Origin of the sequence: Dietzia sp. Die43 (genome assembly GCF_024519835.1) — a bacterium.
Lineage (GTDB): Bacteria > Actinomycetota > Actinomycetes > Mycobacteriales > Mycobacteriaceae > Dietzia > Dietzia kunjamensis.
The window spans coordinates 1-56,383 of the sequence record NZ_JALJRF010000006.1 but is presented as its reverse complement, the minus strand read 5'-3'; the positions used below and the strand labels follow the sequence as shown (position 1 = coordinate 56,383).

Sequence of the window (56,383 nt, the reverse complement as noted above, 5' to 3'; positions counted from 1 at the left end):
GAGGCGTTCACCGACGAGACCTTCCGTCGCATGACCGGCCACCGCTTCGATCTCGCGCAGGTCAACGTGTCGGTCTCGGGGGAGGGGGTCCTGCGCGGCCTGCACTTCGCCGAGGTCCCGCCTGGTCAGGCCAAGTACGTGCTGTGCCCGTCCGGCACGGTCTTCGACGTGGTCGTGGACGTCCGCGTGGGCTCGCCGACCTTCGGCGAGTGGGCCGGGGTCATCCTGGACTCCGTGGAGCAGCGGGCGATCTACATCCCCGAGGGCGTGGCGCACGGCTTCCTGGCCCTCGAGCCGCAATCCACGGTGATGTACTTCTGTTCGGAGGGCTGGCGGCCCGGGGCCGAGCACGTCATCGACGCCTTCGATCCCAAGATCGCGATCGACTGGCCCGGATCGGCCCTCGACGGCACCTCGATCGAGCACGTCATGAGCGAGCGCGACCGCGACGCCCCGAGCCTGCTCGACGTCGCCGCCGCGGGCCGGCTCCCGCAGTGGGAGGAGTGTCAGGCGCACGTCGAACGACTGCGTGAGGCCACGCCCAGGGTCGACGCCGAGTGGCGGCCGGACGAGAACTGACATACCCTTACGGGTATACCCCCTAGGGTATGACGTCGGATCTGAGGAGATTCTTATGTGTTACCCCGTCGCCTGCCCCGTCTGCGGCAAGACCACGTGGGACGGCTGCGGTCAGCATGTCGACCAGGTCAAGGACACCGTCCCCGCCGAGCAGTGGTGCGACGGCACGCACGAGGCCGCCGCGAACTGACCCGGCCCGGGGCCCGGGGTGACCGGAGGGGAGTGCCACGCGCCTCGCCACGCCCCGGCGGGGGCGCCCCGGCCCCGTCCCGGCCCGTCGACGGGCGCCGCGGGGTAGAACCAGGGGAGGCTAGTTCCTCATCCCCTCCGGAGGCCCCATGAGCACCCCCTTCGTCCTCGTCGAGCGCAGCGGCCCGATCGCCCGCGTCACACTCGATCGGCCCGAGCGTCGCAACCCGCTCTCCCTGCAGATGATGCGGGAGGCGACGGCGGCGATCCGCGACCTCGGTGACGACCCCGACTGCGGGGTCGTCGTGCTCACCGGGTCCGGCCCCGCGCTGTCCGCCGGGCACGAGATCAGTGAAATGGTCGACCGCACCCTCACGCAGGAGCGCGAAGTCTTCACCACGTGCGTGCAGCTCATGGAGACCATCCAGGCGATCCGGCAGCCGGTCATCGCCGAGGTGCAGGGCCACGCGATCGCCGCCGGCTGTCAGCTCGTCGCCACCTGCGATCTGGCCGTGGCGGTCGACACCGCGCGTTTCGGCACCCCGGGCGTGAAGATCGGCCTGTTCTGCTCGACCCCCATGGTGGCGGTCTCCCGCTCCATCGGCCGTAAGCGGGCCATGCAGATGCTGCTGACCGGTGAGACGATCGACGCCGCCACCGCGGTGGACTGGGGGCTGATCAACGAGGCGGTGCCCGGGGACCACCTGCGTTCCCGGGTCGATGAGCTGGCGCTGCAGATCGCCCACTCCAGCCCGCTGACGTTGGAGATCGGCAAGCAGGCCTTCTACCGGCAGATCGATCTGCCCCAGGACGAGGCGTACCGGGAGATGGCCGAGACCATGGCCACCAACGCCGTCACCTGCGACGCCCAGGAGGGCATGTCCGCGTTCCTCGAGAAGCGCGCCCCGCAGTGGCGCGGGGAGTGACGCGCAGCGCGCACTAGGATCGTCGCCATGGCGATCTCGGTGATGACGGTGTGTACGGGCAACATGTGTCGGTCGCCGCTGGCCGAGCGTCTGCTGGCCGCGCGAACCGCGGCAGCCGGACTCGATGTGTCGGTCGACTCCGCGGGGACGCGGGCGGCCAATGGTGTCGAGATCCACCGCGAGACCCTACGGGTGCTGCAGGGGTACGGGGGAGACGGCGGGGGCTTCGCGTCGCGACTGCTCACAGCCCGGCTGCTGACAGGACGCGACCTCGTCCTCACCGCGACCCGGGCGCACCGCGATGCCGTGCAGGAACTGGCGCCGTTGCTGTGGAAGAAGACCTACACGATCCTGGAAGCCGCCCGGCTCGCCGACTCCGACGAGTCCGTCACGCTCGCGGGTCTGTCGCGGGCGAGGTTGAGTATCGACACCGACGATCCCGCGCTCGACGTGGAGGATCCGATCGGCCGGGAACCGGAGGTGTTTGACCGCACGGGGGCGCAGATCAGCGACGCCGTGGACTCCATCGTCAGCCTGCTGTCACGCAGCTGACCCGGCCGGCGATGCCCGGCCGGGCAGAGCGGCACCGGGCAGGGCTGCGCCCGGACCCGTGCGCTGCCGACGTCAGGGGTCCAGCGGTTTGCGACGGTCCAGATCCCGTAGGAAATCAGGGTCGTCGTCCGGGGCGATCACCCGTGGGGGAGCCGGCCGTGACCCGGGCCCGAAGGCCCGCCACAGCAGGATCGCCACGGTCACCACTCCGATGAGTGCGAACAGCCAGATCACTCGAACCTCCTTCCCACCACGATACGTATCCTGGGGACCATGAGCGAGCGAGACGAGACAACACGCCCCGCGGAGGGGACGGCCAGCCCGGCGGCCACACCGGAGGGGTCCGCGCCCGGAGCGCGACTGGCCCGCAACATGGTCGTCTACACCGTCGTCCGACTCCTGCTGGTGGTGGCGTTGACGCTGCTCATCATCGGGATCGGCAGCCTGGCGGGTGTGCAGGTCCCGGTGCTCGTCGCCGCGATCATCTCCGTGTTGATCGCGTTGCCCCTGTCGATGGTGCTGTTCAGCCGGATGCGCGCGCAGATCAACTCCGACATCGCGGCGGTCGACGCCGGACGACGGGAGAAGCGCGAGGACCTGCGCCGTCGGATGAACGAGGCCTGACGCTCGTCACACCAGACCGGCGCGGTTTCCGGTCGGGCGTCACACCAGGCCGGGCGTCACGCCCGGCCGGGCGTCACGCCCGGCCGGAGTTCACACCCGGTCGGAGGGCATGCCGTCGGAAGGTCAGCCCTGCGGGCCGCCCGGCCAGAACGATCCGGGCCAGCGGAACGCGGGGAGCCCCACTGACGTCCCCGACTCGGTGGGGGTCTGCGACCCCGTGGGGCCGACCGAGCCGGACGGGGCGGCGGACATCACGGATGTCAGCGGGCCCGGCTGCGGTTCCTGCGGCGCCTCGGTCACGGTGGGCACCGTCGTCGGCTCGGACGAGCCGGTCCCCGTGGGGGTGGTGTCGCCGGGTTCGGTGGTGCCGGGAGTGCTGGTCCCGGGAGTGGTCGGATCCGTCACGCCGGGCTCGGTGCTGCCCGGCTCGGTCGTGGGCGGCGTCGTGGGCGAGGTGGGCGAGGTGGGCGAAGTGCCGTCGGTCGGGCTCGTCGGGGTATCCGGATCGTCCGTGTCGGGATCCTCGGTGCCCGGCTCCTCCGGGTTCTCGGTCGTCTCCCCGTCGCCGAGGAGCTCCTGATCATCCTCGAACCCGATATCGGTTCGCGGCTGGGCGGGCGTCCACTGTTCGCCCGTCGTCTCGACGGGTGCGGTCTCGCTGGGAGGCGCGTAGGTACCGGCCTCCTCGTCGGGTACGTACAGTGCCCCGGGAGCGGGCTGGACCCCGATGTAGTACCTGCTCAGGCAGTGATCGGTGACGTTCTGCGATCCGTCGGTGAAGATGGTGAGGCCGGGCGTCCCGCCGTCGGCCTCGGTCGCACATCGCGCGATGAACTTCCCGGGCTGCTCGTCACGCTCGGTGGTGGTCGGCGACGTGATCTCCGTCGCGGACGCAGAGCGCGGAGCCTCGGAGAGCACCTGTGGCTCCGGCTGCGCGCAGGACGCGGCCACCAGCGCTGTTGCGCCGGCGGCGAGGAGCACCCGAGTTCTCATAACGATAGTGTCTCAGTTCTGTCAAAGGATGGCTACCGGACGGACGGGGTGGAATCTTTTTCACCCCGGAGGACGGTCGGGAAGCGCGAGCATCTAGTCCGACGCGACCCGGGATCGGACCGCCCCGACGGAGGCGACGGCGGCGGCGAGGACAGCCGCGAGGGCGCCCCCGAACCCCACCTTCACCAGATCGGCCACGGGTACACCATCGTTACCGACCCCACCGAGGTCACTGAAGATGCCTCCCGCGCCGGAACCGGTCCCCGTGAGCGCGGCCGCCCCGGCCGTGCCGAAGGCCGACCCCAGCAGCACGCCGAGGGCTGCGGCGCAGGCGGCCACCAACGCGGTCTCGAGGACAAGCATGAGCCACACGCCGGTGCGGGTGACCCCGACGCCTCTGAGCAGGGTGATCTCCCGGGTCCGTTCCCGGACGGCCAGCGTGAGCGTGTTGGCGACCCCCACCAGGGCCAGTGCGACCGCCACCGCCAGCAGCAGCGAGCTGGAGGTGAGGACGGTCCGGACGGAGGTGGCGATCTGCTCGCGGGAGGCGAAGCTCTCGGTGACGGCAGCGTCGGGAGCGGCGTCCACGACGGCGGAACGCACGCCCTGCAGTGCCGACTCGAGTTGCTGACCGGCCAGGGAGTCATCCATGCGCAGCCAGACCTCGGTGCGTGGGACGAACTGGGTGGGCACCTCCACGTCGTCCGGCCACGGGGACCCGTCGGGCAACTGCGCCACGGGCCAGGCGGGCACGCTCCCGGGCGCGGCCAGGGCCCACTGATCGCTCGTCCGACGCACGACCAGGTCGCGACCGTCGGCATCGGAGAAGAAGGTGAACCGGACGGTCTCGCCGTCGCGGGCACCGGCGGCCACGGGGGAGGACTCCGGGAGCACGATCTCCCCGGGCCCGGGCAATACGACGTCGCGGCGCATCACGTCGCCGACCCGCTCCGGGTCGGCGACCCTGAGGACCGTGCGCTTTCCCCCGGGGCCCTCCGCGTACATGTCGGTCACGACCAGGGACTCGTCCACGCCCGGGAGCTCCGCCAGCGTCCACGGCAGTCCCTCGGGCAGGGTGTCGCCGCTCGATGCGGTCACGGCGATGTCCAGCGGGACGCGGTCGACGAGCCGTGCCTGGATGGCCGGTCCGAGCAGGGCGATGCCGGTCACCATCGTCGCGGTGAGAGTCACGCCCACCAGTACGGCCGCCGAGGTGGCGGCGGTGCGGCGCGGACTGCGGGCGATGTTCCGTGCGCCGAGCAGACCCACCGGGCCGAGCAGCACCCCCACCACGCTGCCGAGCGCCCCGAGCAGGGTGGGCAGGGCACCGGCGACCACGGCCAGGATCCCCAGGAACGCGAGAACGCCCCACGCGCCGGCCTCGACGACGGCCCCCGCCTCGACGGCCGCCGACATCGAGTGCCAGCCGAAGGCGCCCACCACGGCACCCACCGCGACCATAGCCAGCCGCCGCCACCACGGGTCGGGCCGTACATCGGCCGGGCGCAGCGCCTCCAGTGGGCTGCCGGAGGTGGCGCGCCACAGGGGCGGGAGAGCGGTGACGAGGGTGACGCCCACGCCCACCGCGGCGGCGAGCAGATAGGCGGATCCGGGGACGCTGACCTCCTGCAGGGGAATCGTCACGCCGAGTCGGGGGGCCTCCCGGGCCGCGAGTGAGACCGCGAACCGACCCAACGCCAACCCCGCGGCGGTCGCCACGGCGCCGACGACCAGGGCTTCGGCCATCCCGGACAGTCGCAACTGCAGCCGCGAGGCGCCCAGGCAGCGCAACAGTGCCGTCTCCCGGACGCGGCCGGCGAACACCACCGCGAAGGTCGTGCCGATGACCAGCGCGGCCACCGCGACGGCCAGCACGGTGAAGGCCAGCAGGGCCCGGGTGTAGACGTCGCGGCTGCCGATGAAGGACTCCGCGAGAGCGTCCGCCTCGGCCGCGCCGGTGGACACCTCGACGGCGGACGTGCCCGGGATCCGGTCCAGGCGCTGCTCGATCTCCGCCGCCAGCGCCTCGTCCGACACCGTGCCGTCGCCGGCCACACGGATATCGCCCCCGGCCCCGTTCGGCGCCCACTGCTGTACCTGCTCGTCGACGGTGTAGAGGGGGAACGCCGAGTTCATGTCCGGTTGCCCTGCAAGGTCGAACAGCCCCACCACCGTGACGGGGACGGGATCACCGGCGCCGCTCGGCAGCACCTCGAACGTGGCGCCCAGCGGGAGGTCCGCGTCACTGCGGATCGCCACCTCACCGGGAGCGGCGGGGAGCCGCCCGTCGGCCAGCGGTTGCCAGCGCAGACCGTCGTCGGTGGCGAGCGCCGTCGTCGTCGTCACCTGTTGGGCGCGTCCCTCGGCGCGGACCCGCACGTAGGTCTGGGCGTCCACGGTGACGGCCCGCACCCCGGGGGTGGCGGCGATGGCCTCCAGGCCGAGCCGCTGGGCCTCGGCCGCCTCCTCGCGCGCGGCGTCGGTGCCGGCGGAGGTGCGGTCGCCGAGGTTCTGCACGAGCACGGCGGTGCCCGAGTACCGCATCCCGAAGGTCGCGTCGGCGCTGGCGGTCATCGTGCGGAGTACGCCCACCGAGGCCAGGACGAAGCCGACGGCCACGGCGATCGCCAGGATGGTGCCGAGGTAGCGGCCCGCGTGTGCGCGCAGCTGACCCAGGACCAGGTGGGGGCTCACGCGGTGGCCGGCCGGCGGCCGGTGAGCGAGCGCATGGCCGTGTGGACGGCCTCGGGGGTGGGGGAGGGGACCTCGTCGGCGATCCGTCCGTCCGCCAGTACCACCACGGTGTCGGTGTGGGCGGCGGCGTGCGCGTCGTGGGTGACCATGACGACGGTCTGGCCGGCCTCGCGGACACACGCGCCGAGCAGTCCCAGCACCGACTCGCCGGACTCGGAGTCGAGGTTGCCGGTCGGCTCGTCGGCGAACACCACGTCCGGGCGCGGCAGGAGGGCGCGGGCGATGGCCACCCGCTGCTGCTGGCCGCCGGACAGCTCGTGCGGGCGCCGCTTCAGCAGGTCGCCGATCCCGAGCTCGCCGACCAGCGAGTCGAGGCGCGACCGGTCCGGGCGACGCAGCGCCATCCGCACGGGGAGCGCGATGTTCTCGCGTACCGAGAGCGCCGGCACGAGGTTGAAGGACTGGAACACGAAGCCCACCCGGGTGCGCCGCAGCCGGGTGCGTCCCGCGTCACCGAGGCGGGTGATCTCGGTCGATCCGATCGATACCGTGCCGTGGTCGGGCGTGTCCAGGCCGGCCAGGCAGTGCATGAGGGTGGATTTGCCGCTGCCGGACGGGCCCATGACGGCGGTCCAGCGCCCCTTGTCGATCGCCACGTCCACGCCGTCCAGTGCGCGTACCTTCACCCGTCCGTGGGAATAGGTCTTGCGCAGGCCGTGGGCCCGGATCGCGATCTCGGGGGGTGGGGTCACGTGGGTCCTTCCGTCGCGGCGTGGCGTCCGGAGGTGAGTGTAGGGACCCCGGTTGCGGAGACCCGGTCCGACACGACACCGCACCTGTGGCCCATGTGACTGATGTGACGTATGGTACGTGTGTGACTGGGCCGGACCCGGTCGTGCCCAGCTCCCGGACGACAAGGTGACCTCATGTTCCAGCGACGCTCGCACCGCACCGCCCCCCGTTCCCGTTCCCTCGCCCTCGGCGGAGCCCTGGCCGCGCTCGCCGTGGTCGGCGGTGGCACCGTCGCCGCGGTGGGCGCGCCCGCCGCCGTCGACGCCGGCGACATCCAGCTGACCCAGAACGCGACCGGCCAGGCCGGTGCGCAGGAGCTCCCGCTCGGTACGGCGGTCAACCTCGACCTCGAGCCCGTGGTCGCCCAGGCCGCCGGCGGCACCATCCCGCCCGGGACGACGGTGCAGGTCACCGGCCTGCCCGACGGTCTGACCCAGAACGGCTGGGTCATCTCCGGCACGCCCACCCGCGCGGGCGAGTACGAGGTGCTCGTCACCGTCTCCAACTCGGGGATCTCGCAGTCGGAGAAGGTCGCCATCACCGTCACCGACGGCGCGGGTGCCCCGTCGGAGGACGAGGAGACGACGACGAGCCCGGCCACCACCAGCCCGGCCACCACCAGCCCGGCCACCACGGCCGAGACCACGACGACCGCCACGCAGTCCGACCCCACGCTCTCGGCGGTCCCCGGTGATCCGACCGCTGAGGACGACGCCCTCGCCGGCGATGAGGGTGACGGAACGGGCGCCGGCGACGGTGAGACGACCGGGGACGACGACGAGGTCGGCGCCACCCCGGATCTGTGCGCGGTCGTCGGGGACGGGCAGATGGACGGTGCCTCGCTGGCCCAGCTGCTGCCCCTGGTGACCGGTGGCGACGACGCCGAATCGGCCGGTCTCGTGATGGTTCTGCTCAACACGGTCGTCAACCTGCTCCCGTCCGTGCTCGGCGAGGGCGGGTCGGTCGAGAGCCTCGGCTCGGTGGGGCAGATCCTCTGCACGATCTCTCCGTCGCTGCTCGGCGGCCTGGCCGGTGGCGAGACCGCGACGGGCGGTGCGACGACCTCCGCGGGCGGCGACGCCACCACGGGCGGGGCGACCACCGGTGCCGCCGTCACGGACGCCGGCCCCGCCGCGCTGCTGGGTCTGCTCACGACCGGCGCGGGCAGCCTCGGGCAGTGACCCTCCCCGCGCCCCCGGGCAATGTCCCCACGGGGCGCGGGTCGGGGCGATAGAGTCCCCCTGTCGACCTCGGGCGGCCCGGAGGGGCGCAGTGGCTCGATTACGTCCGTCGCCGTCGAAGAGGGTCCATCACACATGTTCACCCGCAAGGTCGTCACCGCCTCCGCCGCCGCACTCACGCTGGTCGCCCTGTCCGTCCCCGTCGTCAACGCGCAGGACGACGACGCCCTCCCCGGTGAGACCGCGTCCGGCAGCATCTCGCTCGGCAGTCTCGAAGGGGGCGACCCCCACGCGTCCAGCCTCGCCGGAGGGTCCGGGGAGGCCTCCGACGACGCCACCGACGACGCCTCCGGCGCGGACGGAGCCGACGGTGAGGGTGCCAACGCGGGCTCCCTCGGTGGCGGTTCGCTGGGCAGTCTCGAGTCCGGCAGCCTCGACTCCGCCAGCGGGGACGACACGAGCGTCGGCGACCTGGTGCCCGAGACCGACGCGGCCTGCGAGTTGCCCGCCCTGGGCGGTTCGGTCGCCAAGTTCTCCCCGCTGCTGGGGATCGACGGCGTCCCCACCGGCGTCATGGATCTGATCACCTCGGCGCTGGATTCCTTCCCGAACCTGCTCGACATGGTCGCGGGGGAGGGGCGCGGGTCGGCGCTGGTCGGCGAGGCCGGCTCGCTCAGCGAGGGCCTGTGCACGCTGGTCTTCGGCGGCGAGATGGTCCCGCCGCCGGTCACGGTGATCGTCGACGGTGACGGCAATCCTGTCAGCACGGTCACCGGCACGGCCACCGCCAGCTCCACCACGTCCTCCCCGGCCACCACCACGACCTCCGTCGACGACGCTGGAACCGGAACTTCGATCTCCGCCTCCGACGACGCGAGCACCGACGGTGCGAACCGGGACGGTGTCGACTCGGACGACGCGGATGCCGGTGAGGCGGCGCTCGCGACCTCCGTCCCGGTCCCCGGCGCCTGACCCCGCCTCTCGGTCTCCTGCGGCCCGGCCCCGACACGGGGGCCGGGCCGCCGTGATTTTCCCGCGGTCGTCTCCCTGCGGCGCAGCTCATGCCGAAGCAATGAGCGCGGATCCACGTGCGCGAATATACCCGGGGGGTGTGTTACTGGTGTGGCTCATGAGAACTACGTGACTTATGTGACAGGAGTAGACAGTTGGTGTGTATGTGGTTAGAGTGGCACTCGTAATGGTCTGCCCTCCCGTTCCGCGGAGTGAGCGATCTGAACCCCTCCGGAAGGAACCAGCCGATGCGTGCTCGCCTCGCCCGTCCTCGTCGTATCGTCCGGGGTCGCCTTGCCGCCCCCGTCGCAGCCGCAGCAGCGGTCGCGCTCGTGGGCGGAATGGTCATCGCCGCTCCCGATGCGCCCACCGTCCGTGACGACATCCAGACCGTCGCCGTGGCCGCCCCCTCGTTCGACGCCGGGGCGGAGTTCTCCTTCAACGCAGGAGCGCTCGTCCAGGCCACTCAGTCGGCCGGGTTCGTCGTCGAAGACGTCACCGGGCTTCCGGAAGGGCTGGAGTACGACGGCAACGGTGGCATCTCGGGCACTGTGACCACTCCGGGCGTGTACACCATCCAGGTGACCGGGCGTGGTATCGGCGGAGTCGTCACGATTCCCGTCACCCTGACGATCAACAATGCCGACGGCTCCGCGCCGACCGGCGTCTCAGGTGAGGGAACGGCCGCCGTGGACGGCAGCCTCGGCGGCGAGGCGCAGGCCGGTGGCCAGATCACCACGGGCTCCGACGGAACGGACGCGATCCTCGGCGCCGTGGCGGGTATCGTCTCCTCGCTCGGTGGAGACGCCGGTTCCGTCTCCGAGCTCGCCGCCGGTTCGACCGGACAGGGCGGGGTCACCCCCGAGAGCCCGGACGCCCCGGATGCGCCGACCGGCCCGCTCGGCAGCGCGGCCAACGGTGAGCTCGGCCTCGGCAGCCTGTCGAACGGCGCGCCGGAGACCCCAGACGTGCCGGACACCGACGCCCCCGGCACCGAGACCCCGGTCAACGGCTCGCTCGGCACCCCGGGCTCCACCGCCACCGGGGAGGCGACCGGCGATGCCACCGGCGGCCTGGACACCCAGAGCCTGGGCCCGTTGGCCCCGCTCGGTTCCCTGATCGACTCGGGCGCCCAGACCGGCTCGACCACAAACGGCGACACCGAGACGACCGGCTCCACGCTCCCCGGCTCCACCACCCCAGGCGGAACCCAGACCGGCGCCGAGATCGTCACCGGAGGGGATCTGACCGGTGGCGGCGAGATCACCGTCCCGGGTTCCTCCTTCCCGGCGGACACCGGTTCCCTCGGGGCGCTGGCCCCCGGGCTGGCGCTGACGGGCGCCGCGCTCCTCGGCATCGCCGGGCTCAGCCTCGCGCTGGGCGGCGGCTCCTCGATCCCGGGCTCCACCGCGATCCTGCCTGCCCTTCCCGGTTCGACCACCACGGGCGGCACCACCACCGGCGGATCGAGCGACACCGGCAACGGTGGCTCCTCCGGGTCGGTCGCCCCGACCGTGGCCGCTGGTGCGCCGACTGTCGCCGCCGGCGCCCCGAACAGGGTCCAGGCCCCCGGGCCGACGGTCGCCAACGGTCGCGGCTGATCGACAGGCTCCCGGCGGCCGGGTAGGCCGCCGGTGACCACCTCCACCCCGGGGTCGTCTCACTTCGTGAGATGGCCCCGGGGTGTGGTGCATTCCTGGGTTACCGTGGGGCGGTCGCGATCTCGCGGCGGTAACCACCGAAAGGCGTATATGCGTATCTCCCGTCCTGTCGTCGCCTCCTCCCTCGCACTCGCCGCCATGGCCGCGGTCGGGGTCGCGTCCGGCCAGACGGAGGCGCCCGACCACGCGCCCCTGGTCGTCGAGGCCACCGACGTGGCACCCGCGGCCCTGCCGTCCCTGACGCTGCGCGTCGGCGAGTACATGGAGCGGCGGGTCAGCGACTACGTCACCCCGCCCCCCGGCGCCTCGATCCAGTTCCGAGGCCTGCCGCCCGGGCTGTCCTACGATCCGGCCACCACCGCGATCAGGGGCACCCCCACCGTCGCGGGCGTGTACGAGCCCGTGGCGACCGCCTTCATCTTCGGCGTCCCGGTACGCACCGAGACGACCACGGTCACCGTCACCGGCGGTGCGGGCGGGACCACCGGCGGTACCGGTGGCGGCGGCGCCCCGGCACCGCGTCCCGCCCCGGCCCCGGCTCCGGCGCCCGTGGCCGAGCCGGTGGCCCCTCCGGCGCCCGGCACGATCACCATCGCCGACATCGACACGCTGCCGGTGCCCGAGCAGGTCAAGGACGCCCTCCGCGGTGCCGCCCTGGCCCTCAACAACGGGATCCAGTCCGCCTGGAACGCCGTGCCCGAGGGCTCACTCGGCAAGTAGCCCACCCGGCATTCAGTACATCCGGCACTCAGTACATCCGGCAGGTAGTCCGCACGTACATCGACGGCGGCCGGTCCCCGAGGTGGGGGCCGGCCGCCGTCGTCTGTACCGCGCCGGGCGCGGGGGGCTCGTCGCCGGGCCTCCGCGGACCGCCGGGGTGAACGCGCACCGCCGTGTCACAGCGAGGCGATCACGAACCCGGCGCTGACCAGCACGCTCCACGCGAGCATTGCCATCCCGGCCATCGTCAGCGCGGGGATGAGTCCGGCACCCGTCGCCCGTGCGCGCACCGGCGCGTTGGCCTTCCACGCCACCGGCAACGACAGCAGCCCCAGCAGCGCCCAGGGCGTCGCCGGGATCAGTGCGAGCGTCGCCAACAGCGGCACCAGCAGTTCCAGGACCGCGTGCAGGCCGCGGGTCCGCGAGTCGCCCAGGCGCACGGCCAGCGTGATCTTGCCGGACTCGGCGTCCGAGGGGATGTCCCGCAGGTTGTTGGTGAGGTTCACCGCGCAGGAGAAGCTCCCCACCGCCACGGCCGCGACCACCGCGTACCAGGTGACCGACCCGAGCTGCGTGAACTGCGTACCGATCACGGCGACCAGGCCGAAGAACACGAACACCGCGACCTCGCCGAACCCGCGGTACCCGTACGGGGTCCTGCCGCCCGTGTAGAACCAGGCCGCCAGGATGCAGGCCACCCCGACCAGGATCAGCCACGGTGCCGACGTCGCACTGAGCACCAGCCCGGCGAGTCCGCCCAGTCCGAGGAACCCGAACGCGGCGCGCTTGACCGTCGCCGGCCGGGCCAGTCCCGAGCCCACCAGTCGCAGCGGGCCCACGCGGTCGTCGTCGGTGCCGCGGATGCCGTCCGAGTAGTCGTTGGCGTAGTTGACGCCCACGATGAACGACCACGCCACCACGAGCGCCAGGAGCGCCTGCCACCACACGAACCCGCCCGCGAGCGCCGCGGCCGCCGAGCCGACGAGCACCGGGGCGAACGCGTTGGGCCAGGTGCGGGGGCGGGCGCCCTCGAGCCAGTGGAAGAGCGTGGCGCCCCCGGGCTCGGTGAGGGCGGCGTCGGTGGCGGGAGTGGTCTCGCGGTGGGTGACGGGATCGGTCTCGCGGCTCATGCCCCGATTGTCCCATCGATGACGCCCGCCGCGACGCCGCGTCGGTCCACCTTGCCGCCCGGCAGCGTCGGCAACGCCTCCAGCACGGCGACGACCGCCGGCGCCGAATGCGCCCCCAGCGACGCGGCCACGTGGGCGCGCAGGGCGTCCGGGGACGCGGGGGAGCGGAGCGTGACCGCCGCGACGGGCCTGGTCCGGAGCCGGTCGTCCGGGATCCCGACGACGACGACGTCGACCACCGCGGGATGCGTGCGGAGCGCATCCTCCACGGTCTGCGGGAGGAGAGTGAGCCCACCGACGCTCAACGCCTCGTCGAGCCTGCCGAGGATCCGGAGCCTGCCCCCGGGGTCGAGCGTCCCGGCATCGTCGGTGCGGAACCATCCCGCCCGGGCGAACGCGGGGTGATCCGGTGCGTTCCTGTACCCCGACGCGAGCTGCGGGCCGGCCAGCCAGACGCGGCCCTCGTCGTCGTCGACCTCCACCGTCACCCCGGGGAGCGGGGCGCCGTCGTACACACATCCGCCCGCGGTCTCGCTCATGCCGTAGGTCCGGACCACCCGGATGCCGGCGTCGGCGGCGCGGGCGAGCAGCTCCGGCGCGGCCGCGGCCCCGCCGAGCAGGACCGCGTCGAGCTCGGCCAGTGCGGCGATGGCGTCGGGCAGGCCGTCGTCGAGGACCTTGGCCAGCTGGCCCGGGACGAACGAGGTGTAGGCGCGGTCCGCCACCGAGCTGTTGCCCCCGGCCGCGGACTCTCCCGTCCCGGCGCGGGAGCTGCTCCCCGCCCGGCATGCGGCCACCGCGTCGGGCAGGGACGCGGGGTCGAACCCGCGGGTCACGTCCATCACGACCGGCTCGTGCCCGGCGCGCAGCGACCGCAGGATCACCTGCAGCCCGGCGATGTGATGCGCGGGCAGCGCGAGCAGCCACCGGCCGGGCCCGCCGAGGGCGGTGTCGGTCGATTCGGCGGAGGTGGCGAGCGCGGCGGCGGAGAGCATCGCCCCCTTGGGCGTGCCCGTCGACCCGGACGTGCTCACCACCAGCGCGGTGCGGTCGTCGATCGGGTCACCGGGGCGCTGGCTGTCGACGAGGATCCGGGAGCGCACCGGGTCGTCGGCCGGCACCGGCAGCAGCGCCGGCCCGCGGTCGGCGAGCATCTGCGCCAGCGCAGGGAACACCTCGGCGACCGCCGCGCCGCCGGGGACGGGCAGGGTGCGCAGTTCTCGGGTGGCGGCCATGGCCGGTAGGCCCCCGACCGTCAGTAGTAGTACGGGTAGTCGTCCCAGTTGGGCTCGCGCTTCTCCAGGAACGCGTCGCGGCCCTCCACGGCCTCGTCGGTCATGTACGCCAGTCGCGTGGCCTCGCCGGCGAACACCTGCTGGCCCATGAGGCCGTCGTCGGTGAGGTTGAACGCGAACTTGAGCATCCGCTGCGCGGTGGGCGACTTGCCGTTGATCTGCCGCGCCCACTCGATGGCGGTGTTCTCCAGCTCGGCGTGGTCCACCACGCGGTTGACCGCGCCCATCTGGAACATCTCCTCGGCCGTGTACGCCTGGCCGAGGAAGAAGATTTCGCGCGCGAACTTCTGGCCCACCTGTTTGGCCAGGTAGGCACTGCCGTAGCCGGCGTCGAAGGACCCCACGTCGGCGTCGGTCTGCTTGAACCGGGCGTGCTCGCGGCTGGCCAAAGTCAGGTCGCTCACCACGTGGAGCGAGTGCCCGCCGCCGGCCGCCCACCCGTTGACCAGGCAGATCACGACCTTCGGCATGGTGCGGATGAGCCGCTGAACCTCGAGGATGTGCAGCCGTCCGCCCTCGGCCTTGACGCGCGCCTCGTCGACCTTGTCGGCCGTGGCGCCGGCGACGTCCGAGTCGTGCTCGGTCGAGTACTGGTAGCCCGAGCGGCCCCGGATCCGCTGGTCGCCGCCCGAGCAGAACGCCCACCCGCCGTCGCGAGTGCTGGGCCCGTTGCCGGTGAACAGGATGGTGCCGACGTCGGGGGAGCGGCGCGCGTGGTCGAAGACGCGGTACAGCTCGTCCACGGTGTGCGGGCGGAACGCGTTGCGCACGTCGGGGCGGTCGAACGCGATCCGCACGATCCCGTTGACACGGCCCTCGCCCACGTGGCGGTGGTAGGTCAGGTCGGTCAGGTCCTCCCCGTTCCGGAAGCCCTCGACCTCCCGCCACTGCGACGGGTCGAACGGGTTTCCGGTGGCCTGGTCCTGCGGTGCGCTGCTCTCGGTCATGGGTTCGACGTTAGCGTGGAGCCATGACATCCGTACCGGGCCCCGAGTCGATCGACGATCTGCTCGCCCGCGTGCACGTGGTGGCCCTGCCGATGAGGGTGCGGTTCCGCGGCGTCACCGAACGTGAGGTCGCGCTGATCGAGGGCCCCGCCGGGTGGGGCGAATTCGGTCCGTTCGGGGAGTACGACGATCTCGAGTCCGCCCACTGGCTGGCCTCCGCGCTGGAGATGGCGTGGCAGGGCCCGCCGCCGGCGCTGCGTTCCCGGGTCCCGGTCAACGCCACGGTCCCGGCGGTCGCGGCCGGGGACGTCGCGGCGATCCTCGACCGCTTCCCGGGCTGTATGACGGTCAAGGTCAAGGTGGCCGAGTCCGGGCAGCAGCTCGTCGACGACGTCGCCCGCGTCGCCGCCGTCCTCCAGGCCCGCCCCGGCGCGCGCGTCCGGGTGGACGCCAACGGGGCGTGGTCGGTCGCCGAGGCCGCCCACGCGATCCGGGTGCTGGACCAGGCGGTGCGTGCGGACGACGTCGCACGGGGCCCCGGCACCGGCCCGGTCTCACTGGACGGGCCGGGCCTGGAGTACGCCGAGCAGCCCTGCGCCACCGTCGAGGAGCTGGTGCAATTGCGGGAGCGCCTGGCCGCCGACGGGGTGCACGTGGACGTCGCCGCCGACGAGTCCATCCGCCGCGCCGAGGACCCGCTGCGGGTGGTGCGCGCGGGCGGCGCCGACCGGGCGGTGGTCAAGGTCGCGCCGCTGGGCGGGCCGCGGCGCCTGCTCGCGGTGGCCGCAGAGCTCGGGGTGCCGGTCACCGTGTCCAGCGCTCTCGACTCGGCGGTGGGGGTCGCCGCGGGTGTCGCCGCCGCAGCGGCGCTGCCCGGTGGTGCCGGGCGTGGCCGTCCCGGACCCGACGACGACAACGCGATCCCCGCCGCAGGTCTGGGCACCGGCGGGTTCTTCGTCGAGGACGTGGTCGAACCGGGCACGTTCGCCCTCGAGGACGGCTGTCTCCCGGTCCGCCCGGTGGCGCCGGACCCGGCGAGGCTGGAGGGTCTGCGCGTGGGCGGTGAGGTCCGCGACTGGTGGCTGGACCGGATCCGCCGCTGCTACGAACTCCTCTGAGCGGCCCCGCCGCAGCTGCCCCGCCGCTCCGCCACAGCCGCCCCGCCGCAGCCGCCCCGCCGGGGACGCCCAACGCGGACAACGGCAGGAGCACGACGCCAGATCCAGGAGCGGCTGGCGGGGGATTTCGACGCCGCGCCGGGCGCGAGACGCCAGGCCCGGAAGCGAGACGCCATGCCCGGGAGCGAGACGTCATCGGCGGGGGTGGGGGCGGGGGCGCCGGGCGCTGGCCCGAGGTCACGCTGCGCGGCCCGGGCCCCGTCCGAGGGAATTCTGGATCCTCATCGCCTCGCGGATGATGGGCACGATCCTGCCGCGCAGATAGTCCTCCCACTGCCAACGCCGGAAGATGTTGCCCAGTGCTTCGATGTTGTTCTGCCGCTTCTTCTCGTCGCGCAGCTTCTGGCGGACGGACCCCTCGCCGTCGTCGATCCCGTACTTCCCCGACCCGTCGGCCTCGCCGACGAGCCCCCATTCTTCCCAGTACATGTCTACGAAGGTCGAGGTCCCGTCCGGGAAGATGAACTCCCGCTGGAGTTGCGGCATCGGCAGACCGGCGCGGCTGATAGTGACCCTGCTGACCGATTCGAGGACAGACTGGGCGCCCGGATCGGCGAACGCCACCACCGCCCGGGCCCTCGCGATGCCGACCCTGCCGGCAGCTGCCTCGAGCTCGGACGCCAGGTCGCCCGAGCTGCACAGATTGCGACGCAACGCCTCGTCCGCCGCACACACCGCGCCGGTGAAGGGACTCGACCGCGCGACGTCGACGATCGTCCGCGCCGGGGTCGTCACCGGGATCCCGTCCACCTCGGTCACGACGTCGGCGAGATCGAGATTGTGGCAGATCGTGCTCTTCCTGCGCCTGCTCCCGCTCCCGGGGCGGTGCCTGGTGGTGGTGACCCGCAGGGTATCCATTCCGTGGACGGGGAGGCCGTGCAACACGAGGGCCGACGTGTGGGACATCGCAGTCCCCGGGCTGATGCTCCCCGCCGCGGCCCGCGAGCGCATCTCGAGGATTGCCTCGGCCTGGTCGGGGCCGGTGGGGACGTCCGATGCGAGCGCGTAGACGCCGTGGCGAACGCGGTGGAGCTGACCCGTTCGTTCGGCGTGTTCTCGTGCTCGGCGGCTGTACCCGCGCGCGAGGAGTTCGGCTGCGGACATGACGACTGGGCGGGAGTGATCGGTGCTCATGTCCAGGCAGTATTGCGCTGGGGGAGGCGGGGATCGCCGCAGCGGGGGCCGCTTCCGGCTCGGCCTGTGGAGACGGCCGGGGTTGTGGATTCCGGGGCACGGGCGGTCGTGTGCAGGCGCGTCGGAAAGAGTTCGACGACCTGCCGGCTGCTCGACGGACTGTCGTCTACTTGACCGGCTATGCACCGCCCGCGCCCGCCAGCCGCGTGCCACCATGGCGTCCCGCCCACACCGCGGTGCACGCGAGACGCCATGGTCAGGGGCGGCTGCAACAGGGGCGGCTGCAACAGGGGCAGCTGCGGCAGAGCTACTGCGACAGGGCTAGTGCGACTGGGGCGGGCGCCGCAAGGGCGGCCGACGCACGGGCTGCTGCTGGAGGCGCGGCCGGACGCGGGACCGGTCACCTCCGGGACCCACTCACCTCCTCGGCCGGGGCAGTTCGCGCGTGCGCGGGGCGTATCCCCACTGGTGGCGGCCCAACCGAGACGGCGGCAGCAGTGATCCGAAGTCGGGCAGACCGTCGTCGGCGAGCATCTCGTCGTCGATGGTCACGCTCACCACGCGTCCGAGCAGCATCGCGCTGGTGCCCAGGTCGATCACGTCATGGCGCACGCATTCGAACGCGATCGGCGCCTCGGCGACCCGTGGCGGCGCGACGACGTCCGAGGGGTCGGCGGTCAGCCCCTGCATCTCGAACTCGTCGACCTCAGGGCCGACGGGCGCCGAGGTGGCGTTCATGACCTCCATCAGCGACTCTGTGCCGATGTTGACCACGAACTCGCCCGTGTCCACGACGTTGCGATAGGTGTCCTTTCGCCCGATCGAGGTCACGGACAGGATCGCCGGGTCGGCGCAGGCGACGGTGAAGAACGAATACGGCGCGAGGTTGGGCACCCCGTCGGCGGAGATCGTCGACACCCACGCGATCGGGCGGGGTGTGATCGAGGCGGTGAGCAGGGCGTACATGCCCTTGGCCGGGGGATCATCCGGGGTGTGAACGATGCGCATCCGCCCATTGTGCCGCCGTCTGCGTTGCCGCTTCGGTCATAGCCCGGTGGGGCATGTCGACGCTGCTCTAGCGTGGGGACGAATCGACGGGTGCAAGAGTGAGCGGTCGGCGGCGAGCGGTCGGCGTTGACTGGTCGGCGAGCGAGAGGAGCCGGGGCTATGGCGGCGAACGACGGGATCCGGATCCCCCTGCGCGACCAGCTGTGGCTGCTCATGGACCGCCCGGACAACCTCATGTACATCAACTGTCTGGTGTGGTTCGCCGAGATCCCCGACTGGGACGAGGTCACCCGGGCCATCCAGACGCGGATGGTCGAGGCCCACCCGGTGTTCCACCGCACCCCGGTCCGCCGGGGCCGCCGCTGGTATTGGGTCGACGACCCCGACTACGACATCTCCAACCACCTCGTGCGCAGCAGGCTTCCCGAGCCGGGCGGTCGCGCCGAGGCCGAGGCCTACATCGCCGAGCAGATGGCGGTGCAGCTGCCGAAGGGGCAACCTCTGTGGCGGGCCGAGTACATCGAGGGCTACCACGGGCACGAGGGCGAGCAGGAGGGGGCGCTGATCCTGTTCCGCGTCCAGCACGGCGTCGTCGACGGGATCCGGCTCACCCAGCTCGTGCTGGGTCTGTGCGACCACGAGGACGACTCGTCCCTGCCCAGCGTCGGCCGGGATCTTTCGCCCTCCGGCGGCGGCATCCTCGGGGCGGTCACCGGGGCCGGTGCCGGGCTGGCCAAGGACTCGTGGGGGATCGCCCGTGGCGTGACCGGCGCCACAATCCGGTTCCCGCTGACGCTGGCCCGCCTGGCGCGGGACGTCGCGGCCCCCGGCCGGTCACTGACGCGGGTCCCGACGCGCGTCGTGGAGTCGTTGACGGACAACATCAACGCGGAGAACCGGACCGCCAACACCTACCGGGGCGTCTTCCGTCTGCTGTTCGAGCCGCGATCCCCCGAACTGTCCTGGAGCGGAAAGGCGCACGCGGAGAAGAAGGTCTCCTGGATCGCGGGGCTCGACCTGGCGGCGGTCAAGCGGGTGGCGAAGGTGCACGACACGACCGTCACCACCGTGATGCTGGCCGCCGTGTCCAAGGCGCTCACCGAGTACCTCGACACCCAGGGCGACCGGCGGGTCTCCGACATCAATCTCATGGTGCCGATGGCGGTCTCCCCGGTCGGTGACGAGTTGCCGGAGGAACTGGGTAACCACATCACGCTCATCCTCATGAGACTCCCGTTGTGGGTCGACGACACCGACGAGCTCCTCGAGGCGATCACCACGTCGATGACGCGGGTGCGCTATTCCCTCGAGCCGCACGTCAACTTCGCCACCATGCTCACCGTGGCCGTCACGCCCGGCCCGGTGGCGCACGCGGTGATCGACCTGTTCGCCAACAAGACCGTCGGCCAGCTGACCTCGGTGCCCGGGCCCGTCTCCACCGTCTCGCTGGCCGGCACGCCGGTGTCGGGGATGCTCGGGTGGGTGCCGATGAGCGGCGACCAGGCGTTGGGGATCTGCATCTTCAGCTACGACGGCACGGTCTCCGTGGGCATCGCCACCGACGCCGAGCTCATCCCCGAACCGGGAGCGGTCGCCGGGATGATCGAGGGCCAGTTCACCACGTTCGACGGCTGGTACGACGAGGACTGAGCCCGCCGCCGGCCACCGAGGGCCGGCCACCCCGCCGCCGGCCACCCCGGCGCCGGTCACCACTCCGCCCGTCACCACTGCGGGGCCGGCACCTCCGGGTGCGCGGCGAACCAGGCTCCGATGTAGGACATGTCGATGCCCTGGTCCTCGGCGATCAACTCGTACATCGTCCGGTTGTCGACCGCCTCACGCAGGATGTCGGCGTGCCCGGAGTGGCGGGCGATCTCGTTCAGCGCGTGCATCGCCGCCCAGCGTCCGTTGAACGCCGGCTGGCCGGGCGGGAACCACGGCATCTCGGCGGGTACCGGCACCGGGGCGTCGAGGTCGCAGGTCCGGAGGTTGTCGAGCGCGGCGGCGTGCCGCCGGTCGAATTCGGCGAGGATCTCCTCGGCGGTGGCGTCGGGGTCGACCCGGTTGACGGTCTCGGCCCAGGCGAACGCCTCCGGCAGTGACCGTCCCGTCGCGGGCGCGTCGGGTGCGGCGGCGGCGCGGGCCGTCCAGCTCTCGGCGACCTCGCCGATGTGCAGGATGAGCCAGCCCAGCGTCAGCTCGCTGGTGGGCACGGGGCGGACGCGCAGCTGGTCTCCGCTGAGGCCGTGGACGATCGACCGGGCGTTGACGAGCGCGGCGTCGATCCATTCGAGCAGGTTCTCCCGCTCGGTGTCGCGGGTGGTGGGGAACAGGGGCATGACGACTCCTCGATGGGTTCGGGTGGGGCAGGGCGGGTTCGGGTGGGCCAGGGCGGTTTCGGTCGGGTCAGCGGGTGTGGGCGTACAGGTCGCGGAGCAGGCACATCTCGGCGCCGTGGTGGATGACCTCACGGTTGATGTGCAGGACCAGGGCGGCCATGGAGTACTCGGCCCACGGGCCCTCGGCCTCGCCCACGGGGGCGGCCAGGGCCTCGGCGTCGAGCGCCCGCACGCCCTCCATCCAGCCCGCGTAGGTGCGATCGAGTTGGGCGAGTCCGCCCGCGGCGTCACCGGCGTAGGTGTGGGTCATGTAGTCGTGGGGCGGTCCGCCGAAGTGGGAGTGCCACCGGGCGCCGAGGACGCCGACGACGACGTGGCCGATCCGCCACGCGATGGTCGTCAGCGGGGTCGGCACCGGCTCCGGGAACTCGAAGTCGATGGTGTTCTCGCCCTCGCCGCCCTGCATGGGCGCGGTGCCGGTCCCACGGGGTCGGACGTCCCAGGTGCGCTCGTCGGCGGCGGGGGAGAAGTGGTATTCGTCGTCGGTCATGCCCTCCAGGCGAGGCCGCAGTTGGCCGTTCCAGTGGAAGTCGAGTTGGTCGACGAGCTGGGCTGTCCAGTCGATGGGGCGGGTCGTGGCGGTCACGGTGATCTCCTGACGGTGGTGGTGTCCGCCCAGCGTGTCAGCCCATCCGGACAGGATCGGTCCGCTGAGGGTGGGACACTGCTGGCATGACCGAGGACAGGATGCCCACCACCCAGCGCGTGCTGGGCCTGCTCGACCTGCTGCAGCGGCGATCGGTGTGGACGGGCGACGAGCTGGCGGCCGAGCTGGGGGTGACCACGCGGTCCATCCGCCGTGATGTCGACCGGCTCCGTGACCTGGGGTATCCGGTGGAATCTGAGCGGGGCGCGGGTGGCGGGTACAGGTTGGGCTCGGGCCGACGACTGCCGCCGCTGTTGCTCGACGACCGCGAGGCCGTGGCGGTGGCGATCGCCCTGCGGCTGGCCGCGGGCGGCGCGGTGGCGGGCGTCGGCGAACACGCGCTGCGCGCCCTGACCAAACTGGACCAGGTCATGCCCGGCCGGTTGCGCGAGCGGGTCGCCGACGTCACCGAGTCGATGGTCGCGGTCCCCGGCTCGGACACCCCGGTGGAGCCGGAGCTGCTCATCGACCTGGGCCACGCGGTCCGCGGCACCGAGCAGGTGCGACTGGAGTACCGCGACCGCGCGGGCCGCGACACCGAGCGTCGGGTGGAGCCGTACCGGATCGTCGTGCTGGGCCGGCGCTGGTACCTGCTGTCCTACGACCTCGACCGCGCGGACTGGCGCACCTTCCGCCTCGATCGCATCCGGGCCGTCCACCGCAGCCGCTGGCGCTTCACCCCCCGCCCCGACGTGCCCGATCCGGCCGCGCACGTGCAGCACGCGGTGACCGCGGCGCCGTACCAACACCTGGCCCGGGTGGTGGTGTTCGCACCCGCGGCGGAGGTGGTCGAGCAGTTCCCGCCCACCTACGGCACGGTCACCGAGCTGCGCGCCGAGGATCATCCGGACGGCCCGGCCTGCCGGCTGGAGACCGGGGCCGCCGACCTCGACGCGCTGGCCTGGTACCTCGCGCGGTTGCCGGGCACGTTCGCCGTGGAGTCGCCGGACGGGCTGCGGGAGCGGCTGGCGGGGTTGGCCGGGCGGCTCGCGCATGCGGCCGACCCGGGCACGTCCCCCGACTAGGCTGGGGGGCGATGAACCCCACCGTGAGCAACCCGAGCACCGCGCAGGCCCGTGTCCTCGTCGACGAGTTGGTCCGCCACGGGATCACCGACGTGGTCCTGTGCCCGGGATCGCGCAGCGCTCCGTTGGCCCTGGCGTTGGCCGCCGCCGAGCGGTCCGGCCGGCTCGCCCTGCACGTGCGGATCGACGAACGCGCCGCCGGGTTCACCGCGCTGGGGCTCGCGCTGGGGTCGAGGCGGCCGGTCCCCGTCGTCGTCACGTCCGGCACCGCGGTGGCCAACCTCCATCCGGCGATGGTGGAGGCGGCCCACTCAGGCGTGCCGATCCTCGCGCTCACGGCCAACCGGCCGCCCGAACTGCGCGGTACGGGTGCCAATCAGACCATCGACCAGGTGGGATTGTTCGGCCCGCACGCGCGCGCGGTCGTCGAGCTCGGGGCGGCCGGGGACCCCGAGTCCGAGCACCGGCACTGGCGCAGCGCGATCGGCCGGGCGATCCTCACCGCCACCGCGGCGGCCGACCCGGGTCCGGTGCAGGTCGACGTCGCGTTCCGCGAGCCGCTCGTGCCGGGCGAGGGCGACGAGGCCTTCACTCTCGGGGGAGACTCACCGGGGTACGACGACGACGAGGTCGGCGACGGCCCGGAGACCGGTCGTCTGCCGGAGGGGCGTGCGGACGGTCGTCCGTGGGTGCAGCGAGCGGGGGCGGGGGTCGACTCGGCGCCCGCCGATTCGGCCGTGGCGGTGGATCTCACGCGGCCCACGTTGGTCGTCTCGGGGGTCGGGGCGGCACCGGTCTCGGGGCTGGTGGCGGTGCCGACGGTGGCCGAGCCCGGCGCCCCGGTCCCGCTGCACCCGGTGCACCCGCTGGCGATCCCGGCGCTGCGGCCCGAGCAGGTGGTGGTCACCGGCCGGCCGACGCTGCACCGCGCCGTCACGCGGTTGCTGGCGGACCCGGACGTCGACCTCGTGATCCTCGACGCCGGCCCGCGCTCGCCCAACCCCACCGGTAGCGCCGCCGAGCTCGCCGACTCCGTCCTCACCGGGTGGGGCGTGGACCCCGAATGGACCGAGACCACGGCCCGCGCCGACGCCCACGCCCGCGCCGCCGTGGACCGGCTGCTGGACCGGCATCTCGAGACCGGCGCGCCGACGGGACTGCACGTGGCGCGTGCCGTGGCCCGCGGCGTCCGGGCCGGGGACAACCTCGTGGTGGGTGCCTCCAATGCCGTGCGGGACCTGTCGTTCGTGGGCCCGCTCGACCCGGACGTGGCGATGTACGCCAACCGCGGGGCGTCGGGGATCGACGGCACGGTCTCCACCGCGATCGGGGTCGCGTTGTCGGCGCCGGGGCGGACCGTCGCGTTGCTGGGCGACCTGACCTTCCTGCACGACGTGTCCGGCCTGCTGCTCGGGCCGCGGGAGCGCCACCCCGACGACCTGACGATCGTCGTGGCCGACGACGACGGTGGTGGCATCTTCTCCTTGCTCGAACAGGGGGACCCCCGCCTGGCCGCCGACTTCGAGCGCGTCTTCGGCACCCCGCACGGCGCCGACCTGGGCGCCCTGTGCGCGGGCGCCGGGGTGCCCTTCACCGACACCGACCCGGCCGGACTCGAGGCCCTGCTCGCGCAGCCCGCGTTCCCGAACGGGCACCGCGACATCGTGCCCGAGGGTCTGCGGGTGGTGCGCGTCGCGACCGACCGGCAGGGATTGCGCGACCTCCACGCGGCCCTGCGCTCGGAAGCCGTGGCGGACGGGTGACCGCGACGGCCCCGGTCTCGGCCCGGCAGATCCGTCGCGCTCGCCGTATCCGGTGGGGCGTGCGGGTGGTGGCCGTGACCGCGGGAGTGTTCTCACTGCTCACAGCCGTGCTCCTCGTGCTGGCGTGCTTCATCAACGACCAGCGGATCGACCGGGACATGGGCAGCGCCACCGCCTTCGTCACCGAGGTCACCGATCGGCGGGCCGCCGTGGAGTTCGACGCCGGCGGCGGCCGGACCGTCCGACCGGTGACCGGCGTGTTCTACCCGACCGGGCTCGTCGAGGGGCAGCGGGTGCAGGTCGAGTTCCGGCGCGCGAACCCCGATCTGGTGCGGGTCTCGGGACGCAGCTGGACCGTCGCCGTCGTGCCCGCCCTGTCCGTGCCCGCGGTGGTCGTCCCGTTGGCGGCGCTCGCCTACGCCGCCGCGTCACCGAGGGTTCACCGGGCGGCACCACGAATTCGACGCACCGTTTCTCGCTGATCACCGGCCCGTGTCCCGGCCCGGCGACAGTGGGGTCGTGCGCGTAGCCATCGTCACCGAATCGTTCCTGCCGAACGTCAACGGCGTCACCAACTCCGTCCTGCGCGTGCTGGAGTACGCGCGTCGGCACGGGCACGACTGTCTGGTGGTGGCCCCCTCCGGACAGGTCGGCTTCTGGCAGGGCGCCGCCGGTGCCGTCCGGGCGCACCCGCTGGTCAGCGCGGTTGCACCACTGCTCGGCGGGCCCGGGGCGGACGCGAGCGGCCCCGACCACCACCTGGGCTATCCCGTCCACCGGGTCACCGCGGTGAGGGTGCCGGTGGTGTCCTCCCTGCCGGTCGGCGCACCCAGCCCGAGCGTGTTCGGCGCCCTGCGCGACTTCGGCCCCGACGTGGTGCACCTGGCGTCGCCGTTCGTGCTCGGTGCCGCCGGTGCCGCCGCGGCCCGCGCCCTGGACGTGCCCGCGGTGGCCGTCTACCAGACCGACGTGGCCGGGTTCGCCGACGCCTACGGGATCGGTGTCGTCGCCGATGCGGCCTGGACCTGGACCCGGGCCATCCACGCGAGCTGCGACCGCACCCTCGCCCCGTCGACCGCCGCGATGGAGGATCTCGCGGCCCACGGCATCCCGCGCCTGTACCGGTGGGGGCGGGGCGTCGACACCGAGCGCTTCTCGCCCTCCCGGCGCAGTGCGGCCCTGCACGCGCTGTGGTCCCCGCAGGGGCGGCCCGTCGTGGGATTCGTCGGCAGGCTCGCCCCGGAGAAGCACGTCGAGCGCCTTCAGTCGCTGGCCGACCGGTCGGGCCCGGGGGGAGACCTCCACCTCGTCGTCGTCGGAGACGGCCCCGACCGCCCCGCACTCCAGGCCGCCATGCCCCACGCGATCTTCACCGGCGAACTCCACGGCGACCAGCTCGGGCAGGCCTACGCCACGATGGACGTGTTCTGCCACCCCGGTGAGTTCGAGACGTTCTGCCAGTCCATCCAGGAGGCGCAGGCGTCCGGCGTGCCCGTCGTCGGCCCGGACCAGGGCGGGCCCCGCGACCTCGTGCAGACCGGGGTCAACGGCGTCCTGCTCGACCCGCGCCGGTACGCCGCCGAGGTGTCGCCGGCCGTGGACGCGGTGCTCGCCGACCACGAGCGACTGGCCGCCGGCGCCCGCGCCACCGTCCTCGGTCGCACCTGGGACGCGATCTGCGCCCAACTCTTCGACCACTACGCGGCGGCGGGCGCCCGGTCCGATTCGGGCAGGGTCGGCGTGGGCAGGGGTGGCATGGGCAGGGTCGGCGTGGGCAGGGGTGGCGCGCGCACGATCGGGGTCGACCGGACCAACGCGCGTGGTGTGGGCGGGAGCCGAGCCCCACGTGTGGTGGCCTGATCGGCCACGCGCGCCGGGGGCGGGTAGCGTCGACGGCGTGTCCCGCGCCAATCTCGACAAGCAGCCCCGCGACGTCGCGTCGATGTTCGACGGTGTCGCCAAGCGCTACGACCTGACCAACACCGTCCTCTCCGGGGGCATGGACCGCGTGTGGCGGCGGCGGGCCCGCTCGCTGCTCGCGCCGCGCCCCGGGGAGCGGATCCTCGACCTGGCCGCCGGCACCGCCGTGTCGACCGTCGAGCTCGCCAAGTCCGGCGCGTGGTGCGTGGCCGCGGACTTCTCGCTGGGGATGCTGCGGGCGGGCTCCGGCCGGGACGTGCCCAAGGTCGCGGGCGACGCCATGAAGCTGCCGTTCGCCGACGACTCCTTCGACGCCGCCACCATCAGCTTCGGGCTGCGCAACGTGCAGGACACCGCTGCCGGACTGCGGGAGATGGCCCGCGTCGTCAGGCCCGGAGGGCGACTGGCCGTGGTGGAGTTCTCCACGCCCGTGTTCCCGCCCTTCCGCGCGCTGTACATGAACTACCTCATGCGGGCGCTGCCGAAGATCGCCACCAGCGTCTCGTCCAACCCGGACGCGTACGTCTACCTCGCCGAGTCCATCCGCGACTGGCCGGACCAGCAGGCACTGCTCGAGATCATCGAGGCCAGCGGCTGGGAGCGCTGCAGCGTCACCAACCTCACCGGCGGCATCGCGGCGATCCACCTGGCGCGCCGCCCCGCCTGACCCCGGCGCGGCCTGACCCGACCGCCGCCGCGCCCGCACCCGCCGCCGAGGCGGAGGCCCGGGGCCAGCTCAGTCCGCGAAGAGGGGCCGGCGGTCCAGCCTGCGGGCAATCGACCCCGCCGCCCGCCAGCCGCGGGCCACCACATCGCGGTCCGAATCGGCGACCGTGTTGGACATGCACCGCACCGCCGCGGTCATCAGCGCCTGCGAGCGCATCCCGACCGGTCCCGCCAGCGGCAGGAACTTCGGATAGGTGAGCAGGCGGGCGGCGTCCCGCGCGATCGCGAACGACTCGCCGTACGTCTCCCGCAGCACCTGAGGCCACGCGTGCGTGAGGGCGTTCGCGGATGCGCCTGCGCCCCGGCCGGCGCGGGAGCCCGCCGTGCCGCCGCCGGAACCCGCAGCGCCGCGGCCCGCCCTGCCGACGCCGTGGCCCGCCACGATCAGCTCGGCGAGCAGGCGGCCGCCCTCGAGCGCGTAGTCGATCCCCTCACCGTTGAGCGGGTTCACGCACGCCGCGGCGTCGCCGACCGCCGCCCAGTTGGGACCGGCGACCGTCGAGACCGCCCCGCCCATCGGTAACAACGCGGACGTCACCGCCCTCGGCTCGCCGGCCAGGCCCCATTCGCCACGGACGCTACGGGCGTAGTGCTGCAGCAGCTCCTTGACCGCGACGTTCGCCGGCCGCACCGAGGTCGCCAGCGCACCCACCCCGAGGTTGACCTCGCCGTCACCCAGCGGGAACACCCAGCCGTAGCCGGGCTGGATGGCGCCCGCCTCGTCGCGGAGCTCGAGATCGGAGCCGATCCACGGATGATCATGACGCCCGGACCGGACATAGGATCGCGCCGCCACGGCATACACCGTGTCGCGATGCCAGGTCCGGCCGAGCAGTCGGCCCACCGGCGACCGCACGCCATCGGCCACCACGAGGGTTCGGCACTCCACGCGACCGCCCTCGGTCCGGACAGCGGTCACCTCGCCGTCGTCGCCCCTCTCCACGCCGGTCACGCGCACGCCGTCATGCACCACGGCGCCCGCCTCCACGGCCGCCTGCCGTAGCCGGTCATCGAACACCGTCCGCCGCACCGCCGACCCCGTCCCACCGTGCTCACCGGCCGGCCACGGCACCCGGCGGGAGTGGCCGAAGCCCCGCAACTCGAGCCCACGGATGGTGATCCGATCCCGTGCCCACCCGCCGAGACCCAGCCGGTCGACCTCCAGCATCGCCCGCGGCGTGAGCCCGTCGCCGCAGGTCTTGTCGCGCGGGAACCGTGCCGCGTCGAGCACCGTGACCTCGCGACCGGCACGCGCCAACCACGTCGCGGTCGCCGAACCGGCGGGGCCGCAACCCACCACGAGGACGTCCGTCGACGCGGGAAGACCCATACCTGACTCCATGCGCTCCATGGTGGCAGGTCGGCGGGTGCGGCGGTCGCCGGGACCTCGGGCGGGGTGGGGTGCCACTGCCCGCGACGCGGGACCGTAGTCTGTCGGGAAGGGCGGGCCACGCCGACCCTTCACCAGGCGACGAGGACGAGTGGGGATGTCGAGCGATTCAGTGACCGGCACCGCGGAGACGGCGACCGACCACACGGTGGCGGGCGTGGACGTCGGCGACGCCGACCTCGCAGCCGACCTGCGCGAACGGCTCGACGAGGTCGAGAAGCTGCTCGTCAGCCGACTCCAGACCGGCGAGGACTTCCTCTCCGAGGTCGCACTGCACCTCGTCACCGCCGGCGGCAAGCGGTTCCGGCCCGTCGTCACCCTTCTCTCGGGCTCGCTGGGCCCCGCGCCCGACCGCGAGCGGCTCGTCAAGGCCGCCGTGGTGTGCGAGATGATCCACCTGGCCACGCTGTACCACGACGACGTCATGGACGAGGCCGCCATGCGCCGCGGTGTCGAGTCGGCCAACAGCCGCTGGGACAACTCCACCGCGATCCTCGCCGGCGACTTCCTCTTCGCCCACTCCTCGATGCTCCTGGCCGACCTCGGACCCGAGGCCGTGCAGCTCATCGCCCAGACGTTCGCCGAGCTGGTCACCGGGCAGATGCGCGAGACCGTCGGCCCGGGCGTCGGCGGTCGTGAGGAGGGTGCCGCCGAGCACTACCTGCGGGTGATCTGGGAGAAGACCGGCTCGCTCATCGCCGCGGCCGCCCAGTTCGGCGGCGAGTACTCGGGGGCGACCGCCGAGCAGATCGGCAGCCTGCGCCGCCTCGGTGACGCCGTGGGGATCGCGTTCCAGATCGCCGACGACATCATCGACATCGCCTCGCCGTCCACCGAGTCGGGCAAGACGCCCGGTACGGACTTGCGCGAGGGCGTCCACACCCTGCCGATGATCTACGCCATGGAGGCCGGCTCCTCGGACAGTGCACGCCTGCGCGAGCTGCTCGCCGAGCCGCTCACCGATGACGCGGAGGTGGCGGAAGCCCTCGAGTTGCTGCGCGCGTCCGACGGTATGCGGCGCGCGCGGGCCACGCTCGAGAAGTACGTCGATGACGCCATGACCGAGCTCGACGTCCTGCCCGCCGGCCCGGCGAACGAGGCGCTGCGTCGGCTCGTGCGTTTCACCGTCGACCGCGTCGGCTGACCTTCCCCCAACGACCCGGCAGCCGCACGGGCGCCTGTGTGGCCCGACGACAGTCGCACGCGCGCCTGCCCGCCCCGACAACAGCCGCACGCGACCATGGCGTCTCGCGCACGCTTCGGTGCAGGCGAGACGCCATCGCGGGGGCGCCTGTGTTCGAGAGGGCTGCCATTGCGGGCAGTGGCTGGGTGGCCGGGGCCCGCTCAGACCGCGGGTCAGCGGCGCGTGTACAGCCCGACCTGGGCCGCCTTGACCACGAGGATCACGGGCGAACCCGGGGCGAGCTCGAGTTCGGCGGCCGAGCGGCTCGTGATCTCGGCATCGACCCGCTGACCGTCCCGGAGTTCCGCCGACACCCGCGTCAGCGCCCCGGCGGGAGCCAGTGAGACCACCCGCGCGGGCCAGGAGTTCCGCGTGCTCGCGGCAGGCGCGTGCGCGGATGCCGGGGTCGGGGTCGGCATCGGGCTCGTGGTGGCCGGAGCCGAAGTCGGGGCCTGCGTGGAGCCGGTGGGCGCGGGATCAACGTGGACGGCCACCGCCCGCGGAGCAACGGTCGCCACCGCCCGCGCACCCGGCCGCCATCCCGCCGCCGCGGTCGCGCGGACCCCCGAGACGCGGTCGCCGCCGGGGGTGCGCAGCTCGTCGTCGTCGACGATCCCCTCCACCAGTGAGACGCCAGCCAGACGCGCGGCGAAATCGGACGCGGGGCGGGCCAGGACCTCCTCGACCGTGCCGGACTGGGTGACGCGGCCGGAGGCGACGACGACGACATCGTCGGCCAGCGCCCACAGGTCCAGCGGATCATGGGTCACCAGGACCACGGCCCGTCCGGCGAGCCGATCAGCGAGGAGACGCCGGATCGCGGGGGCGACCTCCACGTCCAGGGCGGCCAGGGGCTCATCGAGCAGAACGAGCTCCGGATCCACGGCGAGGGCCCGGGCCAGGGCGACGCGCTGCGCCTGCCCGCCGGACAGCTCGTGGGGTCTGCGGTCGGCGAGGTCGCCGCACCCCACGGCCTCGAGCTCGGTGCGGGCGCGGTCGAGCGCGGCCCGCCTGCGGACGCCACGGGCGCGTGGGCCGTACGCGACGTTGTCCAGGGCGGACAGGTGGGGCAGCAGCCCGGGACGCTGCTCGAGCGACACCACGCGGCGGCGGTGGGCGGGCAGGTGGATGCGGGGCGAGCCGACGACGCGGCCGTGGAGCCGGACCTCGCCCGAGTCGGGCCGCAGGTGCCCGGCGAGCAGCGACAGGGCGGTGGACTTGCCCGCGCCGTTGGGCCCGACGATCGCGACCCGGCGGCCCGCGGGGATGCTGAGGCGGAGGTCGACGTCGCGGGCGGCGACCCGGCAGTCCAGCTCGGCGGCGGGATGCGACGCGGCGGGATGCGAGGTGACGGGGTGTGACTCGGCGGGGTGTGGCTCGGCGGGACGCGACGCGTCGGGGTGGTCAGCCACGGCCCACCACCGCCCTGCGGGCGACGAGCGCGGAGACCGCCATGAGCGCGGCGGCCACCGCGATGAGCACCACGGCCAGGGCGAGGGCGGTCTCGGTGTCCGCCTCCCGGCTGAGGTAGATCTCCAGCGGCAGGGTGCGCGTGGTGCCCTGCAGGGAACCGGCGAAGGTCAGGGTGGCGCCGAACTCCCCGAGAGCGCGGGCGAACGACATGGTCGCGCCGGCGACGAGGGCCGGCAGGACCAGCGGCAACGTCACGGTCGTCAGGACCCGGGTCGGGGAGGCGCCCAGCGAGGCGGCGGTCCGCTCGAGGCCGGAGTCCACCGAGCGCAGCGCGCCTTCGAGCGCCACCACCAGGAACGGCATCGCCACGAACGTCTGCGCGATCACCACGGCCGCGGTCGTGAACCCGATCTCGATGCCCAGCACGGACAGGTGCTGTCCCACGACGCCGGTGCGCCCGAGCGTGATGAGCAGGGCCAGGCCGGCCACGACCGGGGGAAGGACCATGGGCAGCGCGGTGACCGTCCGGGCCAGTGCCGCCAGCGGCCCACTGCTGCGGGACAGCACCACCGCCAGCGGGGTGCCGAGCAGGATGCACAGGACGGTGGAGAGCGCGCACGTCCGCAGGCTCAGCAGCAGGGCGTCGCGGGCGGCCTCCGAGCCGAGGAGTTCGGGAACCCGCGCCCACGGGACGCGCGCGGCGAGGCCAGCCAGGGGCAGGGCCGCCAGCAGGACGGCGAGCACCGCGGCCACGAGCAGCCAGCGGGGGAGCGGGGGCCGGGTCACGGCGGACCGAAGCCGTACTCGGCGAGGACCGCGCGACCCTCGGGGCCGGTGACGGCGTCGACGAAAAGGCGGGCCATCTCGGAGTCCGCGGCGCGGTCGAGGACGGCCACCGGGTAGACGTTCGGCACCGCGTCGGCACCGGCGATCGGGACCCGCTCGACACGGTCGGCGACGGCGCGGGCGTCGGTGGCGTAGACGATCCCCGCGTCTGCCTCGCCGGAGGTGACCTTGCCGCGCACGTCGGTGACGGTGGACTCCTCGCTCACCGGGGCCAGGTCGATCCCCGCCGCGTCCGCCAGCGTGCGGGCCGCCGCACCACACGGCACGACGGCCGCGCACACCACGAGTCGTGCGCCGTCCAGCGAGTCGTCGAGACCGGTGATCCCCGCCGGATTGCCGGGCGGGGTGATGAGGGTGAGCACGTTGGTGGCCAGCGGTGTCGGCTCGCCGGCGACCAGGCCCTCGGCGACGGCGCGGTCCATCGTCCGGACGTCGGCGGAGGCGAACACGTCCGCCGGGGCACCGCCGGCCAGCTGGTCCACCAGGCCGGAGGAGCCGTCGAAACCCAGTCGGATCGACACACCGGGATGCGCCCCCTCGAACTCCTCGGCGATCTCGGTGAACGCCCCGCTGAGCGACGCGGCGGCGAAGACGGTCAGCTGCTGCGCGACCTCGTCGTCGTCGCCCCCGGACGCGCACCCCACCAGCGAGGACAGGCCCACGGCGGCGACCAGCGCGGCGGCGCGGAGCCGACGTCTACCCCCGCCTATGCGGAACGGCACCGTCGGCGGGTCAGCGGTAGTTGGTGAACTGCAGCGCGACCTCGAAGTCGGCACCCTTGAGCAGCGAGATGCACTCCTGCAGGTCGTCGCGCTTCTTGGACGACACACGGATCTCCTCGCCCTGGATCTGCGCCTTGACGCCCTTGGGGCCCTCGTCGCGCAGGAGCTTGGTGATCTTCTTGGCGTTCTCCTTGTCGATGCCCTGCTTGAGCGAGCCGACCAGGCGGAACGACTTGCCCGACGGCATCGGGTCGCCCACCTCGAGCGCCTTCATGCTCAGCCCGCGGCGCACCAACTTCTCCACGAAGACGTCCTTGGCGGCCAGCACACGGTCCTCGGAGTTCGCGACGATCTCCACCGCGTCCTCGCCCTTCCACTCGATGCTCGCGTCGGTCCCGCGGAAGTCGTAGCGGGTGCCCAGCTCCTTGGCGGCCTGGTTCAGGGCGTTGTCCACCTCCTGGCGGTCGAACTCCGAGACGATGTCGAACGAGGACTCCGAGGCCATGGACGTACTCCTGTCGTTGGGGGATGTCCCGGCCAGGCTACCCGCCACGGCCGGGGCCCGAGGCGGCCACGGCCAGGGCTCGAGGCGGCCTCGGGCGGGCCCGGGAGGCCGCCGCCGCACCACCCCTGAGCACCCCGATTTGGCACCAGGGGTCACAGCCGTTGTATCGTGTCGTAGCGCCCTTGAGGTGCACGCCAGATTGCCCGAGCGGCCAAAGGGAGCGGATTGTAAATCCGTCGGCTTAGCCTACGTTGGTTCGAATCCATCATCTGGCACGCGAGACCCCTGCCACAAGCGGGGGTCTTCGTGCATTTCGGGACCTGTCGCCCGGGAATCCGTGAAAATGTGAACTCGCGCGGTCCCCAGTGTCACGACCCCACGACCTGTCACGCCGCATCTCGTCGAGAAGAATCGAGGTGAGACGTATCCACGACGGCCCCGGCTCCGAACCACCGGACATGACACTCCTTTCGATGACCGCCGCACATCGGATGACGACCGGCGACCTGCCGGCGGGCCTGGGTTCCGCAGTGGACGACTGGGCCGATGACCTCGGGCGGACCACCCGCTCCGGCAAGGGGATGCGTTCAGCGCTCTTCGACGCCGTGTACACCACCTCCGGGGGCACCGACGAGGCCGTGCGGGCCGCCGCGGGCCAGGCACTGGAGTTGCTGCACGAGGCGTTCCTGGTCCACGACGACCTGGCGGACGGGGACGACCAGCGCCGCGGCCAGCCCAACCTGCAGGGCCGCACCACCGCGCGGGCCACCGCCGGGGGGATCGGGACCGAGGCCGCGGGGCACCTCGGACAGGTCGGCGGGCTGCTCGGCGGCGACCTGCTGCTCGTGGCCGCGATGGCCGACTTCGCCCGCCTGCCCGTGCCGGCGCCACTGCTGCACCGTGTGCTCGACGAGGTGCAGAGCGCGGTCGTCGCGTCGATCGCCGGGGAGTACGCGGACGTCCACGGCTGCGTCGAGCGCGAGCCCGCCGACCGGGAACGCGCGCTGGCGATCGGCGCGGCCAAGACCGCCGCCTACTCCGTGTGCCTGCCCCTCGTGCTGGGCGCGATGCTCGGCGGCGCGCCCGACGAGGTCATCCCCCCGCTGCGTGAGGCCGGCCGCCACCTGGGGACCGCCTACCAGGTGATCGACGACGTGCTGGGCGTGTTCGGGGATCCGGCCGTGACCGGCAAGTCCAACGAGGGCGACCTGCTCCGGCGCGCACCGACCGTCCTGCTGGCCCACGCCGCCACCACCGAGGCCTGGCCGCGGATCGACGCCGCCCTCGGTCGTCCGGCCGCCGACCCCGCGACGAGGAACGGCCACACGCCCGACCCCGACACCGCGCGCGAGCTGCTGCGCGAGTGCGGCGCCCGCGAGCACGCGGTGGGCATCGCCGAGGACCTCATCACCGCCGCCCGCGCCGCGCTGGACTCCCCGGCCGTGCCGCACGACGTCCGGGCCGCGCTCGGCCCCCACCTGGCCACCGCCCTGGAGAGGACCCGATGACCCAGCAGAGCCCCCACGCGGAGTTCACCGACGCCGCCCGCCGGTGCAGCGAGGTGATCCTGCGCCGGTACTCCACGTCGTTCGCACTGGCCTGCCGACTGCTCGCACCCGCCACCCGCCCGCACGTCGCCGCGATCTACGCGTGGGCGCGGGTCGGGGACGAGGTCGTCGACGGCGCGATGGACGACCCGGTCGCCGCGCGCGAGCTCATCGCCGAGGCGCGCCGCCGGACGCACCGCGCGATCGAGCGCGGGCTGGACCCCGATCCGGTGACGCACGCCTTCGCCGACACCGCGCGTCGGTTCGGGATCGACGCGCGCCTGGTGGATCCGTTCTACGACTCGATGGAGGCCGACATCGACGTCACCGAACACACCGAGGAGTCGCTGCGTCGGTACATCCACGGGTCGGCGGAGGTCATCGGGGAGATGTGCCTGCGGACGTTCGCCGGTGGGGGACTGGGTGACGACGACGAGATGGCCGCCGGAGCGCGCGCACTCGGAGCGGCGTTCCAGAAGGTGAACTTCCTCCGGGACATCCGGGAAGACTTCACGGAACTCGGTCGCAACTACCTGCCGGGCCGTGACCCGCGGGCACTGACGGAGAAGGACGTACGCGAGTTGGCCGATGACGTGGACGCGGACCTGCGCATCGCGCGGGCGGCGATCAACCGGATCCCGGGCCGCGACCGCCTGGCGGTGGCCGCAGCCCACGACCTGTTCGCCGAGCTCAACGATCGCCTACGGGCGGCCGGGGCATCCGGGGTGAGCGCGGGCCGGGTGCGGGTGCCCGATCCGGTGAAGCTCGCGGTGATCGGCCGCGCTGCAGCCGGGCGCGGCCGGTCCGGCGCCCGCCCCGGTGCCGCGCGCGGTGGGGCGGTGGCCCGATGAGCCGCCGGCACGCCCCGGAGGGGCCCGTCGTCGTGGTGGGCGGCGGCATCGCCGGCCTGGCGACCGCCGCGCTCTTGGCCCACGAGGGGCGCGACGTCACGCTCGTCGAGGCCACCGACTCCGTCGGCGGGCGCGCGGGCAGCTGGTCGGCGGGCGGGTTCCGCTTCGACACCGGCCCCTCCTGGTACCTCATGCCGGAAGTGTTCGACCACTTCTTCCGCCTCTGCGGTACCTCCGCCGACGAGCAGCTGGACCTGGTGCGCCTGGACCCCGGGTACCGCGTGTACTTCGAGAACCGCCCCGAGTCGGTCGACATCCGCTCGGATCGCGCGGCCTCGACCGCCTTGTTCGAGTCGCTCGAACCCGGCGCCGGCCGCGTGCTGGGCAGGTACCTCGACTCGGCGCGGACCACCTACGACCTCGCGCTCAAGCGGTTCCTCTACACCAACTTCACCTCGTACCCGGCCCTGGTGCGCCCCGACGTGGTGGCCCGGGCCGGTTCGCTGGTGGCCCGCCTCGTCCAGCCGCTGCACTCGTTCGTGGCCCGCCGGTTCAGCGACCGCCGCATCCAGCAGATCCTCGGCTACCCCGCGGTGTTCCTCGGGTCCTCGCCGTACCTGGCGCCGTCGATCTACCACCTCATGAGCCACCTCGACCTCACCGACGGTGTCCTCTACCCGCGCGGAGGGTTCACCGAGGTGATCGCCGCGATCCGCAGGGTCGCCGAGCAGCAGGGTGTGGTCATCCACACGGGCACCGAGGCGATCGAACTTGTCACCACATCCGAGGGCGCCCGCGCGCGCGGGTCCCGCCGGTCGAAGGCGCAGCTCAGGGGCGTCCGGGTGCGCGACCGGGCCGGGGCGGAGCGGACGCTGCCGGCCGGCCTCGTCGTCGGGGCCGCGGACCTCCACCACCTCGAGACCCGGTGGCTCCCCGAGCACCTCCGCACCTACCCACAGTCCTACTGGGACTCGCGTACCCCCGGGCCCGGAGCACTGCTCATGCTGCTCGGTGTGCGCGGTGAGCTTCCGCAACTGGCCCATCACACGCTGCTGTTCACCGACCGGTGGGAGGAGGGGTTCGACGCCATCTTCGGCGAGCAGCCGCACATCCCCGACCCGGCGTCGCTCTACGTCTGTCGCCCCAGTGCCACCGATACCGACCCGGACGCGGGCATCGCGCCGGAGGGGCACGAGAACCTCTTCGTCCTGGTGCCCATCCCCGCGGACCCCTCGCTGGGCCACGGCGGCGTCGACGGTGCGGGGGACGCCACGATCGAGGCGGCCGCCGACCGGGCCATCGCCCAGATCGCCGACTGGACCGGGATCGACGACCTAGCCGAGCGGATCGTCGTGCGGCGCACCATCGCCCCCGCCGACCTCCAGGACGACCTCGGCGCGTGGCGCGGCACCGCCCTCGGGCCCGCGCACACCCTGGCGCAGAGCGCGTTCTTCCGCACCCGCAACGTCAGCACGCACGTCGACGGGTTGTACTACGCCGGCGCCTCGACCATCCCCGGGATCGGGCTGCCGATGTGTCTCATCAGCGCCGAGCTGATCCTCAAGCACGTGCGCGGCGACACGGGCACCGCGCCCGTGGCGGAGCCCGGCGGGGGCACGGTGTTCGATCGGGGCACGGTGTTCGATCGGGGCACGGTGTTCGACCGGTGATCGGGCTGGCCTACCTGGCGGTCCAGGTCATCTCGTTCGCCGGCATCCTCGTCATCGACCACCGTTGGAAGCTCGCGGCGTTCCGCGCGCCGGCCGCGACCGCACTCGCCGTGACCGCGGCGGTGGCGTTGCTGCTCACGTGGGACGTCCTCGGGGTGCGCAGCGGGGTGTTCTTCCGCGGCCAGACCGACTTCATGACCGGCCTGCTGGTCGCGCCGGAGATCCCGCTCGAGGAGGTCGTGTTCCTCGCGTTCCTGTCGCACCTCGCACTGGTGTGCGCGACGGGCGTGGTCACGGCCGTCGAGCACATCTCGCGGCGGCGGGGCGCGCGGTCCGGCGGCGCACGGTCCGGCGGCGCCCAGAACGACGGGGCCCAGAACGACGGCGCCCAGAACGACGGCGCCCAGAACGACGGGGCGGGGGCGCGCCCGTGAGCATCTACTCGACCATCAACGCCACGATGGCCATCCCCGTGATCGCGGCCGCCCTCATCGCGCTGTGGCGCCTGCGGGGGCCCGAGCGCCGACGCTGGCTGATCGCGGTCGGCGGCTCCCTCGTGGTGCTGCTCGTCCTCACGGCGATCTTCGACAACGTCATGATCTCCGCCGGACTCGTGGCCTACGACGACGCGCTGACCAGCGGCATCCGCCTGGGCGTGGCCCCCATCGAGGACTTCGCCTACGCCGTGGCCGTGGCCGTGTTCATGCCCTCGGTGTGGTTCGTGCTCACCGCCCGGCCGCGGGCCGGTGCCGTGGTGGGCAGCCCGACGGTGTCGGGTCGGGGGGACGTCGCGCTGGCGGGCACCCCGGAACCGGGGGAGAACGACGACGACAAGGTCCGCACCCCCGAGCGGCCGGCGACACCGGGTCTACTCACCACCCTCTTCTGGTCGTCCCGCCCGGTCTCGTGGGTGAACACCGCCGCCCCGTTCGCGCTGGCGTACTTCCTGGCCACGGGCGGGTTCGACCTGCTGGGCGTGATCGGCACGCTCTTCTTCCTGGTGCCGTACAACCTCGCGATGTACGGGATCAACGACGTCTTCGACTACGAGTCGGACCTGCGCAACCCCCGCAAGGGCGGCGTGGAGGGCTCGGTGCTGGCACGGTCGCGGCACACGGCGACGCTCGTGGCCTCGGCCGTGACGACCGTGCCGTTCCTGGTCTACCTCGTGGTGGTCGGGACGCTCGAGTCGTCGCTGTGGCTGGCGGCGAGCGCGTTCGCGGTGATCGCCTACAGTGCCAAGGGTCTGCGGTTCAAGGAGATCCCCTTCCTGGACTCGGTGACCTCGGCGTTCCACTTCGTCTCCCCGGCGATCGTCGGCTGGACCATCGCTGGCGCCGACCTCGGCGGCGGGGTGTGGGCGTGCCTGATCGCGTTCATGCTGTGGGGCGCGGCGTCCCAGGCGTTCGGCGCCGTGCAGGACGTGCGCTTCGACCGCGAGGCCGACCTGAAATCGGTCGCTACCGTCCTCGGCGCACGGGCAGCCGTGTGGTTCGCGCTGGCCTGCTACGCCGCCGCGGTACTGGTGCTGCTGATCGCCGCGCCGTGGCCCGCGTCGGGGGCGGCGTTCGCGATCCTGCCGTACCTCGCCACGGTGGCCGCCTACACGCGGGTCACCGACGCCACCGCCGAGGCGACCAACGAGGGCTGGAAGCGCTTCCTGGTGCTCAACATGCTGGCGGGCTTCTGCGTCACGCAGCTCATCCTCTGGTCGGTGCTCGTCTGGGCGTGAGCCCGCGCCGCCTCACCGGCTGATTCGGCCGACCGGGCCGGGTCAGCGCTGGACGCGCTCCAGCCACCGCCGCGACGGCGGGCTCGACCGCCAGTTGAGGAAGATCGTCCGGAATGCCCGCGAGAATCGTCGCCGCATGGCCGCGGGGTCGTCGAAGGGTCGGGCCGAGATCCCCACGGTCAGGGAACGGTCGACCAGCAGGCGGTCGTCGGCGCCGAACTGGAACGACAGGTCGATGTCGTCGTGCAGCTCCGGGTCGGTCCGGTTGACCCCGTCGCGCACCCGTTCCCAGGCGCTGCGGCGCATCGCCAGGTTCGAGCCGAACAGGACGGGGTGGGCCATGGCGGCGCCGACGGAGACGAAGAACGCGTCCATGTAGAGCAGCTTCGCGGCGCGGGCCCGCCACCCCTCCAGTCCGATGAACTCGCCCGGGCCGGAGATGGCCGCGAGTTCGGGATCGGCGGTGAACGCGGCCTCTATCCGGGCGAGCCACCCGGGTCCGGGCCGGGAGTCGGCGTCGAGTCGGGCGATGATGTCGCCCGTCGCGGAGTCGTAGCCGGCCGCGGCCGCTGCGGGGATGCCGCGGACGGGCTCGACGGCCACCCGGACCCCGATCCGCGCATCCGCGGCCAACGCCACCGCGACGCTGTCGTCCGAGCACCCGTTGTCCACCACCACGACCTCGTCGGGCGACCGCGTCTGCGTGGCGAGGGAGGCCAGGCATCCCTCGAGTTCGCGGGCGTCGTCGAGGACGGGGATCACCACGGAGATGTGCACCGGACCATCCTGCCAGCGGGCCCGGCGCAACTGCGTCTCACCGGGCGATTTGTGCCGCGTTCGGCCGTGTGTGTAATCTGCTAAAGGCTTACGCGCCAAGCGGTTGGGTGACCAACAGCGAAGCGCGGCCCGCCCCCTTAGCTCAGTCGGCAGAGCGTTTCCATGGTAAGGAAAAGGTCGTCGGTTCGATTCCGACAGGGGGCTCGCACTGTGCGGGGCGGCTCGATCGTCCGACTGGCAGGGCATGCCGGTGTAGCTCAGCTGGTTAGAGCGCACGACTCATAATCGTGAGGTCGGGGGATCGAGTCCCCCCACCGGTACTCTCAACACGAAGGCCGCCCGCTCGCCGCGGGCGGCCTTCGTCGTCTTCTCGGCTCCTACGGCATCAGGGTCTGATCACACCCGGCTCACGTCCCGTGCTCCGGTCCCGAGGACGAGGTCCCCCGCGTGTCCCGGGATCCCGGTTCCGTCCTTCTCGAGGGTCGGCCGCAGGAGGAGCATCGCGATCGCGATCACCGCGAGAACGGACACCTCGTGGACCAGCATCCCGATCGACATGGTCACGCCCCCGAGGAACAGCCCGGCAAGAAGCGCGGCAACGGTCACCAGGGCGATGGCGATGTTGAGTCGCATGGTGCGGACGGTCCGCTTGGCCAGGGAGAGCGCGTACGGGAGCCGCGGGAGCCTGTCCGCCATCAACGCGATGTCGGCGGTTTCGATCGCGGCCGGCGAGCCGGCGGCTCCCATCGCCACCCCGATGTCGGCCAGTGCCAATGCAGGGGTGTCGTTGACCCCGTCACCGACCATGGCCACGGTGTGGCCGCGGGACTGCAGCTCGCGCACGATCTCGACCTTGTCCTCCGGCATGAGCTCGGCACGGATCTCGTCGACCCCGAGTTCGGCGCCGACATTACGGGCCACCCGCTGGGCATCGCCGGTCGCCATGACGACCCTGATCCCTGCGTCGTGCAGTGCCCTGACCGCTGCCGGGGCGTCGTCACGGATGGTGTCGGCGACGGTGACGATCCCGACCGCCCGTCCGTCGACCCCGACAAACATCGCGGTCCTGCCCTGGTCGTTGAGTTCGAGGATCCGTGCGTTGTCAGGCCGGTGGTCGAGTAGATCCGCGGAGCCCACCGCGACCACTCGGCCATCCACCTCGGCGCGGATGCCCTTGCCGGCGACGGGCTCGGCCGCTTCGACCAGGTCGATCTCCAGTCCCGCCTCCCGGGCACCCGAGATGATCGCCTCGGCGAGCGGATGCTCGGACGCGGTCTCGGCTCGGGCGGCCAGCCTCAGGACGTCCTCACGCGAATAGTCGTCGTCGAGCACGTCCACGTCGGTCAGGACCGGCCGACCGTTGGTGAGGGTGCCGGTCTTGTCGACGACGACCGCGTCGACCCGGGCCGCACTCTCGAGGTACTCGCCGCCCTTGATGAGAACACCGTCCTTGGCGGAGCGGCCGATCCCGGCGACGATCGACACGGGGATCGAGATCACCAGGGCGCCGGGGCAGCCGATCACCAGGAGGGTGAGCGCGAGCTCGATGTTGCCCATGGTGGCGACCAACGACCAGGGGATCAGGGCCACCACCAGCGCCGAGATCATCACGGCGGGGGTGTACCAGGTCGAGAACCGTTCCATGAAGGTCTGGGTGCGGGCCTTGTCGTCCTGGGCGTCCTCCACCCGGTGGACGATCCGGGCGAGGGTGGTGTCGGCACCGATGCCGACGGCCTCGATACGCAGGACTCCCGACCGTAGCCAGGTGCCGGCGAACACCTCGGAGCCCTCGGACTTCTCGGCCGGGACGGACTCGCCGGTGATGGTGGCCTCGTCCACGCCGCCGTTGCCGGAGAGCACCCGGCCGTCGACGGGGACCTGCTCCCCGTTGCGCACCAGCACGAGGTCGCCGGGTTCGAGTTCCCAGACCTCGACGGTCTCCGGCTCGCCGTCACGAAGGATGGTGGCGGTCTCGGGCGCCGAGTCGACGAGGTCGGACAGGGCCCGGCGAGTGCGGTTGAGAGTCGCCTTCTCCAGGGCCTTGCCGAGGGCGAAGAGGAAAGTGACCGCCGCAGACTCCCAGTAGTTGTCGATGAACATGGCCCCGACGGCGGCGACCACGACCAGCAGATCGATCGAGATCATCCGGATCCGAAGCGCCTGAACCGCCGAGACGGCGATCCGGTAGCCGGCCACGAGAGCGGCGATGATCATCAATCCGTCCGCCACCGCGTCGGCCGAGGTGAGTCGGCCGACGAGCCACGAGGCGACGATGAGCAGGCCGGAGGCCGCCACCACGCCCCAGGTCTTCCATGATTTCAGCATTGTCCTGTCTCCTTCGGTCGCCGTCGTGCGGTCGGTGTCGTCGCGTCAGAACGCCGACGGCTTGACCGCGTAGCCGACCTCGGCGACCGCTGCGACGAGATCACGTACCGAGACCTTCGCGGGGTCGTAGTCGACCAGTACTCGTCCGGAGGCGAACTTGACCTCCGCGGACTCGACACCGTCCAGACCGTTCAACTTGTTCTCGATCTTCGCGATGCACGACGGGCACGAGAATTCATCCGAACGCAGAACGATGCTCTTGACCTGTTCGCGGACACTCATGGTGATCCCAGCTCCTCTACGGTTGCTGTTCCTCGGGGGAACGGTGCACGTTCCTTACGTGCATCTCCGAACCTAGGAGCAACCGGAGAGGACTTCCTTGACGCCAATCAATCAGCGGGAAAGCGGCGCCGACCAGTTAATCGCCCGCGATCAGCCTCTCGAGTGCGGCGCGGTCGAGGACCGAGACCCATTCGCGGCCGGAGTCGATGACGCCCGCCTTCTTCATCCGCGCCATCGCGCGCGAGGCGGATTCCACTGTGGTGCCGGCCATCCCCGCAATGTCGTCGCGGCGCAGTCGGACCTGGAGGAGACTCGAGCCGTCCCGCTGGAGGCTTCCGAGCTTGCGGTCGAGGTACCGCAGCGTCGAGCCGACCCGCTGCTCCACCGACTGCGTGGTGTGCCCGATCTCCTGTTCCCGGGCCTGCGCGAGCCGATCCTGTTGCATTCGGATCAGGCCCAGGGCGAGGCTCGGGTGGTCGCCGACCACCTCCGCCAGCGCGTGAGCGGGCAGGAAGAGCGCACAGGTCGTCTCCATCGCCCAGGCGGACTCGGTCGCGACGGCAGCCTCCGTGTGCAACGGCCCCACGGTGTCTCCGGGGGCGGCGATGTCCACGGTGAGCTCCCGGCCATCGGCGGTGTCCCGGGTAACCCGCGCGCGTCCGGAGACGACGAGATACGAACCGGGGATTTCATCCCCGGCGAGCACCATCGGATCGCCCTCGGCCCAGGACCAGGCGGTCAGGTGCCCGTTGAGGTCGCGCCGGTCATCAGGTGAGAGCTCCCGGGTCAGTGGGGCATCGGCTAGTACCCGCAGCCGGGTCTCGTCCGAGCAGGAGTGCGGGTGTGCGCAGTTGCGCCGGACCGGGTTTCGGGACATCGGTGCAGCGATTCAGTTCGAGGAGTGCAGATGGGTAGAGACCACCCGGAAGTCTCCCGCGCGGGCGAGGGCCTTCTCGATGATCGCCGGGTCCGGGCGGACCGTGTCCGGGTGTTTGACGTACAGCTGCGCGTGTTCGGCCCCGGTGAGTTCGAAGGTCGCCTGGCCCAGTCCGTGCTCGGCGAAGATGTCGTAGAGCGCCTGGAGGGCCTTCTTGACGTCCCTGTCGTTCCGGACGCCGCTGACCTCGAAGCGGCACGAGACGATGTGGGACACGTCAGATCCTTCCGTTGAACGCCTGCAGCGCGGAATCCTCGCGGGTCCCGCCTCGGCCGTCACCGTACTCCGCGTAGTCGGCTATCCACCGGATCGAGCGCACCCACTTGACGTGCTTGTAGCCGTGGTTTGACTCCACCCGCAGGCGGGCGGGGGCGCCGAGGTGCGTCTCGAGAGGGGTTCCGTTGCGCTCGTAGGCCAGAATCGTGTCGTCCTCGTAGACCGTGTCGAGGTCGAGTACCGCGTAGAACGGCTCCCGCGGCCGGTTGTCATACATCTTCTGGGCCAGACCGTAGGAGTCGATCAGCACGTAGTGGGCTCCCTCCGGCTGGGGGCCGAGGACCTCGAGCAGATCCCGCAGTCGTACGCCGGTCCACCGGGACGTGGCGGACCAGCCCTGCATGCAGGTGTGCACCGCTACATAAGAGGTGCGCGGCAGCTCCGTGAGCTCGTCCAGGGCCAGGGTCTTCTCGGCGCCCGAGAGGTCGTCGCCGATGGTCAAGGAATAGCCGCGCCAGGCATCGTCGCGAGCCTCGACCCACTCCGGCGACTCGTCCTCGGTGGGCGGCAGGCCGTTGGTCCAGTGGAACTCGGAGATGTCGTCGTCGGTGTAGGTGTTCTGCCGCCCCATCCGCGGTCGCATCCGGTTGAGGAAGAGGCGGCGGCCGATCTCGGACACCCCGGCGGTGAACCGCTGTGCCCGGGCGCGGTCGGCCAGCGACCAGTAACTCAGGGCGATCCAGAACAGGACCACGGCCACGACGGTGGCGATCGTGATGGTGAAGGCCTGGGCGGATCGTGCCGTGTCGGTGGTGCCGAACACCATGTGCACGACGTTGTGCTCGGCGTGCACCAGGAACACCAGCCCGACATGCATGACGATGAACGCGGAGATGAGCACCATGAGGATGAAGTGCAGCGACCGGGCGCCCTGGTGGCCGCCCCAGAGCTTGACGTACCAGGGGAACCGCGAGCGCACCGCCGGCGCCATGGCCACGCCGGTGAGGATGAGCAGCGGAGCGAGGACGAAGATGACGGCGGTGTAGGCCAGCATCTGTGCGGCGTCATACGGGTCGAAGTGTTCGATCGCCGGAGCCCGGAACCCGAGGTACATCCGGATCGACTCCCACGCCTCGCCGAACACGCTCCACGAGGTGGGGATGATGCGGCGCCACAGTCCGGTCGCGAACAGCAGCACCACGTACACCAGGCCGTTGAGCACCCACAGCATCACCGAGATCCCGTGCCAGTGCCGGCCCAGCCCGATGTTCTCCCGACCCGGTAGGCCGATCAACGGTGACAGGGATTTCTCGTCCATCAGGGAGGTGTAGACGCCTTCCTTCTCGGGTAGCTTGCGCCTGGTGAAGCGCAGCCATTCGGTCCCGGGCTTGCAGTGGTTGCGCCACCACAGTCGCGGCAGCGAGGCCAGGATCTCCCATCCTGACCGCAGCAGCATGCCGATCAGGATGAAGTTGATCAGGTGGGAGGCACGGAGCCACAGCGGGAAATCGGGGTTGATCACGTCGGTTCAGACTCCAAACGTCGCTCGCGGGTACATGGCCCCTACATCAGTTATCACGTTCACCAGATACGGAACCCCGCTGGCGAACGCCCGGTCCAGCGCCGGGCCGATCTGCGCGGGATCGGTGACCATCTCGCCGGCCCCGCCGAGGGCCTTCACCACCTCGTCGTAGCGGGTCCGCGGCGCGAGGTCGGCGATCACGTCGTAGCCGTAGAGCATCTGCATGGGGCCCTTCTCCAGGCCCCACGCCCCGTTGTTGCCCATCACCATCACCACGGGCAGTCGGTGCCGGACGAGGGTGTCCACGTCGATGAGGGAGAACCCCGCAGCACCGTCGCCCAGCAGCAGGACCACCTGACTGGACGGTCGGGCGATGCGGGCCGCGATGGCCGCGCCCAGTCCCGCGCCGAGGCACCCGAACGGGCCGGGGTCCAGCCAGTTGCCCGGCCGGGCGGGTTCGATGAACTTGCCGGCATAGGAGACGAAGTCGCCGCCGTCGCCGATCACCACGGCGTCCTCGGCCAGGCGCGGCAGCAGCTCGCCGTAGATCCGCGCGGGATGGACGGGGTCGGCCGAGGCGCCCAGGAGCTGCAGGTCGGCGGCGTGGGTGGCATCGGCCTTCTCCCGCAGCGTGGTCGCCCAGGTCGACCAGTCCGGGCGCGCCGCCCCCGATCGGCGCTGTACGGCCTCGACGACCGCGTCCAGCACGAGCCCCAGGTCGCCCGCGGTGGCCACGGCCGGTGACGCGTGGTGGCCGAGTTGCCCGGGGGAGTCCGCGATGTGCACCACTTTCGCCGGCGTCGCGCCCTCCTTGCCGCCGAACACCCCGTAGCCGAGCCGGAAGTCCAGGGGCGTGCCCACGACGAGCACCACGTCGGCCGCGCCGAACGCCGTCCCGCGCGCCTTGGTCACCAGTAGCCGGTGCCCGGCCGGGACGATCCCGCGGCCCATGCCGTTGGGGATGACGGGCAGGCCCAGCGACTCGACGCACCGCAGCGCTGCGTCTTCGCCGCGATCTGCCCACACGTCGGAGCCCAGCACCAGCACGGGACGCTCGGCGCCGACGAGCAGGTCGGCGATCCGGTCGACGGCGTCGGTGTCGGGGGAGCGGTCCGGCGCGGCGGCGGGGGAGCCGTCGCCGGCCCGCCCCGGTCCGGGCCGGACGGAGTCGCACCGGTCGAAGAAGTGGTCCATGTGCACGTCGAGGAACGCCGGCCCGCGGTGCGCGGTGCGGGCGGCGGTGAACGCGCGGTGGGTGGCGGCGGCGATATCGGCCGTGTCGCGGGCGGTCTCGGCGGACACGGTCACCGACCGCACCACCGGGACGTGGTCGAACTCCTGCAGGCTGCCGGTGCCCCAGCGGCCGGCCGGCGCGCGCCCGCCGAGGACCACCATCGGGGCGCCGGAGAACGAGGCCTGCGCCAGCGCGGACACGCCGTTGGTCACCCCCGGACCGGCGGTGAGGACGGCCAGGCCGGGCGAGCGGGTGAGCTTGCCGGTGGCCTCGGCGGCGAATGCGGCCGTCTGCTCGTGCCGCACGTCGAGCAGTGCCACGCCGTGGTCCTCCTTCTCCGCGGCGTCGTACATGGGGAACACGTGCGCCCCGGAGAGGGTGAACATCGTCCGCACGCCGTGCGCGGCGGCGACGGCCGTGGCGTGGGATCCGCCGTGCCCCTCCACCGGTGTGGGGGCGTCTCCGCCGGGCCCGCCCGGCGATCGCCCAGCTTTCTCGTGCCCGGCCCGCGGGGCCGGCTCGTCGTGGCTCACATCGCACTCCCTGCTCGACTGCCCCCACCGTAGGAGGCGCGGACGGGTCGTATCAGCGGTTCGGCGGACTCGCCCTCGGGTAGCGTCGGCGCCTGTGAGCACAGACAACGCTGATGACCTCGTCGTCGTCGTCGTCGGGGATCCGGTCACGGTCACCGACGCGGTGGTGGCGCGCTTCGCCGAGGCGGTGGGCGCGCCGACCGGCCAGGTCCCCGCCACCCTCGCGGCCGCGCTGACCGCCCCGGTCCAACGCGCGGTGATGGAGCACCCCGCCCTGCGCATCGACCTGGCGCGGACCCTCCACACCGCGCAGTCCAGCGAGCACCACCGGCCGATCCGCGTCGGCGACGTCCTCACCGCCACCGCCACGGTCACCGGGGTACGGTCGGCGCGCGGCGGGCGGATGATCGGGTTCGACACCGTGCTGCGCGACGCCGCCGGCGAGCCCGTCCAGACCCTGACCAGTGCGCTGCTCACCGCGGAGGTGGAGGCATGACCGGGCGGGAGGTGCATGGGCAGGGCACGGCCGCGCGAGGCGCGGCCGCGCAGGACGTGACGACGACGAGGACCACTGCCGCCGGGGAGGTCCTGCCGTCCCGGACCCTGCCGATCTCGCGGGACGACCTGCGGCGCTACGCCGAGGCGTCGGGGGACCACAACCCCATCCACCTGGACGACGCCGCGGCGCAGGCGCTCGGTCTGCCCGGGGTGGTGGCGCACGGGATGCTCACCTCCGCGCTGGCGATCGGGGTCGTGGCCGAGTGGGCCGGGGGAGCCGACCGCGTGGTGGCGACTTCGTTCCGGTTCGCCGGGCCCGTGGTCGTCCCCGCCGACGAACCCGCCCGGCTCGAGGTGGCGGGGTCGGTGAGGAAGGTGGCCGAGGACGGCTCGACCGCGGACGTCGCGCTCGCCGTGACCTGTGGCGGGTCGAAGGTGTTCGGCAAGGCGATCGTCACGGTCTCGCTCGCGGGGTGACGCCGGACGATTTCGGGCCACCGGCCGCCTGTCGTACACTGGGACGCCCGACCGAACGCGGTCGCGGACCGCGCTGCCGCCAGGCAGTCGCCGACACTGTAGAGTCGAGGCGTTCGTGCGGCCCGCAGGCGCGGGAGGGCACGGGTGGCCGGGAGACCGGCCGAAGGGGCGTAGCTCAATTGGCAGAGCAGCGGTCTCCAAAACCGCAGGTTGCAGGTTCAAGTCCTGTCGCCCCTGCACTTACCGCACACCAGACGACCCGGAGGTAGCCGCGTGAGCCAGGATCGCGACGACGACGTCGACGTCAGCGGCGTCCGCGATTCCGACGCCGCTGCCGCCGTCCCCACCGGCAAGGCGGGGCGCGGCGACACCGCCGTGGCCGGACGGGTCCGTACGGACGCGGACAAGCCGGAGGACACGCGGACCGCCCGCACGAATCCGTTCCAGTACATCGGGCAGGTCGTCGAGGAGCTGCGCAAGGTCATCTGGCCCACGCGCAACCAGATGGTCACCTACACCATCGTGGTGTTCCTGTTCCTCATCTTCATGACCGCGCTGGTCTCGGGCGTCGACTTCGGCGCGGGCAAGCTCGTCGAGCTCGTCTTCGACCGCTAGAGACCTGCCGCTGGGGTCCGGGGCGTGATCCGGACCGCCGAACTTCGAGAGGACCGCATTTCCGTGAGCGACATCGATCAGAGCCCCGAGGCCGAGGGCGCCGAGCAGGCCGCGAGCGAGGCGGACGCGGTGCTCGGTGACACGGCTGCGGACCCCGCCGACACCATCGACGCCGACACCATCGACGCCGACGCCGAGGCTGACGCCGCCGACACCGTCGCGGCTGGCGCCGAGCTGGACCAGGACGCCGCCACTGACGCGGTCGAGACCGAGCTCGACGAGGATGTCGAGGGTGAGACCGTCCCCGAGGGCGACGAGACCGTTGCGGAGGACGAGCTCGCCGAGTCGGCGCTCGAGACTTCCGGCGAGGCGCCCGAGGGGGCTCCGGCCGAGGAGGCCGCGGCCGACGAGGCGGCCGCGCCCGCGATCGACCCGATCATCGCCTTCAAGCGTCAGCTCCGCAAGCTTCCCGGCGACTGGTTCGTCATCCATTCCTACGCCGGGTACGAGAACAAGGTGAAGGCCAACCTCGAGACCCGCGCCGTGACCCTCGGTGCCGAGGACAAGATCTTCCAGGTCGAGGTCCCGGTCGAGGAGTTCACCGAGGTCAAGAACGGCCAGAAGAAGGTCGCCAACCGCAAGGTCCTGCCCGGCTACGTGCTGGTGCGGATGGAACTCGACGACGAGTCCTGGGGCGTCGTGCGCAACACCCCGGGCGTGACCGGGTTCGTCAGCGCGACCGGTGGCGCCGCCGGCAAGCCCACCCCGCTCTCGCTGAGCGACGTGGCCAAGTTCCTGGCCCCCAAGCCGGAGAAGAAGTCCGCCGCCGCGGGCACCGCCGACGACCAGGGCTTCGCCCCGCAGGCCGTCGAGGTGGAGTTCGAGGTCGGCGAGTCGGTCACCGTCATGGACGGCCCGTTCGCCACGCTGCCCGCGTCCATCTCCGAGGTGGATCCGGCCGCGCAGAAGCTCAAGGTCCTCGTGTCGATCTTCGGTCGCGAGACCCCGGTCGAGCTCGGCTTCACACAGGTCGAGAAGATCGACTGACCCGCAGAACTCCCACGACGACCCGTCCCGCGCCCGGCGTGGGGCGGGTCGCTCGTCTCTCAGCACGGCCGGTGTCGGCGATTAGGGTTCCGACCGGCCGCGCGCGTACACTCTCCAAGGTTGCGCCTGTGTTCCCGCCTGCCCTTCCGGGGTCGTGCAGGGGACGCGGGTGCACACGACAGTCGGCCTCCCGCGTGTACAGCGCGGAGCCGAGATCCAGTCGAAGAATCAGGAAGACTGAGGAAGACGATGCCTCCGAAGAAGAAGAAGGTCTCAGGGCTCATCAAGCTCCAGATCCAGGCCGGCGCAGCCAACCCGGCCCCGCCGGTCGGTCCGGCTCTGGGTGCCCATGGTGTCAACATCATGGAGTTCTGCAAGGCCTACAACGCCGCCACCGAGAACCAGCGCGGAAACGTCGTGCCGGTCGAGATCACGGTCTACGAGGACCGGTCGTTCGACTTCAAGCTGAAGACGCCGCCGGCCGCCAAGCTCCTGCTCAAGGCCGCCGGCCTGCAGAAGGGCTCCGGCACCCCGCACTCCGCCAAGGTCGGCAAGGTCTCCATGGACCAGGTCCGCGAGATCGCGCAGACCAAGATGGAGGACCTCAACGCCAGCGACGTCGACCAGGCCGCGAAGATCATCGCCGGCACCGCCCGTTCCATGGGCATCACGGTCGAGGCCTGACCTCCACCCCCCGAACATCTGTGGGAGGGCAGCTCAGGCCCGCACCACACCCGACCGTCGCGTGTGAAGACGCGGCAGGAATGGAACTGACATGAGCAAGAACAGCAAGGCCTTCAAGGCCGCAGCTGAGAAGGTCGACCGCACCAAGCTGTACTCGCCTCTGGACGCCCTGGCCCTGGCCAAGGAGACCGGCTCGACGAAGATGGATGCCACCGTCGAGGTCGCCATGCGACTTGGCGTCGACTCCCGCAAGGCGGACCAGATGGTCCGTGGCACCGTGAACCTTCCGCACGGTACCGGTAAGACCGCCCGCGTCATCGTCTTCGCCGCGGGCGAGAAGGCCACCGAGGCCGAGGCCGCCGGCGCCGACGTCGTCGGCTCCGAGGACCTCATCGAGCGCATCCAGGGCGGCTGGCTCGACTTCGACGCCGCGATCGCCACCCCGGACCAGATGGCCAAGGTCGGCCGTGTGGCCCGCGTGCTCGGCCCCCGTGGCCTCATGCCCAACCCCAAGACGGGCACCGTCACGATGGACGTGACCAAGGCCGTGGGCGACATCAAGGGCGGCAAGATCACCTTCCGCACCGACAAGGCCAACAACCTGCACTTCATCGTGGGCAAGGCCTCCTTCTCCACGGAGCAGCTCACGGAGAACTACCAGGCCGCGGTCGACGAGGTCATGCGCCTCAAGCCGTCCTCCTCCAAGGGCCGCTACATGCAGAAGGTCACCATCTCCACGACGACCGGCCCCGGCATCCCGGTCGATCCGTCGGCGATCTCCAAGCTCCTCGAGGCGGGTTCCGACTCCGAAGCGAGCTGATCTGCTCGGCTGAGACGCCACCAGCTCGGCTGAAGGCCCCGCGACCGGTTATCCGGACGCGGGGCCTTCCCGCATTTCCCGGCATGCCGTGAGCCGCCGGCCCCCCACGTAGCCGCTCCTCGCGATGGCGTCTCGCCGTCACTTCGGGGCGTGCGAGACGCCATGTTCGGGCGCGGCTGTGGGGGAGATGGGGCCGCGGCGAGGGCGAGACGCCATCGCAACGAGCGGCCGCGGGCACGGATTCCCTCGCGTTCGCACGCGCGGTACGGCAGCCCGGAGCACACTGTGACCTAGCCCACCCGCACGACAATACCCTCGGGTATGGTTCGGTCACGCAGGGTTGGAACGCGCTTAGCCGGGGACGACACGGGGAGGGGGCGGCGATGGTGGGTCGGATGACGACCGCGGTGCGGTCTGTCGGCGACTTCTACGCGCTGTCCATCGACGCCCTGGCCGGGATGGTCACCGGTCCGTGGCGCTGGCGGGAATTCGTGGACCAGTACTGGTTCATCGCCCGTGTCTCCCTGGTGCCCACGGTGCTCATGGCGCTCCCGTTCACCGTGCTGGTGGTGTTCACCCTGAACTCCCTGCTGGGTGAGATCGGTGCCAGCGACATGGCGGGCGCCGGGGCGGGCCTGGGGGCGGTCACCCAGATCGGCCCGCTCGTGACGGTGCTGGTGGTCGCGGGAACCGGAGCGACCGCGGTGGCCGCCGACCTCGGATCTCGCACGATCCGGGACGAGATCTCCGCGCTCGAGGTCCTCGGACTCGACCCGGCGACCCACCTCGTCCTGCCCCGGGCGCTGGCCTCGGCGCTGGTGGCAGCCACGCTCAACGCGGCGGTCTGCGCGATCGGCCTGGCCGGCGGGTTCATGTTCTCCGTGTACCTCAACCACGTCGACCCCGGGGCGTTCGCGGCAGGGGTCACGCTGCTCGTCGGTCCGGCCGAACTCATCCTGTCCGAGGTCAAGGCCGCACTGTTCGGGCTCATCGCCGGTCTGGTCGCCTGCTACCGCGGCCTGGCGGTGACGGGCGGGCCCAAGAGTGTCGGTGACGCGGTCAACGAGACGGTCGTGTTCTCGTTCGTCGCCCTCTTCCTGGCGAACCTCGTCCTCACCGCGATCGGCATCCAGGTGACCGGCCGGTGAGCGCCAGCGGCACGGGGGAGCATCGCCGGACGCGGCAGCGCGGCCCCCTCGGCCGCGGCACGAGCGGACGAGGCATGGGCGGACGCGGCCCGCTCGACCGCGTCGACGACCTCGGCGCCGCATTGCTCTTCGTCGCCCGCGCCCTGCGGGCAGCCCTCTCCGCTCCCGTGCGTCAGGGCCGCGAGACGCTGCGGGTGACCACGGAGGTCGGCCTCGGCACCGGTGTCCTGGCGATGTTTGGCGGCAGCCTGGCGATCCTCGGGTTCATCACCCTGTTCGCCGGCGCCACGGTGGCCGTCCAGGGCTACAACTCGCTCGGCGACATCGGCGTGGAGGCGCTCACCGGGTTCCTCGCCGCCTACGTCAACATCCGGGTCGTCGCCCCGGTCACCGCGGGCGTCGGGCTGGCCGCGACCATCGGCGCCGGCACCACCGCGCAGTTGGGCGCGATGCGCATCAGTGAGGAGATCGACGCGCTCGAGGTGATGGCGGTCGACCCGGTCCGCTACCTCGTGGGCACCCGCATCGTGGCGGGCCTGCTCACGGTGATCCCGCTGTACTCGCTCTCGGTCCTCGCGTCGTTCCTGGCCAGCCGGGTGGCGACCGTGGCGGTGCTGGGCCAGTCACCGGGCGTCTACGACCACTACTTCCAGACCTTCCTCAACCCGGTGGACGTGGCGTGGTCGTTCGCGCAGGCGATCGCCATGGCCCTGACGGTGATGGTCATCCACACCTACTACGGCTTCACGGCCACCGGCGGCCCCTCGGGGGTGGGCGTGGCCACGGGCCGGGCGGTCCGCATGTCGCTGACCGCGGTCGTCCTGGTGACCCTGCTCATCTCGCTCGCCCTGTACGGCGACGCGCCCACGGTGAGGCTGGCGGGCTGACGTGGGCGCGCGGGCGAAAGGTCGGCTGACCGTGCTGGCGGCGCTGGTTTCGGTGGTGGTGGTCCTCGTCGTCGTCGCCGTGTCCTTCCGGGGTGGGTGGGCGCGCACCATGGACCTCACCCTCCACGCCGACCGGTCGGGGCTGGTGCTGGAGCCGGGCGCGATGGTCATGAGGCACGGGGTCCGGATCGGGACGGTGGCGTCGGTCCACCCCGACGGCGACGGTGCGCGCATCGAGCTCGAGCTCGACCGCGAGTACTCGTCGGCGCTGCCCTCCGATACGACGGCGGACATCACCTCCAGCACCCTGTTCGGCGGCAAGCGGGTGGTGCTCTCGGATGATGACGACGACGACGAGGGCCGCGCCTCCACCGCCGTGCTGGCCTCGGGTGACGCGCTCCGGGCGGAGTCGGTGACCACGGAGACCCAGACGGTGTTCCAGTCGCTGACGGAGGTCATGGTGGCCGTGCAGCCGGAGAAGGCGGCCGCGGTCACGGGTGCACTCGCGCAGGGGGCGCGGGGGCGGGGCGAGGAGATCGGGCAGGCGACCGTGGCGCTGTCGGAGTTCACGGGAGCGGTCACCCCGGAGCTGGGCTCGCTGCGGCGTGACCTGCGGGCGGGTGCCGCGGCGGCGGACGGGCTCGCGGCGGCCACTCCGGACCTGGTCTCCGCACTGGGCGGCCTGCGGGTGCCCGCGCGGACCCTCACCGACCAGGCGGCCACCCTCGACGTGCTGCTGCCGGCGATCGCCGGCGTCGCGATCGAGGGCAACGCGCTGCTCGATCCCCACGAGCAGGAGATCGCCGATGCGGTCGGCTACCTGCGACCCACCGCCGAGCTGCTTAAGTACTACGCGCCGGCCATCCCGTGCTTCTTCCGGGGAGCCGACCGGGCGCGGCAGCTGGCGGAGCCGGCGTCGGGGGCCAACGGGTACTCGATGGTGCTCAACTCCACCCTGTTGCTGGGCGTCGACCCGTACCGCTACCCGGACGACCTGCCCGTGGTGCGCGCCGGCGGGGGCCCACGGTGCGGCGAGCTGCCCGTGCGCACGCCCGAGGACGGGAACGCGGACTATCTGGTGGCCGACGTCGGGATGAACCCCTTCGAGCGCGGCAACACCTCGCCCGAGTTCGACGCGGCCCCGCTGTGGGTGCTCCTCACGGAGGGGATGGGATGAGCCGGGACCAGGCCGCTCCGGTGGCGCACCGGGAACGGACCGCTCCGGCGGCAGCGCACCGGGCCTCGCGGCCGCACCGTAGGCGGTCCGGATCGACGATCCCTGCCGCGATCTACACGCTGGTCATGCTGCTGGTCCTGGCCGGGCTCTGGGTGGTGTTCGCGCAGGTGCGGTTCGGGGAGTCGGCGTCCTACGCGGCCGAGTTCACCGACGTCTCGGGACTCGAGCGCGGGGAGACGGTCCGCGTGCACGGCGTGGAGGTGGGTCGGGTGGACGCCGTGGAGTACGCGGCGCCGGCCGCCGAGCCGGAGCCGGGGGAGAGTGCCGGTGCGCCGTCGGTCACGGTGCGGTTCAGCCTGCACGAGGAGTACCGGCCCCGCGACACGACGGGGGCGACGGTGCGCTACCTCAACCTGGTCGGCGACCGCTACCTCGAGCTGCTCGATGCGGCAGATGCCGCGGACCCCGCGGACCCGGCGGACCCCGCGGGCCCGCCGCCCGTCGCCCTCGGCACGCCGGCCCCGCTGCCGGAGGGCGCCACGATCGGGGTCGACCGGACCACCCCGGCGCTGGACCTCGACGCCCTGGTGGGCAGCTTCCAGCCGCTGTTCCGCGTGCTCGAGCCCGGCCAGGTCAACCGGCTCAGCGGTGAGCTGATCGCCGTCCTCCAGGGGCAGCAGGACGACGTCGGGGCGATCGTGCGGGCGATCGGCGAGGTCACCGGGCATCTGGCCGACCGCGACCGGGTGATCGGGTCGGTCATCGCTAAGCTGGGGCGGGTACTCGACACCCTCGAGCGGCAGCAACCCGCGCTGGAGCAGTCGCTGGTCCACGCGCGGGAGCTCACCTCCGCGCTCGCCGCCGACTCGGACACGGTCGCCTCGGCGACCCGGAACCTCGACGATACCGCCGCCGAACTGGCGGTCCTCGCCGAGGACATCCGGCCGTCGTTGCGGGCGGACATGGACGGCGTCGACGCGGTGGCCCGCCAGGTGGACTCGCGACGCGACACCCTGACCCAGCTGCTCACCGAACTGCCGGAGACCTACCGGTCGCTCACCCGGCTCGGTGCCTACGGCGGGTTCTTCAACTACTACCTGTGCGGGCTCCAGATCCGGGTGTCGGATCTGCGGGGTGGGTCCACCACCAGCCCGCTGTTCACGCAGCAGGGCGGGAGGTGCGCGCCGGCATGAGGATCCACAGGCGACTGCGCGACGGCAACCCGCTCCTCGTGGGCCTGATCGGCACGGTGCTCATCGCGGTGGTGGTGCTCGCCGCGCTCAATCTGCGGGCGCTGCCCGGCGTCGACCGCACGGTGGGGTACACGGCGCGTTTCGTCGACACCGGCGGGCTGGGGGTGGGCGACCCGGTGCGGATCGCGGGCAAGGACGCCGGGCAGGTCACGGGCATCGCGATCGACGGCGACGCGGTGCGCATCGACTTCACGGTGGACCGCGAGCTCGGCCTCGGCTCGGGCACCCGCGCGGAGATCGCCACCGCCACCGCACTCGGCGCCCGCGAATTGCGCGTCCTGCCGGCGGGACCCGGGCTGTTGGATCCCGGCGCGGTGCTCGACCTGGACCGCACCACCGCGCCGTACAACCTCGCCGAGACCCTGGGTCGGCTCGGGCGGACCGGCGAGGAGATCGACATGGAGCAGCTCGCGGTCGCCCTGGACACCGTCACCGACAGCCTCGACCGCGCGCCCGAGCACGTCGACGCCGCGATCGACGGGGTGGGCCGGTTGTCCACGTCGATCGCGGAACGCGACGCCGCCCTGCGCGAGCTGTTCGCCGACGCCGAGACCCTCTCCGGCCTGCTGGCCCGGCGGGGCGAGGAGATCGACACGCTGCTGCGTGATGCCCGCGTCCTGCTGGCCGCGCTGCGAGAGGAGCAGGACTCACTGGAGACCCTGGCGGGCGACCTGCGGGCGTTCACCGTCCAGATCCGCGGTCTGATCAGCGACCACGACCGCACCCTCGCCCCGACCCTCGAGCGGGTCAAGGGCCTGCAAGTACTGGTCCTCGAGCACCGGGACGGACTGGCGGAGGCGATCCGGCGGCTCGGGCCGTACGCCACCGAGCTCGGCGAGGCCGTCGCCTCCGGGCCGTTCTTCAACTCCTACATCCAGAACCTGCTACCGGTGGAGGTCATCGAACCCGCCCTCAACGACGCTCTCACCCGCGCCGGAATCGGCGCGCCGCCCGCGCCGCCCGCGCCGCCCGCGCCGCCCGCCCCGGCCGCCCAGGCCG

Annotated in this window: 56 protein-coding genes and 4 tRNA genes (1 of these 60 cut by a window edge); 37 read left to right on the top strand and 23 right to left on the bottom strand. The window is 72.4% G+C overall.

The window, feature by feature from the left end:
• From rfbC to NR111_RS06505, 4 genes are all read left to right on the top strand, one after another.
• Positions 1–579 carry the 3' portion of a dTDP-4-dehydrorhamnose 3,5-epimerase gene (gene rfbC, locus NR111_RS06520; protein WP_256820319.1) on the top strand. Its footprint begins 81 nt before the window's first position, so the window shows 579 of its 660 coding nt (coding positions 82–660); its start codon lies off the left edge, out of view; the stop codon is at positions 577–579.
• 55 nt (positions 580–634) lie between these two features.
• Entirely contained in the window at positions 635–769 is a 135-nt protein-coding gene (locus NR111_RS06515) for a hypothetical protein (RefSeq protein ID WP_256820318.1), read from the top strand.
• Positions 770–917: 148 nt separating this feature from the next.
• Positions 918–1,694 carry an enoyl-CoA hydratase gene (locus NR111_RS06510; RefSeq protein ID WP_206474820.1) on the top strand — a complete coding sequence of 259 codons (777 nt, stop codon included), beginning with the start codon at positions 918–920 and terminating at the stop codon, positions 1,692–1,694.
• A 27-nt stretch (positions 1,695–1,721) separates the two neighbouring features.
• The gene (locus NR111_RS06505; protein WP_256820317.1) at positions 1,722–2,246 is read left to right on the top strand and encodes a protein-tyrosine-phosphatase; all 525 of its coding nucleotides are present in this window, start codon (positions 1,722–1,724) and stop codon (positions 2,244–2,246) included.
• 72 nt (positions 2,247–2,318) lie between these two features.
• On the opposite strand, the gene NR111_RS06500 is transcribed toward NR111_RS06505, so the two are convergent.
• Positions 2,319–2,480 carry a hypothetical protein gene (locus NR111_RS06500; protein ID WP_167457827.1) on the bottom strand — a complete coding sequence of 54 codons (162 nt, stop codon included), beginning with the start codon at positions 2,478–2,480 and terminating at the stop codon, positions 2,319–2,321.
• A gap of 39 nt (positions 2,481–2,519) precedes the next feature.
• On the opposite strand from NR111_RS06500, the gene NR111_RS06495 reads away from it, so the two are divergent.
• Positions 2,520–2,870 (top strand): DUF4229 domain-containing protein, encoded by a 351-nt coding sequence (locus NR111_RS06495; RefSeq protein WP_256820316.1) that lies wholly within the window; start codon positions 2,520–2,522, stop codon positions 2,868–2,870.
• 123 nt (positions 2,871–2,993) lie between these two features.
• Here the strand turns inward: NR111_RS06495 and NR111_RS06490 are convergent, their stop codons facing one another.
• From NR111_RS06490 to NR111_RS06480, 3 genes are all read right to left on the bottom strand, one after another.
• On the bottom strand, positions 2,994–3,863 hold the full coding sequence (locus tag NR111_RS06490) for a hypothetical protein (protein WP_256820315.1): 870 nt from the start codon (positions 3,861–3,863) through the stop codon (positions 2,994–2,996).
• 93 nt (positions 3,864–3,956) lie between these two features.
• The gene (locus NR111_RS06485) at positions 3,957–6,557 is read right to left on the bottom strand and encodes an ABC transporter permease (RefSeq protein ID WP_256820314.1); all 2,601 of its coding nucleotides are present in this window, start codon (positions 6,555–6,557) and stop codon (positions 3,957–3,959) included.
• Complete coding sequence (locus NR111_RS06480; RefSeq protein WP_206474822.1) at positions 6,554–7,309, bottom strand: ABC transporter ATP-binding protein; 756 nt, start codon at positions 7,307–7,309, stop codon at positions 6,554–6,556. The genes NR111_RS06485 and NR111_RS06480 overlap by 4 nt, the downstream gene beginning before the upstream one ends.
• A gap of 174 nt (positions 7,310–7,483) precedes the next feature.
• Between NR111_RS06480 and NR111_RS06475 the strand changes: the two genes are divergently transcribed.
• The 4 genes from NR111_RS06475 to NR111_RS06460 all read left to right on the top strand — a co-directional run bounded on the left by NR111_RS06475 (position 7,484) and on the right by NR111_RS06460 (position 11,922).
• Positions 7,484–8,530, top strand: coding sequence for a hypothetical protein (locus NR111_RS06475; protein WP_256820313.1), 1,047 nt, complete (start codon positions 7,484–7,486; stop codon positions 8,528–8,530).
• Between the two features lie 135 nt (positions 8,531–8,665).
• Positions 8,666–9,502, top strand: coding sequence for a hypothetical protein (locus NR111_RS06470; RefSeq protein ID WP_256820312.1), 837 nt, complete (start codon positions 8,666–8,668; stop codon positions 9,500–9,502).
• Between the two features lie 287 nt (positions 9,503–9,789).
• Positions 9,790–11,142 carry a hypothetical protein gene (locus NR111_RS06465; RefSeq protein WP_206474825.1) on the top strand — a complete coding sequence of 451 codons (1,353 nt, stop codon included), beginning with the start codon at positions 9,790–9,792 and terminating at the stop codon, positions 11,140–11,142.
• Between the two features lie 150 nt (positions 11,143–11,292).
• Entirely contained in the window at positions 11,293–11,922 is a 630-nt protein-coding gene (locus NR111_RS06460; protein WP_206474826.1) for a hypothetical protein, read from the top strand.
• 176 nt (positions 11,923–12,098) lie between these two features.
• Here the strand turns inward: NR111_RS06460 and NR111_RS06455 are convergent, their stop codons facing one another.
• From NR111_RS06455 to NR111_RS06445, 3 genes are read right to left on the bottom strand one after another with little or no spacing between them, the layout of a single operon-like run.
• A complete protein-coding gene (locus tag NR111_RS06455; protein WP_256820311.1) occupies positions 12,099–13,052 on the bottom strand; it encodes a 1,4-dihydroxy-2-naphthoate polyprenyltransferase in 954 nt (317 codons plus the stop codon).
• Positions 13,049–14,287, bottom strand: a complete 1,239-nt coding sequence (menE, locus tag NR111_RS06450) for an o-succinylbenzoate--CoA ligase (RefSeq protein ID WP_256820310.1) — start codon at positions 14,285–14,287, stop codon at positions 13,049–13,051. Before menE ends, NR111_RS06455 begins: the two co-directional genes overlap by 4 nt.
• Before the next feature lie 20 nt (positions 14,288–14,307).
• Positions 14,308–15,294, bottom strand: a complete 987-nt coding sequence (locus tag NR111_RS06445; protein WP_256820309.1) for a 1,4-dihydroxy-2-naphthoyl-CoA synthase — start codon at positions 15,292–15,294, stop codon at positions 14,308–14,310.
• A 23-nt stretch (positions 15,295–15,317) separates the two neighbouring features.
• Here NR111_RS06445 and NR111_RS06440 point away from each other — a divergent pair, with 23 nt between their 5' ends.
• Entirely contained in the window at positions 15,318–16,412 is a 1,095-nt protein-coding gene (locus NR111_RS06440) for an o-succinylbenzoate synthase (RefSeq protein ID WP_256820308.1), read from the top strand.
• A gap of 237 nt (positions 16,413–16,649) precedes the next feature.
• Here NR111_RS06440 and NR111_RS06435 read toward each other — a convergent pair whose 3' ends face one another.
• Positions 16,650–17,606 (bottom strand): type IV toxin-antitoxin system AbiEi family antitoxin, encoded by a 957-nt coding sequence (locus NR111_RS06435; RefSeq protein ID WP_256820307.1) that lies wholly within the window; start codon positions 17,604–17,606, stop codon positions 16,650–16,652.
• A 417-nt stretch (positions 17,607–18,023) separates the two neighbouring features.
• Positions 18,024–18,614: a flavin reductase family protein gene (locus NR111_RS06430; protein WP_256820306.1), complete on the bottom strand. Its 591-nt coding sequence runs from the start codon at positions 18,612–18,614 to the stop codon at positions 18,024–18,026.
• Between the two features lie 159 nt (positions 18,615–18,773).
• Here NR111_RS06430 and NR111_RS06425 point away from each other — a divergent pair, with 159 nt between their 5' ends.
• Positions 18,774–20,264, top strand: a complete 1,491-nt coding sequence (locus NR111_RS06425) for a WS/DGAT domain-containing protein (RefSeq protein ID WP_256820305.1) — start codon at positions 18,774–18,776, stop codon at positions 20,262–20,264.
• Positions 20,265–20,335: 71 nt separating this feature from the next.
• Here the strand turns inward: NR111_RS06425 and NR111_RS06420 are convergent, their stop codons facing one another.
• The gene (locus NR111_RS06420) at positions 20,336–20,953 is read right to left on the bottom strand and encodes a DUF664 domain-containing protein (protein WP_256820304.1); all 618 of its coding nucleotides are present in this window, start codon (positions 20,951–20,953) and stop codon (positions 20,336–20,338) included.
• Positions 20,954–21,020: 67 nt separating this feature from the next.
• Complete coding sequence (locus tag NR111_RS06415) at positions 21,021–21,578, bottom strand: DinB family protein (protein ID WP_256820429.1); 558 nt, start codon at positions 21,576–21,578, stop codon at positions 21,021–21,023.
• Between the two features lie 107 nt (positions 21,579–21,685).
• Here NR111_RS06415 and NR111_RS06410 point away from each other — a divergent pair, with 107 nt between their 5' ends.
• Genes NR111_RS06410 through NR111_RS06390 form a run of 5 tightly spaced genes read left to right on the top strand, consistent with a single transcriptional unit; the run spans position 21,686 to position 27,034 of the window.
• The gene (locus tag NR111_RS06410; protein WP_256820303.1) at positions 21,686–22,684 is read left to right on the top strand and encodes a YafY family protein; all 999 of its coding nucleotides are present in this window, start codon (positions 21,686–21,688) and stop codon (positions 22,682–22,684) included.
• 11 nt (positions 22,685–22,695) lie between these two features.
• Positions 22,696–24,447, top strand: a complete 1,752-nt coding sequence (menD, locus tag NR111_RS06405) for a 2-succinyl-5-enolpyruvyl-6-hydroxy-3-cyclohexene-1-carboxylic-acid synthase (protein WP_256820302.1) — start codon at positions 22,696–22,698, stop codon at positions 24,445–24,447.
• Positions 24,444–24,929 carry a DUF3592 domain-containing protein gene (locus NR111_RS06400; RefSeq protein ID WP_082923939.1) on the top strand — a complete coding sequence of 162 codons (486 nt, stop codon included), beginning with the start codon at positions 24,444–24,446 and terminating at the stop codon, positions 24,927–24,929. The genes menD and NR111_RS06400 overlap by 4 nt, the downstream gene beginning before the upstream one ends.
• 37 nt (positions 24,930–24,966) lie before the next feature.
• The gene (locus tag NR111_RS06395) at positions 24,967–26,307 is read left to right on the top strand and encodes a glycosyltransferase family 4 protein (RefSeq protein WP_374210695.1); all 1,341 of its coding nucleotides are present in this window, start codon (positions 24,967–24,969) and stop codon (positions 26,305–26,307) included.
• A 37-nt stretch (positions 26,308–26,344) separates the two neighbouring features.
• On the top strand, positions 26,345–27,034 hold the full coding sequence (locus tag NR111_RS06390; protein ID WP_256820301.1) for a demethylmenaquinone methyltransferase: 690 nt from the start codon (positions 26,345–26,347) through the stop codon (positions 27,032–27,034).
• Between the two features lie 69 nt (positions 27,035–27,103).
• Here the strand turns inward: NR111_RS06390 and NR111_RS06385 are convergent, their stop codons facing one another.
• The gene (locus NR111_RS06385) at positions 27,104–28,423 is read right to left on the bottom strand and encodes a geranylgeranyl reductase family protein (protein ID WP_256820300.1); all 1,320 of its coding nucleotides are present in this window, start codon (positions 28,421–28,423) and stop codon (positions 27,104–27,106) included.
• 157 nt (positions 28,424–28,580) lie between these two features.
• On the opposite strand from NR111_RS06385, the gene NR111_RS06380 reads away from it, so the two are divergent.
• Positions 28,581–29,627, top strand: a complete 1,047-nt coding sequence (locus NR111_RS06380; RefSeq protein WP_256820299.1) for a polyprenyl synthetase family protein — start codon at positions 28,581–28,583, stop codon at positions 29,625–29,627.
• A 212-nt stretch (positions 29,628–29,839) separates the two neighbouring features.
• Here NR111_RS06380 and NR111_RS06375 read toward each other — a convergent pair whose 3' ends face one another.
• The 4 genes from NR111_RS06375 to NR111_RS06360 form a co-directional block, all read right to left on the bottom strand.
• Complete coding sequence (locus tag NR111_RS06375; RefSeq protein WP_306227645.1) at positions 29,840–30,979, bottom strand: ABC transporter ATP-binding protein; 1,140 nt, start codon at positions 30,977–30,979, stop codon at positions 29,840–29,842.
• Between the two features lie 91 nt (positions 30,980–31,070).
• The gene (locus NR111_RS06370; RefSeq protein WP_206474837.1) at positions 31,071–31,865 is read right to left on the bottom strand and encodes an ABC transporter permease; all 795 of its coding nucleotides are present in this window, start codon (positions 31,863–31,865) and stop codon (positions 31,071–31,073) included.
• A complete protein-coding gene (modA, locus tag NR111_RS06365; RefSeq protein ID WP_256820297.1) occupies positions 31,862–32,647 on the bottom strand; it encodes a molybdate ABC transporter substrate-binding protein in 786 nt (261 codons plus the stop codon). The genes NR111_RS06370 and modA overlap by 4 nt, the downstream gene beginning before the upstream one ends.
• A 10-nt stretch (positions 32,648–32,657) precedes the next feature.
• Entirely contained in the window at positions 32,658–33,152 is a 495-nt protein-coding gene (locus tag NR111_RS06360) for a YajQ family cyclic di-GMP-binding protein (RefSeq protein ID WP_067716850.1), read from the bottom strand.
• A gap of 193 nt (positions 33,153–33,345) precedes the next feature.
• Between NR111_RS06360 and NR111_RS06355 the strand changes: the two genes are divergently transcribed.
• The 6 genes from NR111_RS06355 (at position 33,346) to NR111_RS06325 (ending at position 38,952) form a co-directional block, all read left to right on the top strand.
• Positions 33,346–33,427 (top strand) — tRNA-Tyr (locus tag NR111_RS06355).
• 198 nt (positions 33,428–33,625) lie between these two features.
• A complete protein-coding gene (locus NR111_RS06350; RefSeq protein WP_256820296.1) occupies positions 33,626–34,660 on the top strand; it encodes a polyprenyl synthetase family protein in 1,035 nt (344 codons plus the stop codon).
• Positions 34,657–35,550, top strand: coding sequence for a squalene/phytoene synthase family protein (locus NR111_RS06345; protein ID WP_096907005.1), 894 nt, complete (start codon positions 34,657–34,659; stop codon positions 35,548–35,550). Before NR111_RS06350 ends, NR111_RS06345 begins: the two co-directional genes overlap by 4 nt.
• Positions 35,547–37,220: a phytoene desaturase family protein gene (gene crtI, locus NR111_RS06340; RefSeq protein ID WP_256820295.1), complete on the top strand. Its 1,674-nt coding sequence runs from the start codon at positions 35,547–35,549 to the stop codon at positions 37,218–37,220. The genes NR111_RS06345 and crtI overlap by 4 nt, the downstream gene beginning before the upstream one ends.
• On the top strand, positions 37,217–37,654 hold the full coding sequence (locus tag NR111_RS06335; RefSeq protein ID WP_256820294.1) for a lycopene cyclase domain-containing protein: 438 nt from the start codon (positions 37,217–37,219) through the stop codon (positions 37,652–37,654). Before crtI ends, NR111_RS06335 begins: the two co-directional genes overlap by 4 nt.
• Complete coding sequence (locus NR111_RS06325; protein WP_308202008.1) at positions 37,651–38,952, top strand: prenyltransferase; 1,302 nt, start codon at positions 37,651–37,653, stop codon at positions 38,950–38,952. Before NR111_RS06335 ends, NR111_RS06325 begins: the two co-directional genes overlap by 4 nt.
• 42 nt (positions 38,953–38,994) lie before the next feature.
• On the opposite strand, the gene NR111_RS06320 is transcribed toward NR111_RS06325, so the two are convergent.
• A complete protein-coding gene (locus NR111_RS06320; RefSeq protein WP_256820293.1) occupies positions 38,995–39,729 on the bottom strand; it encodes a glycosyltransferase family 2 protein in 735 nt (244 codons plus the stop codon).
• A 131-nt stretch (positions 39,730–39,860) separates the two neighbouring features.
• Here NR111_RS06320 and NR111_RS06315 point away from each other — a divergent pair.
• Positions 39,861–39,933 (top strand) — tRNA-Thr (locus NR111_RS06315).
• Positions 39,934–39,975: 42 nt separating this feature from the next.
• A tRNA-Met gene (locus NR111_RS06310) sits at positions 39,976–40,049 on the top strand.
• A gap of 76 nt (positions 40,050–40,125) precedes the next feature.
• On the opposite strand, the gene NR111_RS06305 is transcribed toward NR111_RS06310, so the two are convergent.
• The 6 genes from NR111_RS06305 to NR111_RS06280 form a co-directional block, all read right to left on the bottom strand.
• On the bottom strand, positions 40,126–42,051 hold the full coding sequence (locus NR111_RS06305; protein WP_227022234.1) for a cation-translocating P-type ATPase: 1,926 nt from the start codon (positions 42,049–42,051) through the stop codon (positions 40,126–40,128).
• 48 nt (positions 42,052–42,099) lie between these two features.
• Positions 42,100–42,336, bottom strand: coding sequence for a heavy-metal-associated domain-containing protein (locus NR111_RS06300; protein WP_067716832.1), 237 nt, complete (start codon positions 42,334–42,336; stop codon positions 42,100–42,102).
• Between the two features lie 136 nt (positions 42,337–42,472).
• Entirely contained in the window at positions 42,473–43,213 is a 741-nt protein-coding gene (locus tag NR111_RS06295; RefSeq protein ID WP_206474841.1) for a Crp/Fnr family transcriptional regulator, read from the bottom strand.
• A 12-nt stretch (positions 43,214–43,225) separates the two neighbouring features.
• Entirely contained in the window at positions 43,226–43,489 is a 264-nt protein-coding gene (locus NR111_RS06290; RefSeq protein WP_067716829.1) for a hypothetical protein, read from the bottom strand.
• A gap of 1 nt (position 43,490) precedes the next feature.
• Positions 43,491–45,011: a molybdopterin-dependent oxidoreductase gene (locus NR111_RS06285; RefSeq protein ID WP_256820292.1), complete on the bottom strand. Its 1,521-nt coding sequence runs from the start codon at positions 45,009–45,011 to the stop codon at positions 43,491–43,493.
• Between the two features lie 6 nt (positions 45,012–45,017).
• A complete protein-coding gene (locus NR111_RS06280) occupies positions 45,018–46,691 on the bottom strand; it encodes an acetolactate synthase (RefSeq protein WP_374210699.1) in 1,674 nt (557 codons plus the stop codon).
• 181 nt (positions 46,692–46,872) lie between these two features.
• On the opposite strand from NR111_RS06280, the gene hadA reads away from it, so the two are divergent.
• From hadA to NR111_RS06220, 12 genes are all read left to right on the top strand, one after another.
• Complete coding sequence (gene hadA, locus NR111_RS06275) at positions 46,873–47,274, top strand: (3R)-hydroxyacyl-ACP dehydratase subunit HadA (RefSeq protein ID WP_096907011.1); 402 nt, start codon at positions 46,873–46,875, stop codon at positions 47,272–47,274.
• On the top strand, positions 47,271–47,753 hold the full coding sequence (locus NR111_RS06270; protein WP_256820290.1) for a MaoC/PaaZ C-terminal domain-containing protein: 483 nt from the start codon (positions 47,271–47,273) through the stop codon (positions 47,751–47,753). Before hadA ends, NR111_RS06270 begins: the two co-directional genes overlap by 4 nt.
• Before the next feature lie 164 nt (positions 47,754–47,917).
• Positions 47,918–47,990, top strand: a tRNA-Trp gene (locus NR111_RS06265).
• Between the two features lie 36 nt (positions 47,991–48,026).
• Positions 48,027–48,368, top strand: coding sequence for a preprotein translocase subunit SecE (gene secE, locus NR111_RS18805; protein ID WP_256820289.1), 342 nt, complete (start codon positions 48,027–48,029; stop codon positions 48,366–48,368).
• A 63-nt stretch (positions 48,369–48,431) separates the two neighbouring features.
• The gene (nusG, locus tag NR111_RS06255) at positions 48,432–49,415 is read left to right on the top strand and encodes a transcription termination/antitermination protein NusG (protein WP_096907014.1); all 984 of its coding nucleotides are present in this window, start codon (positions 48,432–48,434) and stop codon (positions 49,413–49,415) included.
• 249 nt (positions 49,416–49,664) lie between these two features.
• Positions 49,665–50,099, top strand: coding sequence for a 50S ribosomal protein L11 (gene rplK / locus NR111_RS06250; protein ID WP_256820288.1), 435 nt, complete (start codon positions 49,665–49,667; stop codon positions 50,097–50,099).
• Positions 50,100–50,190: 91 nt separating this feature from the next.
• On the top strand, positions 50,191–50,919 hold the full coding sequence (rplA, locus tag NR111_RS06245) for a 50S ribosomal protein L1 (RefSeq protein ID WP_096907016.1): 729 nt from the start codon (positions 50,191–50,193) through the stop codon (positions 50,917–50,919).
• Between the two features lie 395 nt (positions 50,920–51,314).
• Positions 51,315–52,067 (top strand): ABC transporter permease, encoded by a 753-nt coding sequence (locus NR111_RS06240; protein ID WP_256820287.1) that lies wholly within the window; start codon positions 51,315–51,317, stop codon positions 52,065–52,067.
• 74 nt (positions 52,068–52,141) lie between these two features.
• A complete protein-coding gene (locus NR111_RS06235) occupies positions 52,142–52,954 on the top strand; it encodes an ABC transporter permease (protein ID WP_256820286.1) in 813 nt (270 codons plus the stop codon).
• Positions 52,955–52,985: 31 nt separating this feature from the next.
• On the top strand, positions 52,986–54,131 hold the full coding sequence (locus tag NR111_RS06230; protein WP_256820285.1) for an MCE family protein: 1,146 nt from the start codon (positions 52,986–52,988) through the stop codon (positions 54,129–54,131).
• Positions 54,128–55,324, top strand: coding sequence for an MCE family protein (locus NR111_RS06225; RefSeq protein WP_256820284.1), 1,197 nt, complete (start codon positions 54,128–54,130; stop codon positions 55,322–55,324). The genes NR111_RS06230 and NR111_RS06225 overlap by 4 nt, the downstream gene beginning before the upstream one ends.
• Positions 55,321–56,383 (top strand): MCE family protein (locus NR111_RS06220; protein ID WP_256820283.1); only part of this gene is annotated, 1,063 nt, incomplete at its 3' end. The genes NR111_RS06225 and NR111_RS06220, both read left to right, overlap by 4 nt.

What these genes read in the sequence shown, in the direction of transcription:
- NR111_RS06490 (WP_256820315.1), bottom strand. Translation starts at nt 3,863, where the DNA reads ATGAGAACTCGGGTGCTCCTCGCCGCCGGCGCAACAGCGCTGGTGGCC.
- NR111_RS06380 (WP_256820299.1), top strand. Translation starts at nt 28,581, where the DNA reads ATGTCGAGCGATTCAGTGACCGGCACCGCGGAGACGGCGACCGACCAC.
- NR111_RS06295 (WP_206474841.1), bottom strand. Translation starts at nt 43,213, where the DNA reads ATGTCCCGAAACCCGGTCCGGCGCAACTGCGCACACCCGCACTCCTGC.
- rplA (WP_096907016.1), top strand. Translation starts at nt 50,191, where the DNA reads ATGAGCAAGAACAGCAAGGCCTTCAAGGCCGCAGCTGAGAAGGTCGAC.
- NR111_RS06425 (WP_256820305.1), top strand. Translation starts at nt 18,774, where the DNA reads ATGGCGGCGAACGACGGGATCCGGATCCCCCTGCGCGACCAGCTGTGG.
- NR111_RS06410 (WP_256820303.1), top strand. Translation starts at nt 21,686, where the DNA reads ATGACCGAGGACAGGATGCCCACCACCCAGCGCGTGCTGGGCCTGCTC.
- NR111_RS06350 (WP_256820296.1), top strand. Translation starts at nt 33,626, where the DNA reads ATGACCGCCGCACATCGGATGACGACCGGCGACCTGCCGGCGGGCCTG.
- NR111_RS06465 (WP_206474825.1), top strand. Translation starts at nt 9,790, where the DNA reads ATGCGTGCTCGCCTCGCCCGTCCTCGTCGTATCGTCCGGGGTCGCCTT.
- NR111_RS06475 (WP_256820313.1), top strand. Translation starts at nt 7,484, where the DNA reads ATGTTCCAGCGACGCTCGCACCGCACCGCCCCCCGTTCCCGTTCCCTC.
- rplK (WP_256820288.1), top strand. Translation starts at nt 49,665, where the DNA reads ATGCCTCCGAAGAAGAAGAAGGTCTCAGGGCTCATCAAGCTCCAGATC.
- NR111_RS06470 (WP_256820312.1), top strand. Translation starts at nt 8,666, where the DNA reads ATGTTCACCCGCAAGGTCGTCACCGCCTCCGCCGCCGCACTCACGCTG.
- NR111_RS06435 (WP_256820307.1), bottom strand. Translation starts at nt 17,606, where the DNA reads ATGAGCACCGATCACTCCCGCCCAGTCGTCATGTCCGCAGCCGAACTC.
- NR111_RS06440 (WP_256820308.1), top strand. Translation starts at nt 15,318, where the DNA reads ATGACATCCGTACCGGGCCCCGAGTCGATCGACGATCTGCTCGCCCGC.
- NR111_RS06240 (WP_256820287.1), top strand. Translation starts at nt 51,315, where the DNA reads ATGACGACCGCGGTGCGGTCTGTCGGCGACTTCTACGCGCTGTCCATC.
- NR111_RS06300 (WP_067716832.1), bottom strand. Translation starts at nt 42,336, where the DNA reads ATGAGTGTCCGCGAACAGGTCAAGAGCATCGTTCTGCGTTCGGATGAA.
- NR111_RS06505 (WP_256820317.1), top strand. Translation starts at nt 1,722, where the DNA reads ATGGCGATCTCGGTGATGACGGTGTGTACGGGCAACATGTGTCGGTCG.
- NR111_RS06420 (WP_256820304.1), bottom strand. Translation starts at nt 20,953, where the DNA reads ATGCCCCTGTTCCCCACCACCCGCGACACCGAGCGGGAGAACCTGCTC.
- crtI (WP_256820295.1), top strand. Translation starts at nt 35,547, where the DNA reads ATGAGCCGCCGGCACGCCCCGGAGGGGCCCGTCGTCGTGGTGGGCGGC.
- NR111_RS06445 (WP_256820309.1), bottom strand. Translation starts at nt 15,294, where the DNA reads ATGACCGAGAGCAGCGCACCGCAGGACCAGGCCACCGGAAACCCGTTC.
- NR111_RS06495 (WP_256820316.1), top strand. Translation starts at nt 2,520, where the DNA reads ATGAGCGAGCGAGACGAGACAACACGCCCCGCGGAGGGGACGGCCAGC.
- NR111_RS06385 (WP_256820300.1), bottom strand. Translation starts at nt 28,423, where the DNA reads ATGGGTCTTCCCGCGTCGACGGACGTCCTCGTGGTGGGTTGCGGCCCC.
- NR111_RS06460 (WP_206474826.1), top strand. Translation starts at nt 11,293, where the DNA reads ATGCGTATCTCCCGTCCTGTCGTCGCCTCCTCCCTCGCACTCGCCGCC.
- NR111_RS06455 (WP_256820311.1), bottom strand. Translation starts at nt 13,052, where the DNA reads ATGAGCCGCGAGACCGATCCCGTCACCCACCGCGAGACCACTCCCGCC.
- NR111_RS06235 (WP_256820286.1), top strand. Translation starts at nt 52,142, where the DNA reads ATGGGCGGACGCGGCCCGCTCGACCGCGTCGACGACCTCGGCGCCGCA.
- NR111_RS06345 (WP_096907005.1), top strand. Translation starts at nt 34,657, where the DNA reads ATGACCCAGCAGAGCCCCCACGCGGAGTTCACCGACGCCGCCCGCCGG.
- NR111_RS06270 (WP_256820290.1), top strand. Translation starts at nt 47,271, where the DNA reads ATGACCGGGCGGGAGGTGCATGGGCAGGGCACGGCCGCGCGAGGCGCG.
- NR111_RS06430 (WP_256820306.1), bottom strand. Translation starts at nt 18,614, where the DNA reads ATGCGCATCGTTCACACCCCGGATGATCCCCCGGCCAAGGGCATGTAC.
- NR111_RS06510 (WP_206474820.1), top strand. Translation starts at nt 918, where the DNA reads ATGAGCACCCCCTTCGTCCTCGTCGAGCGCAGCGGCCCGATCGCCCGC.
- menD (WP_256820302.1), top strand. Translation starts at nt 22,696, where the DNA reads ATGAACCCCACCGTGAGCAACCCGAGCACCGCGCAGGCCCGTGTCCTC.
- NR111_RS06515 (WP_256820318.1), top strand. Translation starts at nt 635, where the DNA reads ATGTGTTACCCCGTCGCCTGCCCCGTCTGCGGCAAGACCACGTGGGAC.
- NR111_RS06225 (WP_256820284.1), top strand. Translation starts at nt 54,128, where the DNA reads ATGAGCCGGGACCAGGCCGCTCCGGTGGCGCACCGGGAACGGACCGCT.
- menE (WP_256820310.1), bottom strand. Translation starts at nt 14,287, where the DNA reads ATGGCCGCCACCCGAGAACTGCGCACCCTGCCCGTCCCCGGCGGCGCG.
- NR111_RS06360 (WP_067716850.1), bottom strand. Translation starts at nt 33,152, where the DNA reads ATGGCCTCGGAGTCCTCGTTCGACATCGTCTCGGAGTTCGACCGCCAG.